42 protein-coding genes, 3 tRNA genes and 2 pseudogenes (1 of these 47 running past the window's edge) are annotated in these 57,671 nt (G+C 38.2%); 21 read left to right on the top strand and 26 right to left on the bottom strand.

Features of this window, described 5'->3' with window-relative positions; translation table 11 throughout:
- A protein-coding gene (locus tag J7R13_RS02435; RefSeq protein WP_208437319.1) for a DegT/DnrJ/EryC1/StrS family aminotransferase crosses the window boundary here: on the bottom strand, positions 1-832 show its 5' portion. Its footprint begins 287 nt before the window's first position; 832 of the gene's 1,119 nt are visible here — the first part of the coding sequence; the start codon lies at positions 830-832; its stop codon lies beyond the left edge, outside the window.
- Between the two features lie 48 nt (positions 833-880).
- Positions 881-1,837: a Gfo/Idh/MocA family protein gene (locus J7R13_RS02430; RefSeq protein WP_208437318.1), complete on the bottom strand. Its 957-nt coding sequence runs from the start codon at positions 1,835-1,837 to the stop codon at positions 881-883.
- A 170-nt stretch (positions 1,838-2,007) separates the two neighbouring features.
- Between J7R13_RS02430 and J7R13_RS02425 the strand changes: the two genes are divergently transcribed.
- The 5 genes from J7R13_RS02425 to J7R13_RS02410 all read left to right on the top strand — a co-directional run bounded on the left by J7R13_RS02425 (position 2,008) and on the right by J7R13_RS02410 (position 9,938).
- Positions 2,008-2,084, top strand: a tRNA-Met gene (locus J7R13_RS02425).
- Between the two features lie 489 nt (positions 2,085-2,573).
- Positions 2,574-5,906 carry an autotransporter outer membrane beta-barrel domain-containing protein gene (locus tag J7R13_RS02420; protein ID WP_208437317.1) on the top strand — a complete coding sequence of 1,111 codons (3,333 nt, stop codon included), beginning with the start codon at positions 2,574-2,576 and terminating at the stop codon, positions 5,904-5,906.
- A gap of 462 nt (positions 5,907-6,368) precedes the next feature.
- Positions 6,369-9,464, top strand: coding sequence for a right-handed parallel beta-helix repeat-containing protein (locus J7R13_RS02415; protein WP_208437316.1), 3,096 nt, complete (start codon positions 6,369-6,371; stop codon positions 9,462-9,464).
- Between the two features lie 52 nt (positions 9,465-9,516).
- Positions 9,517-9,642, top strand: a complete 126-nt coding sequence (locus J7R13_RS09830; protein ID WP_281432488.1) for a hypothetical protein — start codon at positions 9,517-9,519, stop codon at positions 9,640-9,642.
- A 14-nt stretch (positions 9,643-9,656) separates the two neighbouring features.
- The gene (locus tag J7R13_RS02410) at positions 9,657-9,938 is read left to right on the top strand and encodes an autotransporter outer membrane beta-barrel domain-containing protein (protein ID WP_208437315.1); all 282 of its coding nucleotides are present in this window, start codon (positions 9,657-9,659) and stop codon (positions 9,936-9,938) included.
- Positions 9,939-10,218: 280 nt separating this feature from the next.
- Here the strand turns inward: J7R13_RS02410 and J7R13_RS02405 are convergent, their stop codons facing one another.
- The 11 genes from J7R13_RS02405 to J7R13_RS02355 all read right to left on the bottom strand — a co-directional run bounded on the left by J7R13_RS02405 (position 10,219) and on the right by J7R13_RS02355 (position 25,935).
- The gene (locus J7R13_RS02405; protein ID WP_208437314.1) at positions 10,219-11,001 is read right to left on the bottom strand and encodes an ABC transporter ATP-binding protein; all 783 of its coding nucleotides are present in this window, start codon (positions 10,999-11,001) and stop codon (positions 10,219-10,221) included.
- Positions 10,998-11,873, bottom strand: coding sequence for an ABC transporter ATP-binding protein (locus J7R13_RS02400; protein ID WP_208437313.1), 876 nt, complete (start codon positions 11,871-11,873; stop codon positions 10,998-11,000). The genes J7R13_RS02405 and J7R13_RS02400 overlap by 4 nt, the downstream gene beginning before the upstream one ends.
- On the bottom strand, positions 11,866-12,795 hold the full coding sequence (locus J7R13_RS02395; RefSeq protein ID WP_208437312.1) for an ABC transporter permease: 930 nt from the start codon (positions 12,793-12,795) through the stop codon (positions 11,866-11,868). The genes J7R13_RS02400 and J7R13_RS02395 overlap by 8 nt, the downstream gene beginning before the upstream one ends.
- Positions 12,796-12,797: 2 nt before the next feature.
- A complete protein-coding gene (locus J7R13_RS02390) occupies positions 12,798-13,871 on the bottom strand; it encodes an ABC transporter permease (RefSeq protein WP_208437442.1) in 1,074 nt (357 codons plus the stop codon).
- A gap of 104 nt (positions 13,872-13,975) precedes the next feature.
- Positions 13,976-15,592: an ABC transporter substrate-binding protein gene (locus J7R13_RS02385; protein ID WP_208437311.1), complete on the bottom strand. Its 1,617-nt coding sequence runs from the start codon at positions 15,590-15,592 to the stop codon at positions 13,976-13,978.
- Between the two features lie 358 nt (positions 15,593-15,950).
- A complete protein-coding gene (locus tag J7R13_RS02380; RefSeq protein WP_208437310.1) occupies positions 15,951-17,576 on the bottom strand; it encodes an ABC transporter substrate-binding protein in 1,626 nt (541 codons plus the stop codon).
- 1,089 nt (positions 17,577-18,665) lie between these two features.
- Complete coding sequence (locus J7R13_RS02375; RefSeq protein ID WP_208437309.1) at positions 18,666-19,292, bottom strand: DNA-3-methyladenine glycosylase I; 627 nt, start codon at positions 19,290-19,292, stop codon at positions 18,666-18,668.
- Entirely contained in the window at positions 19,270-20,700 is a 1,431-nt protein-coding gene (gene xseA, locus J7R13_RS02370; RefSeq protein WP_208437308.1) for an exodeoxyribonuclease VII large subunit, read from the bottom strand. Before xseA ends, J7R13_RS02375 begins: the two co-directional genes overlap by 23 nt.
- Before the next feature lie 408 nt (positions 20,701-21,108).
- Positions 21,109-22,740, bottom strand: a complete 1,632-nt coding sequence (locus J7R13_RS02365) for an ABC transporter substrate-binding protein (protein WP_208437307.1) — start codon at positions 22,738-22,740, stop codon at positions 21,109-21,111.
- Positions 22,741-23,666: 926 nt separating this feature from the next.
- Positions 23,667-25,298: an ABC transporter substrate-binding protein gene (locus J7R13_RS02360; RefSeq protein WP_208437306.1), complete on the bottom strand. Its 1,632-nt coding sequence runs from the start codon at positions 25,296-25,298 to the stop codon at positions 23,667-23,669.
- A gap of 484 nt (positions 25,299-25,782) precedes the next feature.
- On the bottom strand, positions 25,783-25,935 hold the full coding sequence (locus J7R13_RS02355) for a hypothetical protein (protein ID WP_208432472.1): 153 nt from the start codon (positions 25,933-25,935) through the stop codon (positions 25,783-25,785).
- Between the two features lie 303 nt (positions 25,936-26,238).
- Here J7R13_RS02355 and J7R13_RS09825 point away from each other — a divergent pair, with 303 nt between their 5' ends.
- Both J7R13_RS09825 and J7R13_RS02350 read left to right on the top strand, forming a co-directional pair.
- Positions 26,239-26,373 carry a hypothetical protein gene (locus tag J7R13_RS09825; RefSeq protein ID WP_281432028.1) on the top strand — a complete coding sequence of 45 codons (135 nt, stop codon included), beginning with the start codon at positions 26,239-26,241 and terminating at the stop codon, positions 26,371-26,373.
- Positions 26,374-26,429: 56 nt separating this feature from the next.
- Complete coding sequence (locus J7R13_RS02350; protein ID WP_208432471.1) at positions 26,430-26,711, top strand: DUF6460 domain-containing protein; 282 nt, start codon at positions 26,430-26,432, stop codon at positions 26,709-26,711.
- A gap of 22 nt (positions 26,712-26,733) precedes the next feature.
- On the opposite strand, the gene J7R13_RS02345 is transcribed toward J7R13_RS02350, so the two are convergent.
- The 3 genes from J7R13_RS02345 to J7R13_RS02335 all read right to left on the bottom strand — a co-directional run bounded on the left by J7R13_RS02345 (position 26,734) and on the right by J7R13_RS02335 (position 29,454).
- On the bottom strand, positions 26,734-27,543 hold the full coding sequence (locus tag J7R13_RS02345) for a TIGR02186 family protein (protein WP_208437305.1): 810 nt from the start codon (positions 27,541-27,543) through the stop codon (positions 26,734-26,736).
- 2 nt (positions 27,544-27,545) lie between these two features.
- A complete protein-coding gene (locus tag J7R13_RS02340) occupies positions 27,546-28,466 on the bottom strand; it encodes a sulfite exporter TauE/SafE family protein (RefSeq protein WP_208437304.1) in 921 nt (306 codons plus the stop codon).
- A gap of 160 nt (positions 28,467-28,626) precedes the next feature.
- Complete coding sequence (locus J7R13_RS02335) at positions 28,627-29,454, bottom strand: hypothetical protein (protein ID WP_208437303.1); 828 nt, start codon at positions 29,452-29,454, stop codon at positions 28,627-28,629.
- 506 nt (positions 29,455-29,960) lie between these two features.
- Between J7R13_RS02335 and J7R13_RS02330 the strand changes: the two genes are divergently transcribed.
- From J7R13_RS02330 to J7R13_RS02320, 3 genes are read left to right on the top strand one after another with little or no spacing between them, the layout of a single operon-like run.
- The gene (locus J7R13_RS02330) at positions 29,961-30,707 is read left to right on the top strand and encodes an electron transfer flavoprotein subunit beta/FixA family protein (protein ID WP_208437302.1); all 747 of its coding nucleotides are present in this window, start codon (positions 29,961-29,963) and stop codon (positions 30,705-30,707) included.
- Between the two features lie 52 nt (positions 30,708-30,759).
- A complete protein-coding gene (locus J7R13_RS02325; RefSeq protein WP_208432466.1) occupies positions 30,760-31,680 on the top strand; it encodes an electron transfer flavoprotein subunit alpha/FixB family protein in 921 nt (306 codons plus the stop codon).
- A gap of 3 nt (positions 31,681-31,683) precedes the next feature.
- Positions 31,684-33,345, top strand: a complete 1,662-nt coding sequence (locus tag J7R13_RS02320; RefSeq protein WP_208437301.1) for an electron transfer flavoprotein-ubiquinone oxidoreductase — start codon at positions 31,684-31,686, stop codon at positions 33,343-33,345.
- 897 nt (positions 33,346-34,242) lie between these two features.
- On the opposite strand, the gene J7R13_RS02315 is transcribed toward J7R13_RS02320, so the two are convergent.
- From J7R13_RS02315 to J7R13_RS02295, 5 genes are all read right to left on the bottom strand, one after another.
- Positions 34,243-35,034 carry a pyrroline-5-carboxylate reductase gene (locus J7R13_RS02315; RefSeq protein WP_004859704.1) on the bottom strand — a complete coding sequence of 264 codons (792 nt, stop codon included), beginning with the start codon at positions 35,032-35,034 and terminating at the stop codon, positions 34,243-34,245.
- A gap of 55 nt (positions 35,035-35,089) precedes the next feature.
- Positions 35,090-35,335: a hypothetical protein gene (locus J7R13_RS02310; protein WP_004859707.1), complete on the bottom strand. Its 246-nt coding sequence runs from the start codon at positions 35,333-35,335 to the stop codon at positions 35,090-35,092.
- Between the two features lie 106 nt (positions 35,336-35,441).
- Positions 35,442-35,810, bottom strand: coding sequence for a YraN family protein (locus J7R13_RS02305; protein ID WP_208437441.1), 369 nt, complete (start codon positions 35,808-35,810; stop codon positions 35,442-35,444).
- Between the two features lie 16 nt (positions 35,811-35,826).
- The gene (rsmI, locus tag J7R13_RS02300; protein ID WP_208437300.1) at positions 35,827-36,714 is read right to left on the bottom strand and encodes a 16S rRNA (cytidine(1402)-2'-O)-methyltransferase; all 888 of its coding nucleotides are present in this window, start codon (positions 36,712-36,714) and stop codon (positions 35,827-35,829) included.
- 784 nt (positions 36,715-37,498) lie between these two features.
- Entirely contained in the window at positions 37,499-38,575 is a 1,077-nt protein-coding gene (locus J7R13_RS02295; RefSeq protein WP_208437299.1) for an Mrp/NBP35 family ATP-binding protein, read from the bottom strand.
- Positions 38,576-39,180: 605 nt separating this feature from the next.
- On the opposite strand from J7R13_RS02295, the gene rpmH reads away from it, so the two are divergent.
- The 9 genes and pseudogenes from rpmH (at position 39,181) to J7R13_RS02250 (ending at position 47,706) form a co-directional block, all read left to right on the top strand.
- A complete protein-coding gene (gene rpmH / locus J7R13_RS02290) occupies positions 39,181-39,315 on the top strand; it encodes a 50S ribosomal protein L34 (RefSeq protein WP_208437298.1) in 135 nt (44 codons plus the stop codon).
- A 117-nt stretch (positions 39,316-39,432) separates the two neighbouring features.
- A complete protein-coding gene (rnpA, locus tag J7R13_RS02285; RefSeq protein ID WP_208437297.1) occupies positions 39,433-39,825 on the top strand; it encodes a ribonuclease P protein component in 393 nt (130 codons plus the stop codon).
- A complete protein-coding gene (gene yidC, locus J7R13_RS02280) occupies positions 39,815-41,653 on the top strand; it encodes a membrane protein insertase YidC (RefSeq protein WP_208437296.1) in 1,839 nt (612 codons plus the stop codon). The genes rnpA and yidC overlap by 11 nt, the downstream gene beginning before the upstream one ends.
- On the top strand, positions 41,650-42,297 hold the full coding sequence (gene yihA, locus J7R13_RS02275; RefSeq protein ID WP_208437295.1) for a ribosome biogenesis GTP-binding protein YihA/YsxC: 648 nt from the start codon (positions 41,650-41,652) through the stop codon (positions 42,295-42,297). Before yidC ends, yihA begins: the two co-directional genes overlap by 4 nt.
- Before the next feature lie 139 nt (positions 42,298-42,436).
- Positions 42,437-43,129 (top strand): glutathione S-transferase family protein, encoded by a 693-nt coding sequence (locus J7R13_RS02270; RefSeq protein WP_004859723.1) that lies wholly within the window; start codon positions 42,437-42,439, stop codon positions 43,127-43,129.
- A gap of 571 nt (positions 43,130-43,700) precedes the next feature.
- Positions 43,701-44,513 (top strand): 4-hydroxy-tetrahydrodipicolinate reductase, encoded by an 813-nt coding sequence (gene dapB, locus J7R13_RS02265; protein WP_208437294.1) that lies wholly within the window; start codon positions 43,701-43,703, stop codon positions 44,511-44,513.
- Positions 44,514-44,541: 28 nt separating this feature from the next.
- Positions 44,542-45,162 carry a 2,3-bisphosphoglycerate-dependent phosphoglycerate mutase gene (locus tag J7R13_RS02260; protein ID WP_208437293.1) on the top strand — a complete coding sequence of 207 codons (621 nt, stop codon included), beginning with the start codon at positions 44,542-44,544 and terminating at the stop codon, positions 45,160-45,162.
- Positions 45,163-45,273: 111 nt separating this feature from the next.
- Positions 45,274-45,358, top strand: a tRNA-Leu gene (locus tag J7R13_RS02255).
- A gap of 1,128 nt (positions 45,359-46,486) precedes the next feature.
- Positions 46,487-47,706: pseudogene (locus tag J7R13_RS02250) on the top strand (MFS transporter).
- An 865-nt stretch (positions 47,707-48,571) separates the two neighbouring features.
- Here J7R13_RS02250 and J7R13_RS02245 read toward each other — a convergent pair.
- Positions 48,572-48,662 (bottom strand) — tRNA-Ser (locus J7R13_RS02245).
- Between the two features lie 308 nt (positions 48,663-48,970).
- Here J7R13_RS02245 and J7R13_RS02240 point away from each other — a divergent pair.
- The gene (locus J7R13_RS02240; protein ID WP_208437292.1) at positions 48,971-50,176 is read left to right on the top strand and encodes a porin; all 1,206 of its coding nucleotides are present in this window, start codon (positions 48,971-48,973) and stop codon (positions 50,174-50,176) included.
- Positions 50,177-50,927: 751 nt separating this feature from the next.
- On the opposite strand, the gene J7R13_RS02235 is transcribed toward J7R13_RS02240, so the two are convergent.
- The 4 genes from J7R13_RS02235 to J7R13_RS02220 all read right to left on the bottom strand — a co-directional run bounded on the left by J7R13_RS02235 (position 50,928) and on the right by J7R13_RS02220 (position 57,007).
- Complete coding sequence (locus tag J7R13_RS02235; protein ID WP_208437291.1) at positions 50,928-51,890, bottom strand: N-acetylmuramoyl-L-alanine amidase; 963 nt, start codon at positions 51,888-51,890, stop codon at positions 50,928-50,930.
- Between the two features lie 731 nt (positions 51,891-52,621).
- Positions 52,622-54,796, bottom strand: coding sequence for an isocitrate/isopropylmalate dehydrogenase family protein (locus J7R13_RS02230; RefSeq protein ID WP_208437290.1), 2,175 nt, complete (start codon positions 54,794-54,796; stop codon positions 52,622-52,624).
- Positions 54,793-55,524 (bottom strand): alpha/beta fold hydrolase, encoded by a 732-nt coding sequence (locus J7R13_RS02225; protein ID WP_208437289.1) that lies wholly within the window; start codon positions 55,522-55,524, stop codon positions 54,793-54,795. The genes J7R13_RS02230 and J7R13_RS02225 overlap by 4 nt, the downstream gene beginning before the upstream one ends.
- A 286-nt stretch (positions 55,525-55,810) precedes the next feature.
- Entirely contained in the window at positions 55,811-57,007 is a 1,197-nt protein-coding gene (locus J7R13_RS02220; RefSeq protein WP_208437288.1) for a multidrug effflux MFS transporter, read from the bottom strand.
- Positions 57,008-57,373: 366 nt separating this feature from the next.
- Here J7R13_RS02220 and J7R13_RS02215 point away from each other — a divergent pair.
- Positions 57,374-57,671, top strand: a pseudogene (locus J7R13_RS02215) (DUF3792 domain-containing protein); the annotation flags it as partial.

Genomic DNA, 57,671 nt, shown 5'->3' with positions numbered 1-57,671 from the left:
CTGGAACTGTGACAATATCTTTTAGACCATTGGAATAATATTGAGCAATTGCAACACGTTTTTCCATTTCATCTTCAAAGATAACAAACTTTTCCAGCAAAATTGCAGCCTGAATGGTATCTAGACGCGAATTCATACCGATACGCACATTGTCATATTGCGTTTCACCTTTACCATGAAAGAGAATAGAGCGTAAAAGTGCTGCCAAATTATCATTATTGGTCATCATAGCACCTCCATCACCATAACACCCCAATGGTTTTGCAGGGTAAAAACTTGTCGCGGCAACATCCCCAAAAGCCCCGCACATAATATTACCGCTTCTTCCTCCCATTGATTGCGCAGCATCTTCAATAACAAAAAGGTTTTCCTTTGCCGCCACGCTAGCAATTTGTGCATAATCAGCAGGAAGCCCAAACAAATCAACAGCAATAATTGCTTTTGGTTTAAGGCGTCCCTCTTTTTTAATCATTTCAATCGCTTCACAAAGTTTTTCAACATCAATATTGAATGTATTAGGCAAAACATCAACAAAAACAGGTTCAGCTCCCACCAACGCAACCACTTCAGCAGTTGCACAAAACGTGAAGCTAGGACAAAAAACAGCATCCCCTGGACCAATATTTTGAGCCATAAGAGGCATCTTCAACGCATCAGTCCCATTGGCACAGGAAATCACATGCTTAACGCCAAGATACTCTGCCAACCGCTCTTCAAACTCTGTTACTTTTGGCCCCAAAATATACTTACCACTGGTGACCACATGTGCAATTGCAGAATTAATTTTGTCTTCAATACGCGCTCGCTGCGCTCCAAGGTCGATGAATTGCATATTAACTCCATTGGTCATCATAATAATGCAAAAGTACTACTATCTCTTTTATCGATGATAATTGATACTAGCAGCAGTTAAAATCCGTAAAACAGCAATAGCATCATCGCCATTTGTGCGAGGCGATTGACGCGTTTCAATACAATGAAGAAAATGCTGCAATTCGCAAGTAAGCGGCAAATCTTCACAAACATCAATGTAATTCAACTCATCCGTGCTAAAGACCCATTCTTGATTCTCTTTCCAAACGGCAAAACGGTGTAATGCCAATTTACGATTCCATGGTTCCATATCATTAAAAACGAGCATAGCCTTTGTACCAACAACAGTTAAACGCCTTTCACGATAGGGGCTCAAGCGTGAAGTAAAAAGATGACTCCGTATACCATTTGGAAAAGACATATGAATATGAGAAAAATCGGAACACTGATCAATAACAGCAGCTCCCTCACCTCGAATTTCCGAAGGTTCACATCCTGTCAAAGCCAAAATCATTGAGAGATCATGAGGAGCAAGATCCCATAAAGCGTCACTGTGTGTATGAAATTTTCCAAAGCCTAACCGATGAGAATAAATATAATGCACATCCCCCAATTCTCCCTTTTCCACCAATTCGCACATTTTTTCAAAAACAGGATGAAACCGTAAAATATGGCCCACCATAAAAATCCGTTCATATTGGTTCGCAGCCTGTACTTGACGTTCAGCATCAGCGACATTTAAAGCAATGGGTTTTTCAACCAATACATCTTTACCATTTTTAACAGCACGTATAACATTTTCTGTATGAAACTGTGGAGGCAACGCGAGCACCAGCGCATCAATACCATTATGAGTAAAAAGATCATCAGACGCAACAACATCCACGCCATACATATTTGCAAAACTTGCAGCACGATCAACATCAACATCAGAAACTGCTACCAAAGCTCCAAGACTCCAGAGCGTTCGTATATGATTTCCACCCCAATGACCGCACCCTAAGACCGCTACACGTGGCACCATTTTATGCCTTACCTTAATTAATTATACGAAAAATTATACTTTATTCATTTCATATCGGGGATGAAATAGAATGACAAGAGAAAAGCTTAAAAACGATGCTTGACATCTCACTATTCTACCTCTTATATCCGCAGAAGATGAGATGATTTGATAATAGTCTTTGTCATTGTGGCGGAGTAGCTCAGTAGGTTAGAGCAGAGGAATCATAATCCTTGTGTCGGGGGTTCAAATCCCTCCTTCGCTACCATTTTATTTTTCATAGTGTTTTTAGAAAATTTCATTATAGTTTATCGGTATAGGCTTGGCGCGCGGTTTTGTATATTTTGACACTAGATTTTGTACCAATTTATTTTTTTTCAAAGGGTTTTAAACAAGTAAGTTATCTTTTTTACAAGCTTCTTCTACACCCTATTCTGTTTCCTCATAACCCCAATTTGCATCATCTAATAATCTCTACCATCACTTAAAAGATGTCATGGTGCCACTATATCAGTATCTCAAAATATTTCTCTGAATAATAATATTCAAAATTATAATACTTTAAATAAAATCAATTATAAATACATTGTGTATTAGACATAATTCATATCAATTATTTTTTAATTTTGACAAAAAAACAGAAATGTCTTACCAAATAAAAACAATTACCGAATTTAAAAACAATTATCCATTTTTACTTCTTCTTATGAAGTTCGCGGGGAAATGAATTTTTGGGGCTCTCATAAGGAGAATACTAGTGTATAAAACATCCTTTTTATCATGCACGGTTGCAGCCGCTATCGTCCTATTCAACATCCAGTTCAGTGCACATGCTGAAACCCTCGAAGTTTCTGATGGAAAAACAATACCAGTATCCGATAAAACCTATGAAACTATTCACGCAAAAGACGGTGGAAAAATCATTGGCAAGAATTTAACGATAAACCACCCAGTCCATTACGATGTATACGCTGTAACAGCTGAAGGTGTTAACAGTGTAATTGAATTACAGGATAGTAAAATTATCCCAAAACTTGATTCTGAGATTTCCCGCGGTCTTGAAGCCAAAGACGGAGCTACAATCAAAATGATTGGAGGTTCCATTGCAGCTGCCTCTGTTGGCGCTTCTTTTAATAACACGAATAGCAGCGAAAACATGCTAAAAGACGTGGTGATATCAGACTTAGATAAAGATGGACTGCAATTACTCTCAGGAATAGTTACCAAGGGAAGCACGCTCACCTTAAAAAATGTAACTGTTATGCATGCATCGAACGCTCTAAAGGCAGATGATCACTCGACAATAACAGTCTCTGGAGGATCATTTGATGGAGAACTTGATGGAATATATGTTTCAAATGGCAGCACGGTTACTATCGAAAACAGGACTGAGATTACATCATCCAGTGGTTATGGACTATATGCTGAAGGTTCAAAATCAAAAATCACAATGACAGGAGGAACAGTAAGCGGATCTGCAGGTACATTATTTGCCGAAAACGGCGGACATATTAATGTCACTGGTGTTACTATAACATCGACAGATGGCACCGGAGACGGCGCACACGCCGGTGGCTTTGGAAGCATAATTGAATTACATAATACAACGATTAAAGATGTTTCAACGGGGCTTTTTACACAACCAAACGGCACGATCAAGATGACTGGAGGTTCTATTACGGCTTCTATAATAGGCGCTTCTTTTTTTAATAACAGTAAGAGCGCTGAGAACAAGCTAGAAAATGTGAAAATATCAAGTGGTAAAGACGATGACCAACAACTTTTCGGAGTAGTAGCCACTCATGACAGCAACCTTACTTTGAAAAACACAACAGTTACTCAAGCCAATATAGGCATAGCCTCCGCTTTTAATTCTCAAATAAACGTATCAGGGGGAGAATTTAATGTAAAAACCTCAGGGGTATCTACTGAGAGTGGCAGCACCATTATCATAAAAGACAATGCTCAAATTAACGCATCTGATGGCAGTGGACTTCATGCAAGCGGTCCACAATCCCAAATCACAATGACAGACGGAACAGTGTTTGGGAAAAAAGCTGCATTGTATACAGAAAACGGCGGGCATATTGATGTGACAAATGTTTCTGCAACGGCACAAATCGGTGGTTTGCAGATCATGTCTCTCTCTTACACGGATCCCGATAATCCCCAAAAACGTAAAAGCAGTGAAATCAATTTGGTCAATACAAAACTTCATGTTGAAAATGGTGCTGGAATTCTTATTGGAGCTTTCACTGACAACGATATTGAAAATAATGCAGATTTGGCAATCGGTACAGTAAATCTCAAAAATTCAGAAATCCATGCCAATGTTTTACTAGGAAACGGCATTTATTGGAAAGATAGCGAGTTTTGGGACCAGGTAGGTTCAAAAGCGATCTCCAACGGTACCTTCACATTAAACGCAGATCATTCCACTTTAGAGGGCAGAGCGAATATTGCTAAAGACAGAAATGTACACTTTGATCTGAAAAACGATACAACATGGACGTTGAAAATCAGCAAAAACGAAAAAGATGATGATGGCAATCTCCTTGATATCGCTCAAAGATCTCGTTCTGATATTTCCACGCTTAATCTCGATAACAGCTCCATTGTTTTTGATAAACCAACAGAAGAGCATTACCAAATATTGCATATAGGTTCTGGTAAACCAGACACAAAAGCAGTCTACAACGCAACGGGTGATGCAAAGATTTACTTTAACGCAAAATGGAGTGATGGTGCTGCAATAAATGACCAAAAAACCGATAGACTTTTGATCCATGGGGATGTCTCTGGCAACACATCAGTTTATGTCACGGGGCGCTTAGAAAATGACAATGTCAAAGCAAATACCTCTGCTGCTGCCAATATCCGTGGTCTTTCACTTATTCAAGTTTCTGGAAAAGCAGAAGAAAGCTCTTTCAAACTTGTAAATGGCTATACTACAAGAGGTGGTTTACCAGATATGTATACACTACGTGCCTATGGACCAGACTCAAGCCAAGGCAAAGCCAATATTACGCAAAACCTGTTTGATGAAAAGAACCAAAATTTCTGGGATTTCCGTTTGCAACCAGAACTTCTTGGAAATGGTTCTGGCTCTGGTTCTGGTCCAAGTGTGATCGCTCCTGTACCACAAACAGCAAGCTATTTGGTCATGCCAAATGCTCTCTTCTACAGTGGATTAACCGATATGGCTAAACAAAACGCGCTTTTAGCCAATATCAGAGCATCCGTCTTAGGAAAAGAAGAGGAAAAACAAACTGGTTTCTTCCTCTACACTTACGGGAGCACAGGAACCTTATCTTCTGAACGCGGACCTCTCAAATATAGTTATAGCGCTGATATTCGCTATGCTGCTCTTCAAGCCGGTGTCACATTAGCAGCAATTGAAGGGCAAAGTACCACGACACATTTCGGTCTTGTAGGCACCTATGGGCGACTATCTTTCACTCCAAAAGAGATGGATGATGTAAGTAAGAGCACATTGGATAAATGGTCGCTAACAGCTTATGGCAGCGTGCAGCATGACAGTGGTTTCTATATGGATACACTGCTATCCTATGGAATTCTAAAAGGAGATATCGGCAATGCCATCAGAGGAAATACCGCAAAATTGAAAAATGCCAAAATGTTGAGTATCTCCACCACTGTTGGCAAAGAATTTGCAACCAGAATGGAAGGTTTAACCTTCGAACCACAAGCACAAATTGCTTATCAACATTTGATGTTTAACACCATTGAAGATGCTGATAATTTTACTGTTGATATGCACAATCCTTCTCAATGGTTGATCCGCGTTGGCGGACGTTTGACAAAAACCATTTCCACTGAAAACAGCCGTCCTATGTCTTTCTATGGAAAAGTAAACTTGATCAAAACCTTTGGTGATGATGGCACTATCCAGATTGGCAGAAACTTTGACCTTGATCCTATGGGGACTGCAATTGAAGGCGGCATTGGCATTAATGCGCAACTGTCTCATAATTTCTCCCTTCATGGTGATGTAAGCTATCAACAAAAGCTTCAGAAAAATGGTATCTCTGGTGCAAGTTTTTCAGGCGGAATACGCTATCAGTTTTAAGAAAAGACTGTAAAAATAGCCTATCATTCTATTTAATTTAACAAGAATACTCAGCAAATTCATGCGACACATTCAAGAAGAATGCTACGCTTAGTAAGAACACATCAAGCAGTATTTTTTATCTTAAACAGAAAACGCGTTTTAAATCCAAAATGAGGAAACTTTTTTCATTTTTGCTTATTGCTCCCAACTGCGCTTTCCTTCCCCTTTTTCCTTAATGCGGAAAAAATTGTAACCGATATTACGCAATTTCAACAAAAATCTACATAAGCTAAATAAAGAATTATTATTTACAATACATTTAAATTGAATGTAAATTATATTATCATATACTTTAATTTGACAGATAATAATAAACAAAATAGGCTGGATCAGTTATTTTATTGAAAACCATCTATTTTCACTTCTTCTTATGAAGTCAGCGGGAAAATGAATGTTGGGGGCTTTAAAAGGAGTGGACTGATGCCTAAAAAATTTCTTCTATCCTGCACAGCGATTGTGGCAGTTGTACTGTCTAGTATCCATCTTAATGCACAAGCTAAAAATCTTGAAATTTCAAAAAGTAAAAAAGAAGTTTCCAACGAAACCTATGAAATTATTCACGCAAAAAAAGGTGGCCAAATTATCGGCAAGCATTTAACGATAATTGGAAACAAAAAAACAAACACAAATACGCGCGCTGTAACAGCTGAAGGTTCTAACACTGCGATTGAATTACTAGACGGCACAACCATTAAAGGAACTGGTTCTAGCATTTTCTTCGGTCTTGAAGCAAAAAATGGCGCTACACTGAAAATGACCGGAGGAACCATTACAGTCTCCAAAACTGGTGCTAAGTTCTTGAATAGTAAGAATGCCGAAAACAAGCTAAAAGATATAACAATATCAAGTGGCAAAGGCAAAGCACCACTAACTTTTGCAATATTTGCAGACAAAGACAGTGAAGTCACTTTAGAAAATGTAACCGTTATGCAAGCAGAAAACGGCATAACTGCAAATAATCATTCTAAAGTAACGGTTTCTGGAGGATCATTTGAGGGGAAAAACGTAGGGGCATACGCTGGAAACGGCAGCAACATTACTTTAACCAGCAATAAAAAAGGTAACGTTCAAGTTATATCAACATCATCGAATAGCAAAGGACTCTACACAAATGGTTCACATTCTACCATCACAATGACCGGAGGAACAGTAACCGGAGAATTAGCGTTGGTCGCAGAAAACGGTGGACATATTAAGGTCACTGATGTTGCTCTAACAACAAATGAACATGGAGGCAAGGTCACTGATGTTCCTACAATAGGAGCAGGAGTCAATAGCGCTAATAGTATGATTGAATTATATGGCAATACAACGATTAAGAATGCTGCTGTTGGGCTTGTAGCAAGTAACGGTGGCGTAATTAAAATGATAGGGGGAACCATTACGGCTTCTGCAACTGGTGTTGGCTTCGTGAACAGTAAGAACACCGAAAATAAACTAGAAAATGTAATAATATCAACCGGTAAAGAGAAAAATTCAGGCAAAGGAATACTTCTAGAGAAAGAAAGTGGACTCACTTTAAAAAATGTAAAAGTAACTCAAACAGGCAATAGCGTAATTGCAAATAATCGTTCTAACATAACAATCTCTGGAGGATCATTTGATTCAAGCTATGCAACAATATGTGCTCAAAACGGCAGCAGCATTACCTTAACAGACAATGTTCAAATTACATCACATGATGAAGCAGGTCTCTATGCACGAAACTCAAAATCTACGATTACAATGACAACAGGAAGCGTGACAGGAAAATTTACAGCCTTAGAAGCAGACATAGGTGGCCATATTACGGTTACAAATGTTGCTTTAAAATCAACTAATAATAGTGGTGATATAGCTACTGGTGCAGCTGCCTCTGGCCCTAACAGTGTGGTTGAATTGCTGGGAAATACAACAATCAGTGACGTTAAAACCGGAATTGATGCGCAAAACGATAGCACAATCAAAATGATCGGAGGAACCATTACTAGTTCCGAAGCTGGTGTTCACTTGTTAAAAAATAAGAGCAATAACAAACTGAAAGATGTAACGATATTAAGTAGTAAGGGCAATACACTACTAAATGCAATCATTGCAAGAAAAAGTGCCATTACTTTAGAAAATGTAACCATTCCGCAAGCAATCAATAGTATAGTTTCAAGTGATAATTCTCAAATAACAGTTTCTGGAGGATCATTTAACGCAAAAAGCGCAGCAATATCTGCTATAAATGGTAGTATCATTACTTTAACTGACAATGCTCAAATTACATCATCTGATAACAGTGGGCTCTATGCAAAAGACTCAAAATCTACCATCACCATAACGGGAGGAATCATAAAGGGTAAAACTACCGCATTAAATACAGAAAACGGTGGGCATATTAAAGCCACGAATGTCACTCTAACAACGGCAGATAGCAACGGATCTGGTGCAAAAAGCCAAGATGTTGGCAGTTTAGTTGAATTATATGGCAATACAACGATTAAGAATGCTGTAGTCGGTCTTTATGCACAAAATAGCGGAATGATTAAAATGATCGGAGGAACAGTTATTGCCGAAAATAGTGCATTTGTTGTAGATAATAATGGATATATTGATGTGACAGATGTTTCTGCCACAGCAGAAGATAGAGGTATAGCATTTGCAAAATCTAAGAACAATAAAACGTCAGAAATCAATTTAATCAATACAAAACTTCACATTAAAAACGGTACAGGAATTAATGCAAATGAATCAATTGGTAAAGCCAATCTCAAAAATTCAGAAATCCGTGCCAATATTTTACTAGTAACCAAAGATTCAGCTAAAAAAAATAATTTTATTCTTACATTAAACGCTGATCATTCCATATTAGAAGGCAGCGTAAATACTGAAAAAAAATTCAAAACAATCTTTGATTTGCAAAATCATACGAAATGGATATTAAAAACAAGCACAAATGCAAAAAGTCAAAATGAAAAATCACTTGATATTGCTCAAAGAGCACGCTCTGATATTTCTGTCCTTAACATCAATGACAGCTCTATTGTTTTTGAAGAGCCAACAGAAGATTATTATCACACGTTGCACATAGGATCTGGCAGACCAAATACTAAAAAAGTCTACAAGGCTACAGGAAAAGCAGAAATTCATTTCAACGTCGAATGGAGTGATAGCTCTGCCATAAACAAACAAAAAGCTGACCACCTTCTGATTCACGGTGATGTTTCAGGTACTACATTGATTTATGTCACTGAACATTTAAAAAAGAACAATATTAAAGTAAATACTTCTACTCCCAGCAATATACATGGTTTTTCACTGATTAAAGTCTTCGGAAAAGCAAGTCAGAATTCTTTTAAACTCGCAAATAGCTATATCACAATAAGTGGTTCACCTTATAAATATATACTGAAAGCTTATAAACCAACGTCAAACCATAGTAAAACAAATACTAAACAAAACCTTTTAGGAGAAAATAAAAATTTTTGGGATTTTCGCTTACAACCAGTACTGCTTGATAGCGACTCAACGGTAAAAACCATCGTGCCATAAATACAAGTATTTTGTAATGTCCAATGCTCTCTTGTACATTGGATTAACCGATATGGCTAAGCAGAATGCACTGTTAGCCAATGTGAGAACAGTTGTCTTAGAAAAAGAACAAGACAAACAGAATAGCTTCTTCTTATACACCTATGGAAGGACAGGAACCTTATTTTCTGATAAGTAGTGCTCCTCGTAAATATGGTTATAGCAGCGCTAAGCCTCAATCCTCGCTACGCTGCTCTACAAGGAGTTATTAACTTTGCCGCGCTAGAAAGTGCAAAATACTACAACACATTTTGTCTTATAGAAATCTACGGACAGCTCTCTTCTACTACAAAGAATATGCAAGACACAAGTAAGAGCACATTGAATAAAATGGCCACTTCACTCACAGCCTATAGCAGTATACAGCATGATAGCGGTTTCTATCTTGATACTCTTTTATCCTACGAAAGTTTTAAAAAAACTGGTATATCCTGAGTAATTTTTTCAGGCGAAATAGCCATCAGTTTCAAGACAAAACTCTAACAACAAGTGTATCGTTATTTGTACAGTTTATCAAAAAAGGCAGTACGCTATACTACCTTTCTTATTTATAAAATATGTTTTTCTTTCCAAAAATCTCTTTTTAAGAACAGAAAACAGTAAAAATAGTTAATTTTATCATGTACCATTGAAAAATTTTCACAGCATCTTCTTCTTTTGCAAAGAATAAAACCTAAAACAGAAAAAAACTGTATTTTCTCTTCTATACAATCTATCACACACTTCCTTCTCTATGAGCAATAGGCTCAATACTTGCTTCAAAAAACATTTTTGTATAGTCATGTTGTGCATGTAAACTGCGCAAATCATCATTGCTAAGCTCTTCAAGAATAATCCCTTTATGCATAATCCCAACACGTTCACAGATGTGTGCAACAACAGCAAGATCGTGAGATACCATCAAATATGTAAGCTTTTTTTCCTCTCGTAATGATTTTAACAAATTTAAAATTTCAGCCTGTACCGACACATCCAATGCAGATGTTGGCTCATCAAGCAGCAAAACCTCTGGCTCGATAATGAGAGCACGTGCAAGAGCAATACGCTGACGTTGCCCTCCAGACAACTCATGCGGATAACGATAAAGAAATGAAGAATTTAGACCAACAGAATTTAAAGCATCATGCACCCGCTCCTTTGGATTATCCATCCCATGGATTTTGAGAGATTCAGAAAGAACCGTATGAACCATTTTTCTTGGATGAAGCGAAGCATAAGGATCTTGAAAAACCATTTGAATACGGCGTAGAAAATTCTTATCTCTCTTTTTTGCAACTTCTTCTCCATCAAAAATGAAACGCCCACTATAATCTGAAATAAGTCCAACCAATGTATTCAAAATGGTTGATTTTCCACATCCTGATTCACCAATCAAACCATAAGCTTCACCACGCTTAATATGAAAGTTTACATTTTTAACAACCGTTACTGCCTTATGCCTATGCCCAAAAGTTACTGATAAATTAGAAACATCAAGTATATTTTCACAATTGGTCATGGGGTAACTCCTTCAACACCATTAACAATTGTAGGATTATGCAACCAATCAGGATCGCGCTCAGGAACAGCCAAAAAGTCAACAGGATTATCAAGCCGTGGTAAACTCGCTAGCAGGGCTTTAGTATAAGAGTGACAAGCACGAGATAAATCACACGCAGGCAATTCTTCTAACACACGACCTGCATACATAACCAAAACACGATCGCAAAAATCAGCAATCATATTCAAATCATGACTAATGAAAATAAGTCCCGTTCCAGACTTAGTCACAAGCTCATCCAATACCGATAAAACCTGACGCCTTACTGTAATATCAAGTGCAGAGGTTGGCTCATCTGCAATAATTAAATCAGGTTTAGGAATAAGCATCATCGCAATCATCACACGCTGTCCCATACCACCTGATATTTCATGAGGAAAGAGGCGCATCACATGTTTTGGATCACGAATATGGACAGATTCCAACATAGAAATTGTCCGCTCCCGCGCATCAGCTTTTGAAACACGATAATGAATGCGATAAGCTTCCATAATCTGTTCCCCAATCCGTATTAATGGATTAAGTGAATATTTGGGATCTTGTAAAATCATTGAAATACGCTTACCCCGGATAGTTCGCATCTGAGGTTCACTTGCATGCAATAAATCAACATCATCAAAGCGCATTTTTTTAGCTTTAACAATAGCTGTTCTTGGACTCAATTTGAGTATCGCACGCCCAGTCATCGATTTTCCAGACCCAGATTCGCCAACAATTCCAATTTTTTCTTTTCCCATGGAAAAGCTAACGCCGCGCACAACTTCTGAAATGCCTTGCCTTGTAGGAAAAGCAATACGTAAATCTTCTATCTCTAATAATTTTTTAGCCATTGCGTGGATCCAATAAATCACGAAGCCCATCACCCAACAAATTGAAAGCGAGGCTTGCTAACAATATTGCACAACCTGGTATCGCCGCCAACCACCAATTCGTCATCATAAATTCACGACCTGTCGAAAGCATTGCTCCCCATTCAGGACTTGGGAGTTGAGCTCCCAACCCTAAAAAACCAAGTCCAGCAGCCGTTAAAATAATCCCAGACATATCTAACGTTAACCGTACAATCACTGAAGGAATACACATAGGTGCAATATGAAACAAAATAATCCGTAAAGCAGATGCCCCTTGCAAACGAACCGCAGAAACATAATCAGACGAACGTATCGTCAAAGTTTCAGCACGTGCTAAACGCGCTATTGGCGGCCATGCTGCAATTGAAATTGCAATCGATGCATTTTTAATACCCGGTCCCAGCGCCGCTGAAAAAGCAAGAGCTAAAATCAAAGCCGGAAAAGCAAGAAAAATATCAACAATGCGCATAAGAACAGTATCAACCCAGCCCCCTATATAGCCAGATACAGTCCCAACAATGAGTCCTATTGGTCCCACGATAATTGTGGTAAGAAAAACAACATAAAGCGTAATACGTGCGCCAAAAATAAGGCGACTAAAAATGTCACGCCCCAATTCATCTGTCCCCAAATAATGCAACGTAGAGGGTGGCTGCAATCGATGCGCAAGGTCATTGCTAACAAAATCATGGGTAGCAATCCAAGGAGCAAAAATGGCACATAAAACAATAATAAAAATAATAATCAGACCAAATAGAGCCGAAAAATTATGAGACAATTTGATTAATGCATGATAAATTCTTTGGGCATTTGCCTGAAATACTGATCGTGGAACAGATTCATTTAGCCAACGACCCAAAGAAAATGACGATTGCGATTTATGATGATTAATTATTGTCATATTCAACGTGTCCTTGGATCAAAGATTCGATAAAGCAAATCAGAAAATAAATTAATAACAACAAAGAGAAACCCTACAAGCAGTGTACATCCGACAACTGCATTCATATCTCCAGCTAAAAGAGCATTCGTCAAGTAATGCCCAAAACCAGGCCAAGCAAAAACTGTCTCCGTTAACACAGCACCTTCTAATAAAAAAGCGTAAGAAAGTGCAACAACAGTGATAATCTGAACCGCAGCATTACGAAAAGCATGCCCCCAAACCGTTCGTGTCAACGATAATCCCTTTACACGCGCAGTAATGATATATTCCTGATTAAGTTGTTCAATCATAAAACCACGAGTCATACGACTAATATAAGCCATAGCACCGAAAGCTAAGATTAAAGCAGGCATAACAATATGACCAAAGGCATTTCCAAAAGCTTCCCACTGTCCCTGACGAGCAGTATCCCAGAGAAAAAATCCTGTTTTGGGTTCAAAAGAATATTCATAAATAAAATCAATACGTCCTGGACCACCAATCCAACCAAGCTTGGCGTAAAAGATTAATAACGCCATTAATCCAAGCCAAAAGGTTGGAGTGGAATAGCTCAAGAGAGTAAAAGTCCGGACAAAGTAATCAATAAATGAATCGCGATACATTGCCGCAAAAACACCAAATGGAATACCAAGACTCGTACCAATCACGATAGCAACTGTAGCAAGCTCTAATGTTGCTGGAAACACGCGCATAATATCTTCCAAGACAGGACGCCCTGAAGTTAAAGCATCTCCAAAGTCAAACAAAAATATATTGCGAAGATAGTTCCAATACTGGATAATCAACGGCTTATCAAGACCCAACCTATGAAACATTGCATCATAAGCCTCCTGACTGATATTATCACCAAGAATAGCAAGAACGGGATCTAAAGGAAGCAGATGACCAATAAAAAAAGTGATCGTCACCAAACCAAGCAGCGTGAAAAAAACTGAAATCAGCAACTTCAGTACCTTGAAAGAAAAGTCCCATACGAACATTTTTTTCTGCTTTTGTGATACTGCTCTTTCAGATTCTGAAAATGGCAAAACCATCATAATATCCCCCTCCATAGCTACCAAACATAAAGCTAACACCTTCTTATATAGTAAAGAAAAGCCTCATCAAGCACGCTCACCGCTCTTCTTCATAACATGCTCTATTTTTCTGCATCATTGTAGTAAAGTCTAAAACTATTCCAAACCCATTTTTTTATTGCCGGTCCCATACCAACGGTATAATATGTCTGAAATAAATAGACCATAGGACCATGCTCAAACACATAATGCTGTAGAGCACGATACTGCGAAATACGCTTATTTTGATCTTGTTCAAACAAAGCATCCATCACCATTTTATTGATATTTTCATCATAATACCCAGCACGCCAAGCCAAATACATATTGTGTTTTTTTGTAAATGTTGGATCAGGATTAAACACATGATTTAACGAAGCAGGATGTCCATCAGGATCAGCACTCCCCCACCCCATGATAGCAGTATCATAGTTCCCACCACGCACGCGGCTTAATAACTGATTTTGCGCCATTTTCTCAATTGTGAGCTCAACACCAATTTTATGCGCATTAGCTTGAATAGACTGCGCAACAGATGACATATAACTAAGGCTGCCAACTAAAAGGTTAGCCTTAAAACCATTAGGATAGCCAGCCTCACGGATCAACTGTTTTGCTTTTTCTAAATCTAACTTAAAAGGCACCCCCTCTTTTTCATCCAAAGCACCAGGAATCCCCAATGACATATAACTCGCACGTGGAATTGCAATGCCCTTTAAAACAGTGTTTCCAAGACCTTGGTAATCAATCAAATAGCGAAAGGCCAATCTCACTTTTTCATGAGCAAAAATTGCATTTTTGTTGTTTAGCGATAAATAAATAATTTGCGGTCGCAAAACACGTCTAATTTTAACAGCCCCCCCCTGTCTTTCAATATCTAAAACATCTTCTGAAGAAAGATCACGCGCTATATCCACATCACCTTTTTCCAAAAGAAGTCTCTGACTCGCTGATTCAGCAACATGTTGTATAACAATTTGCTTAACTTTGGGGACGCCCCCCCAATAATGTTGGGTCGCTTGTAAAATAACTTTTTCTCCAGAACTCCAGCGTACCAATTTATAAGGTCCAACACAAGCCGAATGCGTAGTCAAATATTTATTACCCATATCCCCATCAACACTCTCTGCTTCAATTGTTTGCCGATCAAGCAAAGCAGAAGCATAAGACTGTCCAATTACCGTCAGTATAAGTTGGATGGGATAAGGCTTATCCAACTTTAGTTGTAAAGTTTTATCATCAAGAGCTTGAATATTTGTTTCAACATTGTTTTTAGTGAACCCATAATCCATTAAAGATTGAGCATAACTCAACCCTAACTTAATAATACGTTGCATTGACCACGCGAGATCTTGCGCTGTCGCTCTTCTTCCATCATCAAATTTTAAGTCATCACGAAGATGAAAAACGATTCTTTTCCCGTTGTCTAAAACATCCCAAGATTGAGCCATAGCAGGACGAATTTTTGTGGGATCATGCTTATCATATTGTACTAACGCACTGCAAATATTCGTCAATAATTCACTCGCAACAACCTCAACCGTTTGAGCTGGATCAAAGCTACTAATTGAATCAATATTCCATGCCATTACCAAGGTATCTTTAGATGACGCACTGAATACTGATGGTATAAACCCATTTAAAAAGCCGATTGTGCTTAATAAAATACAAAAGTTTTTTGACATTCCTTTTTTTTTCATTTTAGCATTATCCTTTGCATTTTATGTTATCTTTCTCACATAAAATACTTCGATGTCCCTTTTTCATCTCTCCACAGCATAGCATCATTAACTTTACTGATAAACCATCCAAAGACAAGTCACACACATACTAACCTATACCCGAAATCCATACCATCTGTACCACGGTAAACAGAAAGCTCAAAAAGATCACTTCCTATACTTATCAATGCCACTGTTCCTATAAATAGCATTAAGCATACCGTAAAAAGCCCCCCGCATTTCATACCCTAAGCTTAAAAAAACTCTTGCGGAGGGATATTTTTATCATTTACGTTATGATCACGTTCTTTTGTATTTCACAACACTTAATACGCGTTTATTTTTCAATTGCACTATAAAAAATACGTGGTGCACTATTCCAAACCCATTTTTTAATATCAGGTGTCATAGCGACAACACTATATTTCTGAAAGATAAAAGCATAAGGCCCTTTTTGCATAAGTTCACGCTGCAAGTCAGCATATATTTCTATTCGTTTCTGTGGATCTTTTTGAAACAACACATCTTCCACCTTTTTATTCATAGCTTCATCCAAGTACCCATGCTGCCAACTTGGATAGGCTGTATTTTTCGCTTCAAACCGATTATCAGGGTTGTAAACAAGGCGTGAAGCCATTGAATAAGGATCAGCAGAGTCATTATTCCATCCCATGAAAACTGTATCAAAAGCACGTGCATAAACTTTTGAAAATAACTGCGTACCTGCCAAACGTTCAACTTTAAGATGTACTCCCACCTTTTTTGCATTATCTTGCAAAGACTGAGCAATAGGCAAAGCATAATGAGAACTGCCCACTAAAAAATTAGCCTTAAAGCCTTTTGAATAACCTGCCTCCGTTAAAAGCTGTTTTGCTTTTTGAAGATCAAGTTTAAAGGGTTGTCCTTCTTTTTCATCCAAAGCTCCAACATTACCAAGAGGAATAAAGCTCGCACGTGGAATACCAACACCTTTGAGAACTGTTTTTCCAAGACCTTCATAATCAATAAGATAGCGCATCGCCAAACGCACTTTTTCATTGGCAAAAATTGGATTTGTCGTATTAAAGCCCCAAAACATCATGGAGGGCTCCAACACCCTTTCAACTTTAATATCCGTTTTTGCTTGGAGATCTGCTACATCCTCAGGTATTAAATCACGTGCAACATCGATATCGTGTTTTTGTAACAATAAACGTTGCGTTCCAGGTTCCGAGACATGGCGAATTAAAACCTTCTTCAATTTAGGTGCCTCTCCCCAATAATTGGAGGTTTTACGCAATAAAAGAGCTTCTCCAGGACGCCAGCTACTTATTTGATAAGGACCAACACAAGCAGCATGGCTGGCCAAATATTGGTTTCCCATATCACCATTTTTCTCGTGTTTCATAATTGTTTCACGATCAAGCAAAGCAGTAGCACGACTTGCAACAATATTGCTAAGAATAAGCTCTGCTGGATAAGGCTTATCAAATTTCATCACCACCGTTTTCTCATCCGGTGCGTGAATAGCAGAATCAAAGTTTTGTTCTGTGATACCATATTCATTAAATGCCGTCGCCGTAGCCAATTTCAATTTGACAACCCGCTTCATGCTCCAAATAAGATCATGAGCGTTAGCAGGACGACCATCATTAAACTTTAAATTATCGCGCAAATGAAAAGTAAGCGCTGTACTCTGGTCATCACCTGAAACATCCCAATGTGTTGCCAAAGAGGGAACTATTTTTGCTAAATCATCTCCAGCAGTACTGACTAAACTATCACAAACATTGTCAAAAATTTCAGCTGCATAAACGTCGTTAAGCTGCGCGGGATCAAATGTACTTATTGCATCGAGATTCCAAGCCATCACAAGCGTATCGGCAGGTGTTTTTGCTGAAACTTGTTGCACAAACATCCCCATAGCCATAAGAGCAGAAATAAAAGAAGTACTGCCTTTCAATATCTTTCTTTTTACATTCATAGACTTTTCCTTTTAAAGTTTATTATATCAATTAATTATTCTTAAATAACACAGCAATTTTATACAACAAAAATTGAATAAATACATATTGACTATATTATAAAGAGATATTTACTTTTAATATGAATTTCGTTTTACTTAAACTATAGTAGATACACAACATATATTCCTCCAACCAGCACTACATCCACATCCCAATACCTCCTTGCACTCCCCATTAAGCCATATCTGTTTCCAAACCGAATAAAGCAGCAAAACACAAAAAAACATCTCCGCTAAAACTCTGCACTCCATAAAAAATCGCTTAACTTTTTGAAAGTAAAGTGCAAAAGAAAATCTTTCTCATTTATCGATAATACCAAAAAAGCCAACAGAGATAAAATAATAATGAGAAATACTAACCCCTCTAAACGGTATTTTTCCAAAAAGATCATTACCAATAAAAATCCACAATAAAAGGCACTTTTTCATTGGTAAAAGCAAAATTCACGATACCTAACCCGAAAAAACATGATTGACCATAAACTCCCCCCAATTTCTACGTTCATCATTATTTTGAAACCACAAAAATAGATACCAAACAACACACCGCAGAAACTCTTGCTTCTAACGGAAAATCTCAGAGATTTAACTAAGCAATGTAGTGGATACAAACCCGTCTGAGCTTAAGCCTCCTCCCCAAAAACTGGAGCTCACACGCAGCAAAATTACTCTCTCAACAAGGAAGCTACCAGATAATAAAACGTAACACAAGCACTTGGTAATCAGCTACCATACAAGTAGAGCAATCATCATATATTCAACCAAAAATTTAACAAATATATTTCATTAAATTTCAAAAAAAGAACAATACGATAAGAGTGCCACGCCGAAAAACTCGAAAACCACTTTGTCTTCATCAACAACCATAAATAGAATATCCGTCATTATGGTAACCGCTATCTATACAAATAGAACAGACACATATTTATTCAAAATCAATAATATAAATTGCTTTCATAATGCTTTAAAAAAGTAAAAACTTGAAAAACCATTCTCTGTTCTTTTATTACTTGACTAAACAATATCTCTTACAGCTGCTTTGCACAGTTATCGACAAAAACACCCTTCAAGATGATCATTGACAATCCCAACAGACTGCATAAAAGCATAACAAATTGTAGGACCAACAAATGTCCAACCACGTTTTTTCAAATCCTTAGAAAGGCGAAGAGAAGCAGGGGTTATGGGATTAGCCAACAGTGTTTGAAAATCTATTTTTTTATAACGCTCTGATTGTGGTGGTTGAAACGACCAAAAATAGCGAGACAAACTCCCCCACTCTGTTATAATTTCCTGCGCTCTCAATGCATTATTAAGCACCGATCGAACTTTTCCTTGATGGCGAACAATACCTTTATTCTGCATCAACATTTGCACTTTTACTTCATCATAATGCATAATTTTTTCAAAATCAAAATGATCAAACGCATTTCGAAAAGAAGGGATTTTTTTTAAAATTGTGAGCCAAGAAAGCCCTGCCTGAAAACCTTCAAGACAAATTTTCTCAAACAAATGGCGATCTTCAAAAACAGGTTTTCCCCATTCATTATCATGATAAGCACAATAAAGTGGATCCGTTCCTGCCCATGAACAACGAACTTTTCCATCTGCCCCCATAAGAAGCCCTTCATCGAGCACCACATTTATTGTATTAAAAGAGCGTTCCTTGATCATCTTGCTTCGATTTGATCCGTTTAGATTTTGAAGATCGGTTGAGAGCATGATCATGCGTTGAAACACTAACATCACCATCAAAAAAACGTAAACTGATTTGCCCCGTTTCAGGAAACTGCACCAACCGTTTAATGGGCTTATTATCCTGCCCCAAAGCCAAAACAAAACCACGCTCTAAAATATTTTGATACGAAGTGCTTTTTAAAAGCCTAAACGCGACCTCTACCTGAGCACGTTGTTTTTCCACATTGTGCACAAAAGCACGATGAAGGCGCGCAGTATACTCCTTTGTATTACGTTTCGCTTTTTCAGTATTCAGTAAACGCGGTGAAAAACGTATAGCAAGCGCATGAAAAGAAAAATGTTTTTTATCGCAGCTCACATGAAGAGCACGCAGCAATCGACTTGAAATTTCATCAAAACCACGCCGTGGTAGAGCGAAAAGTTGATCGACAGTCGGAAGCCCTCTTATAATAGCACGCAATTTTTGTTGATGAAAATCAAAATAACGCACCAATCCCTTGCGTAAACGGGCACCAAGAGACGCAACATACACTTCGAGATCAAGCTTAACAGGAACAGCCTTTTCTGCCGCTCCTGTGGGAGTTGGAGCGCGCCAATCAGCAACATAATCAATCAAAGTCCAATCTGTTTCATGCCCAACAGCAGAGATAACCGGAAGAGCTGACTCATAAACAGCACGAACAACAGCTTCGTCATTAAATCCCCATAAATCTTCTAAACTTCCTCCTCCCCGTGCAACAATAATAAGATCAGGTTTTGGAACAAGCCCTCCTAAAGGAAGAGCATTAAAACCTTCAACAGCAGCAGCCACTTCCTGACCACTTGTTTCCCCCTGAACACGGACGGGCCAAACCAAAATATGCAATGGAAAACGATCTGATACACGATGAATAATATCACGAATAACAGCGCCTGTAGGTGATGTCACAACACCTATAATTCGCGGCATATAAGGCAAAGGTTTTTTCTTGGATTCATCAAATAAACCTTCATCTGCAAGCTTTTTCTTGCGCTTTTCTAGAAGTGTCATCAAAGCGCCAACCCCTGTTGGCTCAAGCGCCTCAATGACAATTTGATATTTTGATGACCCCGGGTAAGTTGTCAGTTTGCCGACAGCGATCACTTCCATCCCTTCTTCGGGAGGAAATTTGAGCTTTTCCATAATGCCACGCCAAATAACCGCTTCCAACCGTGCCTTATCATCTTTTAAGGCAAAGTAAGCATGACCGGAAGCATGAGCCCCGCGATAACCTGATATCTCTCCCCGCACCCGCACATAACCAAATTTCTCTTCAACAACGCGCTTTAAAGCCCCTGCTATTTCGGAAACAGTAAATTCTGCTACATTCGTTACACCTATTTTTTCACCAAATAAACTTACCATTTTTCAATTCTTTACACCCGTTTCTGTGAATCTTTTTGCAACACTGCATCTTTAACCTTTTGATTTATATTTTTATCTAAATACCCATTAGCACCAATTCAGATACCTATATTCTTAGCCTCAAACCGATTATGAGAGTTATAAATAACACCTAAAGCCATTGTATGGAAATCCACACTACCATTATTCTATCTCATAAAATTGCATCAACGACAGTTAAAATATTAAATCTTAGCATCCACACAAATACATCTTTAATGAGAATAAAATCTTTTCCTAAAAGAGAATGTTTTGAAATGAAATTCTCTATAAAACATAGAGACATATCACCTATAAAATTCAACGCTTTGCAATACGTTAAATATATCGTAATCATACTTTTTCGTATTTTATAAACTTAATACTCTTTTATTTTTCAATTGCACTATAAAAAATATGTGGTGCACTATTCCAAACCCATTTTTTGACATTAGGTGTCATAGCAACAATATTATATGTCTGATAGATAAAAGCATAAGGCCCTTTTTGCATAAATTCACGCTGCAAATCAGCATACATTTGCGCCCGTTTTTGTGGATCTTTTTCAAACAACGCATCCTGAACCTTTTGATTCATAGTTTTATCAAAATACCCATGGCACCAACTAGCATAGCCTGTATTTTTTGCCTCATACCGATTATCAGGATTGTAAATAAGACGTGAAGCCATTGTATGGGGATCACCAGAGCCATTATTCCATCCGAAAAAAATCGTATCAAAACCCCGTGCATAAAATTTTGAAAACAACTGCGTACCTACAAAACGTTCAATTTTAAAACGCACGCCAATTTTTTTTGCATTGTCTTGAAGGGACTGAGCAATAGGCAAAGCAAAAGGATAAGGAGATGCACCTGCAAAAATATTGGCCTCAAAACCATTCGGATAACCTGCTTCCGTTAAAAGCTGCTTTGCCTTTTGAAGATCAAGTTTAAAGGGTTGTCCTTCTTTTTCATCCAAAGCTCCAAAATTACCAAGAGGAATAAAACTTGCACGTGGAACACCAACATCTTTAAGAAGGGTCTTACCAAGTCCTTCATAATCAATAAGATAGCGCATCGCCAAACGCACCTTTTCATTGGCAAAAATAGAATTTGTCGCATTAAAGCCCCATATGATCATGGAAGGCGCCAACACTCTTTCAACTTTAATATCTGTTGTTGCTTGAAGATCTGCTATATCCTCTGGCATCAAATTACGGGCGACATCGATATCGTGTTTTTGCAACAATAAACGTTGTGTTCCAGGCTCCGCGACATGGCGAATTAAAATCTTCTTCAATTTAGGCGCATCCCCCCAATAATTGGAGCTTGCATGCAACAAAAGAGCTTCTCCAGGACGCCAGCTACTTATCTGATAGGGACCAACACAAGCAGAATGGCTGGCCAAATACCGGTTTCCCATATCACCATCTTGTTCGTGTTTTATGAGTGTCTCACGATCCAATAAAGCAACAGTACGATTAGTAGAAATATTGCTAAGAATAAGCTCTGCTGGATAAGGCTTATCAAATTTCATCACTACGGTTTTTTCATCCGGTGCTTGAAAAGCCTCATCAACATTTTGTTCTGTGATACCATATTCATTAAATGTAGGAGCATTAGACATCTTCAGTTTAACAACCCGCCTCATACCCCAAACAAGATCATGAGCACCAGCAGGACGACCATCATTAAACTTTAAACCATCACGCAAATGAAAAGTAATTACCGTGCTCTGATCATCACTTAAAACATCCCAACTCTTTGCCAAAGAAGGAACCATTTTAGTTGCATCATCTTTAGCAGATTCAACTAAATTATCACAAACATTGACAACAATTTCAGTTCCATAACGGTCATTGAGTTGTGCAGGATCAAATGTACTTATTGCATCGAGATTCCAAGCCATCACGAGAGTATCGGCAGGCGTTTTTGCTGCAACTTGTTGCACAAACATCCCCATGGAAATAAGAGCAGAAACAAAAGAGCTACTACCCTTCAATATTTTTCTTTTCAAGTTCATAGGCTTTTCCTTTTAAAGCTTATTCTATAAATTCCCCATGCAACAACGACAGGCAAAAGTAATAAGATCAGGCTTAGAAACCATGCCTCTTAGAAGTAACATTCAAAATCTTCAAAAGCAGCAGCTACCTTCCAACCATTCGTTCCCTCTGAACAGGTTAGGCCAAAACAAAAGATGTAACGGAAAATGCTCTAATATCCAATGAGTGATATCAGCCATGATAGCTACCTGTTGATGATGCCACAACACCTAAATTCAGGGCATATAAGGCAAAAACTTCTTCTTTATCTCATCAAACAAGACTTCTGCTTCAAATCTCTTTTTGCGACTTTCTAAAAAGAATCCTCAGAGCACCAACCTCGGTTGGTTTAAAAACCTCAATCATCCTTTGATATTTTGATGATCCTCATAAGCACAGTTGCTAACCATGGACACTCATCTCCTTCCTAACAAGGCAATTTGAGCATTTCCATGAACCCACACCAAGGACAGTCCCCAGTATCTCATCATTTTTAAGGAAAGGCAGTGCAATTTGAAGCATCAGCTCCACAATAACCTCATACTCCCCAAATTCACCTACATACAACCAAATTTTTTCTCAACAGTACATTCTAAGGTCCCCCGCTTTTTCTAAAAAATACTAAATTCTGCTTATATTCAGTGTGCTCGTTTCTTTAACAAACAAATTTATTATTTTTTTAGTTTACTTAAGATTAAAATCTCCAATCTTAATATCTATGTGTACATGCATTTTATAAAAATGCATAGCCCCTCTCTAAAGAAGGGTGTCTTGAAGTTACTCTATAGAGAATATACCAATACAATTTACCAATAAACTTCGATATTTTGCTAAACTTTTAAACGCTATACAAAACATCGAAGATATCATGATAGTATTTTTATATGTTACAACATTTAAGACATACTTATTTTTCAATGGCATTATAAAAAATACGTGGTGCACTATTCCACACCCATTTTTTTACATCAGGTGTCATAGCGATAATACTATATGTCTGATAGATAAAAGCATAGGGTCCTTTTTGCATAAAATCACGCTGCAAATCAGCATACATTTGTGCCCGTTTCTGTGGATCTTTTTGAAACAGGGCATCCCTTACCTTCTTATTCATATCTTCATCAAAATAGCCATGGCACCAACTAGGATAGCCTGTGTTTTTAGCCTCAAATCGATTATCAGGATTATAAACAAGACGTGAAGCCATTGTATAAGGATCTGCAGAATCGTTATTCCATCCCATAAAAATTGTATCAAAACCTCGTGCATAAAGTTTTGAAAACAACTGCGTCCCTACAAAATGTTCAATCTTAAAGCGCACACCTATTTTTTTTGCATTGTCCTGGATAGACTGAGCAATAGGCAAAGCAAAAGGATAAGGAGATTTTCCTGCAAAAATATTGGCCTCAAAACCATTCGGATAACCTGCTTCCGTTAAAAGCTGCTTGGCTTTTTTTAGATCAAGTTTAAAAGGCTGCCCTTCTTTTTCATCCAAAGCCCCAAGATTACCAATGGGAATAAAGCTTGCCCGTGGAATACCAACATCTTTAAGAAGAGTCTTTCCAAGAGTGTCATAATCGATAAGATAGCGCATCGCCAAACGCACCTTTTCATTGGCAAAAATGGGATTTGTCATATTAAATCCCCACATTATCACAGATGGCGCCAACACTTTTTCAATCTTAATATCTGTTGTTGCTTGAAGATCTACCATATCCTCTGGCATCAAATTACGTGCAACATCGATATCGTGTTTTTGCAACAATAAACGTTGTGTTCCAGGTTCTGCAATATGACGAATTAAAATCTGCTTCAATTTTACTGCCTCTCCCCAATAATTGGAACTTGCACGCAACAAAATTGCTTCTCCAGAACGCCAGCTCACTAATTGATAAGGACCAACACAAGCAGCATGACTTGCCAAATAGCGATTGCCCATATCACCATCTTGTTCGTGTTTCATAATTGTCTCACGATCAAGCAAAGCAGCAACACGAGTAGTAAGAATATGTCCAAGGATTATCTCTGCTGGATAAGGTTTATCAAATTTCATCACTACGGTTTTTTCATCCGGTGCTTGAAGAGTAGAATCAACATTTTGTTCTGTAATTCCATATTCGTTAAATACTGCTGCTGCAGACAACTTCAATTTAACAATCCGCCTCATACCCCAAACAAGATCATGAGCACCAGCAGGCCGACCATCATTAAACTTCAAACCATCGCGCAAATGAAAAGTAATTACCGTACCCCCACCCTCATTTGAAACATCCCAACTCTTTGCCAAAGAAGGCGCTATTTTAGCTGGATCATCTGTAGCAGAATCGATTAAATTATCACAAATATTGGCAACAATTTCATTGCCATAACGTTCATTGATTTGCGCAGGATCAAAAGTCTCGATTGAATCGAGATTCAAAGCCATCACGAGGGTATCGGCAGGTGTTTTTGCTGCAACTTGTTGCACAAGTATCCCCAAAGCAATAACAGCAGAAACAAAAGAGCTGCTACCCTTCAATATTTTTCTTTTCAAGTTCATAGACTTTTCCTTTTAAAGCTTATTCTATAAATTCCCCATGCAACAACGACAGACAAAAATAATAAGATAAGGCTTAGAAACCACACCTCTTAGAAGTAACATTCAAAATCTTCAAAAGCAGCAGCTACCTTGCAACTATTCTTTCCCCCTGAACAGGTATAGGACAAACAAAAAGATGCAACAGAAAATGCTCTAATATCCAATGAGTGATATCAGCCATGATAACTACCTGTTGATGATGCCACAACACCTAAACTCAGGGCATATAAGGCAAAAGCTTATTCTTTATTTCATCAAACAGAACTTCTTCTTACGATTTTCTAAGAAGTGTCATCAAACTGCCAACTCCCGTTTGTTCACAAACCTCCATAACAATTTGATATTTTGATAATCCTAAATAAGTTGTAAACTGCCCACAATAACCACATCTATCCCTTATTCAGAGGGAATTTGAGCTTTCCATAACTCCACATGCAAATACAACTCAAATTTGTACCTCGCGATATTTTAAGGCAAAGAGAGTGTAATCTGAAGCATGAGCAGCATAATAATCTGTCATTTTACCACACATCCGCAGATAATAACCAAAACTTTCTTCAACAATCCAATTAAAAGCTCCCCACTCTTTCAGAAACACTAAACTCTGCTTCCTTTGTTCTGCATGCTTTTTCAACAACAAACTTACTATTTTTTCAATTTACGCAGATTGAAATATCCACTGTTAATACCTATACGAGCACAATTTTACCCAGATGAATAGTCTCTCTAAGAGAAGATGTCTTGAAATTACGCCCTATACACAATATATAAAGCTATTATAGGTTCTTAGACGTAGTACAGAAAATTTTCATCATCATGTAGAACGTCGAGACATTATCAATATTCTCCCACAAATTCTTAGAAACTAAACAATATCCATCAAATTAATGAAAGGAATACTATGAAAAAACCTCGAAAAATGCCAACAGAACACGAACGCGTTTCAGAAACAAGCGCAGATGTTACACCAGTATTACAAGGTGGTGAACTCGAAAAAAAAGTAAGGAAAAACAAAAGAAACATTTTTTCTTTTTGATGATAACATGATTGTGTTATGCAGTGAAAGCGTAATATACGCGAAAGTGAATTAAAATGAACAAAAGGAAAAAGTTGTCTAATTCTCTTCATGCATTTCTTGGAAGAACATCAGGGCATGTTGCTTTAAAATTGCTCATCCTTTCATTCCTTGTTGGCATCGTGATGAACTTTTTTGGGTGGACTCCTCCAAGTCTCGTGCAAAAAATAATAGAATTTTTTAAATCTCTATGGAAAACAGGATTTATAACTCTTGCAAATTTTTTCCATATAGCCATGATGGGTGCCATTATTGTTGTGCCTATTTTTCTTTTTCTACGCATTTTTCATAAAAAATAAACGCCTTCACGTTTCCCTTCTACTAATCTTTTCGAAAAATTAAACGACATAAAAAGCCTGTACTAATAGCCACAATTACCGCTACAATACCATATATAAAACTATGCTTATGCGCTGCATGAAAAATTGTATAAGCAATATGTGCTTTAACGATTTCAAGAGTTGTAGTCGCACTATCAATAAATTCCCCATCGCGGAAAAGATAAGCTCGAGCCTGATAATGTCCGACAGGAATATTTGCCGGCAAACGAAAATGCGCTGTAAATAGTGCACCGGAACCAAAACGGACGCCACCCACTTCCTCATGATAAAGGTTTTTGGCTTTTTGCAATTTTATAAGTTCATCGCGAAAAATCTGTATTTTCCTCTGATCTTGTTCATCCGTCTGCAACAACAAATAGGGCAATCCTAGTCTCAAACGTTTATAATCTTCAACACCAGTAATAGCATCAGTCTCACGCGTTGTGACCATAGAATAAAAGAGAGGAACATTTTTAAAAGTGAGAGAATCTGTGTTAACCCAAACCCCAGCATTACGTTTTTTTTCCCGCATAATCATAGATCGAGCTTGTCCTTCCAAGCTCACAACAATATCATAGCGGTTCTGTCGAGAATACAATGGATCAATATTTTCCAAAACACCAGCAATATAAAAATCACGACCATCAAAATGTGCATCAACTGTAATCGTACTCGTTGTTACGATAATTTGGATAGTCTCGTGATTAACTTGATCAAGGAGCGCAGCTTTCGTGCCAACATGCCCCCACGTAGAAGAAGAGACTATACAAAAGCAACCGGCAATAATGCATAAAGAAAATAATCTACCCATTTTTATCTCATCAGAATATCCAGAGAGAAAAGATTATCAGGGCGTACAAATAATTGGAAAGCAAGACGCATACATACAATCAACACCAAAAATGCAAGCGCCATGCGCAATTGTTCAGCCTTTAATTTTCGTCCAGTGCGTGTTCCATATTGTGCACCAATACTTCCGCCAAGCATCAGTAAAAAAGCCAAAACAATATCAACTGACTGATTACTTACACTTTGTAAAACTGTGGTAAAAGAAGAGACAAATGTAATTTGAAAAAGTGAAGTTCCAATCACCACACGAGTTGGGACACGCATAAGATAAATCAATGCTGGTATCATAAAGAATCCCCCACCAATCCCCATAATAGAAGACAATAAACCAACAATAAGACCAATTCCTAAAACTGGAATGATGCTAACATATATCATTGATGTCCGAAAACGCATTTTCAACGGCAAGCGATGGATCCAATTATGTCTACCTGCAAGACGAACATTGACTTTTTGTGCTGTGCGTTGACGCACCATATCACGCCAACTTTCAATAATCATCAGACTTCCTACACTCCCAAGAAGAATCACATAAAGAAGCGAAATCATGAGATCTAATTGCCCTAATTTTTTCAGAACAGAAAAAATCTGAATCCCGATTAGAGAGCCAATCCCTCCTCCAATCACTAAAAAAATACCAAGTTTTATATCAAGAGTACGTCTTCTAAAATGTGTAATCGCCCCAGTTACAGATGATGCAATCATCTGATTAGCCCCTGTTGCAACAGCAATAGCAGGAGGGATATTATAAAAAATCAATAAAGGCGTGATGAGAAAACCACCACCAATTCCAAAAAGGCCTGAAAAAAAACCAGCAACAACTCCCATACCAATCAAGATCAGCATGTTGAGTGACATTTCAGCAATTGGTAAATAAATACTCACTTACAGAACCTTCAAGATAATTTGAATTTTTAGATAATTCGAGAGCTTCTCTTTAATCAACTCCCCTCTTCAATAATCTTTATTGCACGTTTAAAAGAACAAGTTTAGATGCTACACACGTTTTTGCAAAATTATGAATGTGCAACCTACTACACATCACTTAACCTAACATCATAAAATTAAAAAAATGAACTCCTTTTAAAAAACCATAAAAGCATAACGTCATCGCTGCCATAAATGCAATGATTAAAAAACAAAGAAGAAATTTTTTAATGGGATAACATAAAAAAAAGGAAATTCCCAGAGACTCCGCTTTCAATGAAGAAGATTGATCATTTTCAATGCAACGACCAGATGCTTGAACAGCAGAGCGCCTTTCTTCTATTACAGAATTCTCCACAAACTCCTCAGCCTCTTTTGAAGAAGACTTCATATCCTCTATTGGTGAAGAGCTTCTATTCCCCTGTTGCAATGTATTTTCAATATTTGTTTGGATTGGAGTTATGCTATTTTGTTCCGAAAAATTTTGTACCTTTTGGAGCGACGCGCATTCTTGGCTTTCCTCACATTTCATATGAGCAAGATGCTGTACAACAGAATCAAACGATTTTGAACGAGACATATACCGTGTTACTGCTGCTTGTTCTAAGCTTTTTTTTTCGCTATGCAAACTCTGAACAAGCGTTTTTATCTGCTCTAAATGCTCAAACAGCTTTTTTTCTTTTTGGCGACGTATATAATACTCTGCCAAAATTGCCCGACTAATATCATCCAAGTAAGATTTAAAACTCTCTTCCACAGAGCTTTGTAATGTCAAATGACGCGGTGAATGCTTCATCTGCATTTGTGCATGAACCAAGCGCAATTTTTTAGCAATATCCGACATCGTCACTTCAGTAGGCGTGCCCACCTTCTCCTTTTGCTCAATAGCAAAAAAAGAGGGTTTTTCATGCTTAATTTGCTCTATAATATGACTCTTCGTATTCAAAAACACTACCCCTCACTGTATTGCAAATGCCACGCCTCATTAATTTTTTGCAAAGAATCGCACAAATGAATGGAAAGTGTGCTCTATTTTAGTAAATAGAGCTTTAAGAATTTCCAAAACATTGCCAAAAATCTTTAAAAGAGTGAACTTTAATTTTCCTGCTTTCAAAATTTAAATTGAAAAGCCTCTCCTCCATTTTTGCTTTTTTTACTTTTTTGCCATTACATAAAAGACCTCTGATATCCGTTATAAAGCAAGCATACGAACCTAAAGAAAGAATGCTCTCATAACACACTGATTTTTTACTTTTTGTTCAAACAAAGAAGACAATTATTGAAGTGCAAAAAAAGCCAAATATAGATTGGACACGATGATAAGAGTACAAATAAATGTAAGAAAGCTTATATAATGAGAAAACCAATTATAAGTGAAATTCAGTTCTAAACGATTTGGTTTCTTATGATTATTAGGATAAACTTTTGATCATACAAACAAAGAGGATCATCATGAAAATAATTGTCGCTGTCAAACGTGTTGTTGATTATAACATCAAAATACGCGTCAAACCTGATGGCACAGGCGTTGATCTATCTCACGTAAAGATGTCTATGAACCCTTTTGACGAAATCGCCGTGGAAGAAGCAATTCGCCAGAAAGAATCTGGAAAAATTTCAGAAGTTGTTCTTGTTTCAATTGGACCTGAAGCCGCACAGGAAACCTTACGAACAGGGCTTGCAATGGGTGCAGATCGCGCACTCCTTGTAACAACAGAGCAGACACTTGAACCCCTAGCAATTGCTAAAATTCTCAAGGTCATTGTTCATGATGAAAAACCAGATATAGTCTTTTTAGGAAAACAAGCCATTGATGATGATAGCAACCAAACCGGACAAATGTTAGCAGCGCTTCTTGGTTGGGGGCAAGCAACTTTTGCCTCAAATCTAAACATAGAAAATGGGCACGCAACTGTTATCCGTGAAGTAGATAATGGCACACAAACTCTTTGTCTACCCCTCCCCATCGTGATGACTGCTGATCTACGGTTAAATGAACCACGTTATACTTCTCTGCCCAATATTATGAAGGCAAGAAAGAAGCCCATTGAACAAAAAGCACTTGCCAACCTTGGCGTAGATACAAAAGCACGCTTAACACTCCTTAGCGTTGAAGAGCCCAAAGCCCGTCAATCTGGTGTCAAAGTGGCTAATGTAGCAGAACTAGTCAATGCGCTAAAACAAACAAATCGCATTTAATATTCGATAACAAATAGATCAAAAACAACACTGTATAAAAGGGCAAAAACTTATGGCAATTCTTTTATTGGCCGAACATAATATAGAGGAAACTGCAAAAGCACTCACCGCAGCGCAAGCAATCAGCGATAATATTGATATTTTGGTTTGTGGAACAAAGGTTCAAGAGATTGCCGAAAACAGTTCCAAGCTCGCTGGTGTACGGCAAATTCTTGTTGCTGAAGCTGATTATTTAGCACATCAACTCGCTGAACCTATGGCAAATACAATTGTCAAATATGCGAATAATTATGATGTGATCATGGCTGCATCTACCAGTACTGGTAAAAATGTAATGCCACGCGTAGCTGCTCTTCTTGATCTTATGCAAATCTCAGACATTATCGCGGTTATTGCCCCCGATACCTTTAAACGACCAATCTATGCAGGAAATGCACTTGAAACTGTACGCACCACTGATCGCCAAAAAGTTATTACAGTCCGTACAGCCTCTTTCATACCAGCCCCTTTCCAAAATAACACTGCTCCCATTAAAACGATAACACCAGCTCCCAATCCAAACCTTTCTTCTTTCATAAAAGCAGAAACCAACAAAAGTGATCGCCCTGATCTCACCTGCGCACGTGTTATTATATCAGGCGGACGTGGTCTTGGCTCACAAGAGCAATTTATGGCACTCCTTCTCCCCCTTGCAAACAAACTAAAAGCTGCTTTAGGTGCTAGTCGCGCAGCAGTAGACGCAGGCTATGCTCCTAATGACTGGCAAATTGGACAAACAGGCAAAGTTGTTGCTCCCGAACTCTATATTGCTGTCGGTATTTCCGGTGCAATCCAACATTTAGCCGGCATAATGGATGCGCAAGTTATTGTAGCTATTAACAAAGATGCTGAAGCCCCTATCATGCAAATTGCTGATTACGCCCTTGTAGGCGATCTTCATCAAATTATTCCTGAGTTGGAGAAAGCTTTATAAGCCATGAATGCATCTGTGCATCACCAACGTGAAACTATGGAATTTGACATAGTAATTATCGGAGCTGGACCTGCAGGACTTTCTGCCGCAATTCGTCTCAAACAGATTAACCCCGAACTTTCTGTCACAATCGTTGAAAAAGGCACTGAAGTTGGTGCACATATCCTGTCTGGAGCAGTTGTTGACCCTATCGGCATTGATACACTCTTGCCAGAATGGAGAAATGAAAACGATCATCCTTTCAAAACACCTGTCACCAATGATCAGTTTTTTCTTCTAAAGCCCAAAAACGCCACAGTATTTCCCAATATTTTGCGCCCAAAAATCTTATCAAATGATGGATGCTATATCGTTTCGCTCGGAAATGTTTGCCGTTGGTTAAGCAAAAAAGCCGAAGCGCTCGGCGTCGAAATCTATCCTGGTTTTGCCATAACAGAAATCATTCAAAACGATAATGGAGCTATCATTGGTGTTCTCACAGGTGATATGGGGCTTGAAAAGAATGGGGCCCCTGGGAAAAATTACATGCCAGGTATGGCCTTACTAGCAAAATATACCCTAGTCGCAGAAGGCGCGCGTGGCTCCATTGCAAAACAACTAATACAGAAATTTGATCTTAGTAAAAACCGTGAACCACAAAAGTTTGGTCTCGGTCTCAAAGAACTTTGGGAAGTTGATCCACAAAAACACAAACTTGGTTTAGTTCAACATTTTACCGGTTGGCCCTTAGACAATCGTACCGGTGGTGGCGGTTTTCTTTATCACCAAGAAAACAACTTAGTTTCTGCCGGTTTTGTTGTGCACTTAGATTATAAAAATCCTTATATTTCTCCCTTCGAAGAGTTTCAACGTTTTAAAACACACCCTCAACTTTATGAAATTTTCAAAGGTGCAAAGCGCCTTTCTTATGGTGCACGCGTCATCAGCGAAGGCGGTTGGCAATCTGTACCAAAACTTACCTTTCCCGGTGGAGCGCTTATTGGCTGTTCTGCTGGTTTTGTCAATGTCCCCCGTATCAAAGGATCTCACAATGCCATCCTATCTGGTATATTAGCAGCCGATAAAATCGCTACCGCTCTTGCTCAAGGCCGCGCCCATGATGAAGTCAAAGAAATCGAAGAACATTGGCGAAAAGGTCCCATTGGCAAAGATCTTTATAAAGTACGCAACGCGAAACCACTCTGGGAAAAATTCGGCACAAAATACGGAATTAAGCTTGCCGGCTTTGATCTGTGGTGGCAACAATTATTTGGATTTTCCTTATTTAAAACACTCTCTCACACAAAAGCAGATTATGAATGTCTCGAACCAGCAGAAAAATTTCAACCCATTGCTTATCCAAAACCAGATGGTATTGTAACCTTTGATCGTCTTTCTAGTGTTGCACTTTCTCATACACATCACGAAGAAAACCAACCTTGCCATTTAAAAATAGCCTCATTAGAAAAACAAAAAGACTCCGAATATGCAATCTATGGAGGGCCCTCGACACGCTATTGCCCCGCAGCTGTCTACGAATGGCTAGACCATAATGATCAAGAAACTTATGTTATCAATGCTTCAAACTGCATACATTGTAAAACCTGCGATATCAAAGACCCCAACCAAAATATCAATTGGACCTGTCCGCAAGGCAATGAGGGACCACTTTATCTCAATATGTAATCATTGTTCATTCTACTAAAATAAAAATCCCATCCGATACTTTTAAGGCACGAGTTTTTGCACAATGTAGAATGTGTTCTATCACTACTCCCACAATCAAAAACTCTCTTACTACCGCATCATTTTTTTCATCAGAAATATCTATAACATAACGGTTATTTAAAATTTTTTATCTATCAATAACAAAACAAAGACTAATATAGTGGGAACATTCTGCTCGTAAAGACGCAACCCATTGTGCATCTTCATCATCTTCTTTAATTCAGTTCTCCGACCTTCAAAAACATCCACAGCAATATCTTTTAAAGAATGAAGATTGCACAACACCACACGCTTTTGCTTTTCTCTTTTCTTTACTGGATTCACGTCCCTCGTAATGAACGACACACCATTTTACGCTACGCATTCACGCAACTGTTTCAAAGAGATGTTTCTCATAACTCCCAAAACCTATTTTCGCCCTCCTCCATGAACAGTATAATATAAGATCCATCAGGCACTATCATCTTTGCGTTTATGAAAGCACAAACAGGCATCACCATCCTATTTGCCAGCGCAAAATGTTGCACCCACTCATAAAATTTGTTTATAAAGGAGCATATTTACTCCCTTCTTAAATGATCTGTACCCATATGTTGATCCTCTCTATAACATATAAAAACAAACGTTTTTTTGGTTCATGAAAAGAGAAATTAAAAGAAGAGAAGCGTGCTGTATTCAGTGTTCTCATTCAAGTTACGAACGATAAATTATCTTTATAAATTAACTTATCACTGTAGAAAAATTCTGAATATCAATCTGTTTTGGTTTTAAAATATGTATATGTTCACATAAATCTAAACGAGCACACGAATACCACTCTCATTAAGACCGGAAAGAACATATTAATCCAGCATTTTAATGTGTAAACGGAACGTTTATTTTTTGCAAAGTGGTCTCAAGAGCCGTTATTAAAGCACTCCTTCCCCCTTGACGAGAAAAACAGTTTGACAACAGCTCGTTTGTTCCCCCCTTCGTTGAAAACTCTTTCTCAAGCAGAGAAAAATCAAGAAGTTTTGAACAATCGGCTGCTATAGTTTTGCGCATTTCATCCGTAAGATTTCCAAACATCATGGCAAGAAAATCTGCTGATTGTTGTTTTTCCAACCCCTGTGTCACAAACCATTGGTGTGCTGTTTCTATAAAATTAAAATAAACCCCCATGAGTGAACCTGCTGTCATAAAAAGATTAAACTGCTCTTCTGCATCCAACACCAATGTTCCTCCCAACGCATCAAACAAAATACGCAAAAATGGATGATCAGGATAAATAGGCGTCAAATTTTTACATTCTGCCACAAAAGGAAGCGGAACAGCACGATAAACCTTATGGTTGATCCACTCTTCAACTTCTGCTGCTTTTGCCATGGCAAGCACGGAAATGACAAGCTGTTCTGGATGGAAACGAAGAGAACGCAAAACTTCTTCTGCAATTTGGTTGGGCAAACAAAGAAAAACACAATCACTAAAATCCAGCAATGCTTGATTGTTTTCAGCAATAATAACCTTATCATAATTGTGTGAAAGGCGCTCTGCACTTTGTGCATTGCGGGGAGAAACAATAATGGAAGAAACGTCAAAAGCGCTCATCATTAAACCCTCGATCATTGAGGTACTGATTTTACCCGTTCCCAAAAAGCCAATTTTCATTTCTTTTCCTTATCCTTATAATTTGAAAGAGAACTCAACCAGCGCTTCACGCATTTTAACTAACGTAAATACTAATTGAGGAAGCAACACACAACATAGCAAGAATAATCAATCCCAAATAAACTTTGGGCTTATCAAAAATAACTGCAAAAGCAGAAAACCAACCAACGACAGCAGCTGCTAATGCAAATAAAAAACCTGGCTTATTCATGAGTGCAATATGCATTGCCATGAGACCACCAATAATAAGTGCTCCAAAAACAATCAACAAACCCGTTGCAAACTTTTCATAATCATCCATTATTTCACTCCTCATAGTGCTCAAACTGTTAAGCACTTTTTCACCCCATGTGCTCATAAAAACGAAATGTTTTCCATCTACCATGGTTACAATGATATAGAAACTCTTATTTATCAGACGTAAAAAAGGCTGGAATATGCTGCGGCCAACACCACGGTAAAATTGCAATCAAGTCAAAGCGTACACACAAAAGCGCACGATCTTTTTGTCGTGCTAACCAAATATCAGCTGCAGCCTCAATGCGCCTCTCATTCACCCGAGAAACCGCCGCCATTGCTTCAGCCAATGTTGAACGCGCTTTTACTTCAACGATTAAAACAAGATTTCCGCGCCGCGCAATTAAATCAATTTCACCGCACTTTGTTTTAAAACGAATTTCAGCAATGTAAAACCCTTTAAAACGTAACCACCAAGCAGCCCATTTTTCTGCACGAACACCCCGATAAAAAGACTTTTTCCTACGTTCTTTTTGTATGCTTTTCCCCATCATTTTACGCATCTTTTAAAAAATTCAACCGTTGAAAAAGTTCCTGCTTTTTTAAGCCAGTTTTCTTTGCCGCCAAAGCAGCCGCTTGAGCCGCAGAATGTGTGCACGCCAATTCTAATAACATCTCATCAATTTCTTGATCACTCATCACTTCCAAAGAGGCAAGTGCTTCCCCAACAAGCACAACAATTTCCCCACGAATATGCGCTTGCTTACTGTAATTTTCTAACAAATTTCCTAAATGAGAAACATCTACTGTTTCAAACTTTTTTGTTAATTCACGACAAATTGCGGCAGGACGATCAGCCGAAAAAAAAGAGACCATATCCCGTAAAGTCTCGACAAGACGATGGGGTGATTCATAAAAAACCAACGTTGCGGGAATAGCTTTTAATTGCTCCAACCGCTTTTGACGCTGTACCTTTCGCGCACTCAAAAAACCAGCAAAGAAAAAACTATCTGTAGGAAGCCCCGTTGCAACAAGAGCAGCTAAAAGTGCTGATGCCCCAGGAATTGGAACGATTTTGTGACCAGCTTTGCGTGCTTCTTCTACCAATCGAAATCCAGGATCAGAAATAAGCGGTGTCCCAGCATCTGAGACAAGCGCTACAGTTTTATTTTCTGCTAAAGCTGCTAATAACTTCACCCCTGCTTTCTGCACATTATGTTCATGATAAACAAATGGTTTTTTCTGAATACCATAGCGTTCTAACAAAACACGCGTCACCCGCGTATCCTCACACGCTAAAATATCAACACCTGCAAGTATTTGCAAAGCACGAAGAGTGATATCTGCAAGATTTCCGATAGGCGTTGCCACAAGATAAAGCCCTGGTTCTATGACGGGTGCACAATAAGCATGAGCACCTATAAAATATGTTTTTTCACACATACCTTTCTTTCATAATCAAATATCCCCTCTTCACAAGCTCTAAACAAAAACTTTTATCTGTGATCATCAATGATTTCTTTCTGCAAAATTTTCTTTGCCTCTACCAAAAGATCACTCACTCGAATAATTGCTCGTAGCACAACAAGATAGCTTGTACCATCATCCATGCTTTTTTGATATCATACCCCCTTTTTGTTCATTATTATCCCCTCCAATAGAATGAACTCCCAGCGTTACCAATAACCACATCAGTCCCAATAATTTTCCGCAAAACCTTTGCTCAAGAACCGAAGAAATAATTCTACTCATTCCCACATTGCGAGCTTATTCAATCTTTTTTAAGAGTTAAATTCTCCCGATAACCTCTATAACCGGCATTTTTAAAATCAGCCTCATTTATCGATGTTAAAATCTTTACCCCAAGTAAAAATGAATCACTTACTAGCAACAGCAACAACTGACTGTATCATTTTTAGATAACATGAACTATCCGTACCGCAACATCTCATTTTGCAACGCTATGATCAATATTCAGCAACTTCGTATAAAAAAACCGTGTTTTTCGCACTCAAATGAGATCTTTCATCCCATTAACAAAAAAACAACTGACAGCTTTTTTATAAAAACAAAATTATCGCTCACCGTATGATTAGTTTTTTGCCCATTTCACATCTAAAAAATCTAACCCAAAAATGAGACATTCATGGAATGCAATTCCCATAAAAACAGCTATTTATGTTTTTTAATATTGTGTCCTAGAAAACTCTCTAAGAAAAACGTAAATCTAACAAAATTTGTCTTTCACTTGATCAACAATCGCACGATAAAGTTTGGCATGCTCCTCATCAGGCTTAGCGACAAAGATAGGTACACCGCCATCTGAGGAAGACCGCAAAGCCGCATCAAGTGGCACTTCTGCTAAGAAAGGTACCCCTCGGCGTTCTGCTTCTGCACGCGTGCCACCATAACCAAAAATATCGTAGCGTTTTCGCGTATCAGGAGCAATAAAATAACTCATATTTTCAATGAGTCCTAAAATGGGAACATCGACTTTCATAAACATTTCTATCGCTTTACGTGCATCAACCAAGGCAAGCTCCTGTGGAGTAGAAACAACCAACGCACCCGTTAACTGCACTTGTTGAGCAAGTGTCAATTGTGCATCCCCTGTACCTGGTGGCATATCCACCACCAAAACATCAAGAGGTTCCCATAAAACATCTCTGAGCAATTGCGTCACAGCCGCCATTACCATAGGGCCACGCCATACCACTGGTTTTTCTTCCCCAACCAAAAAACCCATCGACATCAATTTAAGTCCGAATTTTTCAAGAGGTTGAAGTTTTTTCTCGCCAATAAGCTGTGGTTTTTGGTTAACAAGTCCTGTCAACCGTGGCAAAGATGGACCATAAATATCCGCATCCATCAAACCTGTTTTGAAACCAGAATCCTGTAAAGCTAAGGCAATATTTATCGCCATTGTAGATTTGCCAACCCCCCCCTTTCCAGAAGCAACCGCAATTACATGCCGCACACCTTCTATCGGCGTTTTTGCAGGCAATCCCTTTACTCTACGTTTTGACGCAAGAAAATGAGACGATACCTTCGATTTTTTTTCTGCCGTAAGTGTAACAACAACAGATTCAACCCCATCCAAAGCACATACCACTTCTTCAGCAACACGGCGCAGCGATTCCCATTCTTGCACACGTCCATCTGGAACTGTAATGGAAAAGAAAACCTTACCATGCGCAATCAATATTTCTGAAACAAGCCCCAATGATACAATGTCGCTTTCAAAATCCGGTCCTTTGACTTGATGTAACGCACTGCGGATAACCTCGCTTGTAATAGGATTCATGCTCTTTCCTCTCTATACAAATGCCAGAAAATATAGCAATAATGACCAAAAACACTTCAACTTAACCACCTGAAATTTTCCACTTTATGAGAATTATAAAATGTAAATATATTACACTTTATCTCTATAAAACAGGAAACCAGTCTCAATAAAAACCTCGAGCATAAAATCTGGTACAAAATCCTATGAAACATGTTTCATGTAACACTTTACGAATGTTTCTATAAAGGCCTTTAAGAGGCAAAACTGAACACACTTTTTATGTTAAAACAAATACACTTTGCTACAATCATAAAATAACAAGCAACGATTCTTTCGTTACTCCTTTAACGTCTTGAGTATTCACTTGTATTATAAAAGAGATAACTGTAAACTGAGCTATTACCAATTATTATTTTTCTTAACTTTTAAACTGTTACGAATAAAATACACATCTACTGTAGATTTTTTTGTGTCTTTTAATAAAGAGAAAAGAATAATCTAAGATTGACTTTTTTTGTGTTTTTCCTTATGAGTCAGCGGTTACATGATAGGATAGGATTGTTTACTTAGCGCATAACTGTTCATAAAATTAAGAAGGGCCGCGCTCCGCGGTATTTAAATAAATGAAACGTACTTACCAACCCTCTAGACTTGTTCGTAAACGCCGCCACGGGTTTCGTGCACGTATGGCAACAGCTGGTGGCCGTAAAATTATCGCCGCGAGGCGTGCGCGTGGACGTAAGCGATTGTCTGCTTAACCGTTTAAATTTTCACACCAATTGAATATCGCTTATGTTTTTTTGTTGTGAAGTTTTTGTTATGAATCTCCTATGCCTGCTTTTGCGGGCATTTAGCAAAATTGCGAAGCGCTCTTTATGAAGAAAAAACATCCCTGCCGTATTCGCAAGAGAGCAGATTTTTTAGCGGTACGCACAGGAGAAAAACGACGTGGTCCTTTATTTTTGCTTGAAGTTAAGTCCTATGAACAAACAGCAGGAATAAAATCTCCTCTTGTTGCGCGTGTAGGTTTCACAGTTACACGTAGAAACGGCAATGCTGTCAAACGCAATCGTATCAAAAGACGTCTGCGCGAAGCAGTAAGGATTGGTTTAACAGAGAACATGGAAGCAGGAACAGACTATGTCATTGTGGCGCGTCCTGATGTGCTTCATGCACCTTTTGCATCTTTAATCGATGAATTAAACCGACGAATAAAACTCAAAACAAAACATCAAAAACGGCAACAGGGGTGTACGAATGGAATATAACCGCAATTTCTTTATCGCCATTGGATTGTCTTTTTGTGTGCTCATCGTATGGCAATTTCTTCATGTTGTTCCCAAACAGGCTGAGTTAGAAAAACAGCAAATCATCGCACAGCAATTGTCAAAACAACAGTCAGTACTTTCTACTCCTACTCCAAATTTTTCTGATGCAGCATCAACGCACGGATCAGCATCTGTAATTGATCACAAAATGACTCCTGAAGTCCGGAGTGCTGTGTTAGCCAAAACAAATCGTATTGCCATAAAAACCAGCGAACTTGAAGGTTCCATTAATCTTGTTGGTGCACAGTTTGATGATCTTCTCCTCAAAAAATATCGTCTGACAGTAGAGAAGAAATCACCGGAAATTGCTTTGTTGAACCCAAAGGGATTCACAACGACCTACCTTGCTGAATTTGGTTTTACCAGTCCATCTTTGTCAAAAGAAGCCTTGCCACAATCTGATACACAATGGCAAATAGAGGGAAACAATACAACACTGACCCCTTCAACACCGGTCACTTTAATTTATAATAACGGACAAGGACAAATCTTCCGCCGTATTCTTTCTGTTGATGATCACTACATGTTTACCATTGAGGATTCTATCAGCAATGAAGGGGATAAACCAATATATCTCTCATCCTATGCTCGCGTTGCACGCGCAGCTCCACCAGAACATACAAATGCAACCTACTTGCTTCATGAAGGCATGATAGGTATTGCAGGTGATTCACTTAAAACTGAGAAATATAAAAACTTAGCGGAGCTTGATCCAAATCCTGATAATGGCCAAAAAAGCATAACTTTCTCCAAAGTAACAGGAGGTTGGATTGGCATTACCGATAAATATTGGGCTGTAGCGGTTATCCCCCCACAAGATAAAGAATATACAAGCCGCTTTATTTATTTTGATCGCTTGCAAACACATTATCAGTCTGACTTGCTAGGATCGCTTTTAACTATTGCTCCAAATGAAACAAAAACCGTTACAAATCACCTTTTTGCTGGTGCAAAGCAAGTTGAAATCATTAATCATTATCAAAGTAGCTTGAAAATTAAGAAATTTGCTCTTTTAATCGATTGGGGCTGGTTTGATTTCATCACCAAACCAATGTTTTCTCTTATTGACCTTCTTTATAAGCAAACAGGCAATTTTGGTATTGCCATTCTTCTCGTCACGGTGCTCTTAAAAACGCTTCTCTTCCCGCTAGCAAATAAGTCCTATAAATCTATGGCGCGTATGAAGCTTATGCAACCGATGTTGTTAGAAATAAAAGAAAAATATCCAGATGACAGAACCAAACAACAACAAGCAATTATAGAACTATATAAAACCCAAAAAATCAATCCTCTTGCGGGCTGTTGGCCAATGTTGGTTCAATTTCCAATATTTTTTGCTCTTTATAAAGTTCTCTATATCACCATCGAAATGCGGCATGCACCTTTCTTTGGTTGGATTCAAGATTTAGCAGCACCCGATCCAACTTCCCTTTTTAATCTGTTTGGCCTTTTACCGTACACAACTCCAACGTTTCTTATGCTTGGTGCATGGCCTTTGATCATGGGAATAACGATGTTTTTACAAATGCGTATGAACCCAGCCCCTCAAGACCAAACACAAGCTATGATCTTTGCGTGGATGCCAGTCATCTTTACTTTCATGCTTGCTTCCTTCCCTGTTGGTCTTGTCATCTACTGGGCATGGAACAATATATTGTCGATGATTCAGCAAGGCATCATGATGAAACGTCAAGGAGCTAAAATTGAGCTTTTTGATAATCTTAAAGCCTTGTGGCGAAAATCACCCAAAAAAGAAGTGCATGAATGACAAAGTGTTCATCTCTTTTTGGAATTTTTTCTCGCAAGTGGGTTTTTATTCGTGGTGTACCTGCAATACGCTTTCTTCCACCAGAAGGACCACCAGAAATCGCATTTGCGGGACGTTCCAATGTTGGGAAATCATCTTTAATCAACGCACTCGTCCAACAAAAAAGCTTGGCACGTACCTCAAATACACCAGGGCGGACTCAAGAACTTAATTACTTTGTCCCCGATGGCTTCAGTGGAAAACTTGGAGATCTCCCCCCTATAGCGCTCGTAGATATGCCAGGTTATGGTTTCGCCGAAGCTCCTAAAAATATGGTTGATGCGTGGACAGAGTTGATTTTTAACTATTTGCGGGGACGTACCACATTAAAACGTGTTTATGTCTTGATTGATTCACGCCATGGAATCAAAAAAAATGATGCAGATGTTCTAGATCTTCTTGATAAAGCAGCTGTCTCTTATCAAATTGTTTTAACGAAAAGTGATAAAATAAAATCGAACGTCCTTGAAAAATTAATAATAACCACAAAAACAAAGCTGCTCAAACATCCAGCAGCATATCCTGAAATTCTTGTGACATCTTCAGAAAAAGCATTAGGTTTGGAAGAATTGCGTGCTGCCATTTTACAAGCAATCGCAGCATAGAACATATTCCTTTTATTAGAAGTTTATTAAACATAATTGTGAGCTTTTACTAATAATCTTGTACTTCTAGTAAAGCACCTTTATAAAAATTCTTATTACTTGAAAGAATTCTCATCAACTCTATTTGATAGTGTAGATTATGCTGACACTTTTTCATTCTCCTCTATCTTCTGCCTCTCGATTTATACGCCTCATTCTTGGTGAATATGGTGTAAGCACTCAACTGATTGAAGAACATGAATGGGCAAGAAGGCATGAATTCCTCGCATTGAATCCAGCTGGTCATGTCCCCGTTCTTCTTGATGAACATGAAGTTCCATTATCAGGAGCCTTTGTGATCTACGAATATTTAGATGAAACACATGGGAGTTTACGACAAGAGAACAAATTCTTTCCAGCAAACCCTTTAGACCGTGCCGAGGTGCGCCGCCTCAACGACTGGTTTTTAAATAAATTTGAAAATGAAGCAGCACGCCATATTGTACGAGAACGAATCTATAAACGTGAAATGCCGCTAGCCATTGGTGGTGGTGCTCCCAATTCACAAATTTTACGCAATGCGCGCGCCAACATTTTACCACATATGAACTATCTCAATTGGCTCTGTGCATCTCGCGACTGGTTAGTCGGCTCTGCATTATCTTATGCGGATCTAGCAGCCGCAGCATCTGTTTCTGTACTTGATTTTCTGGGGGAGATTGACTGGGAACAATCCCCCGCCGCAAAAGACTGGTATATGAGGATGAAATCGCGACCTTCTTTTCGCTCTCTTTTAACAGATCGCATCCGAGGAATTGTAGCGAGTCCTCATTATGCGGATCTTGACTTCTAAACACCTTTCCCGACAAATGGAAGTAATATTAAAGATCTCAGAGAAATATGCTTCTGCACCAATAAAATCTTATGCATTTTTATACACCATGTAAGGGATTGACTTATAAAGACAGTTCATCATTTTACAATTGGAAATCTTCCAAATACAAGAATATTTTCTTATTTCCGCCCTATCTTATGATGAATCAAAAAATGTTTTCTTGCACATTACAAGCAGGATTAGCGTGCAAATAAAAATCATTTCAGAAAGAATTTAAAATGCCTCTTAATGAATTGTTTAAATGCAAAAACTGTAGCAGTATTGAGAGCTGAAGAATAGAATGATGGTGCCAACTTGTAATCCTCCATTCTGCCCAATACATATAAAAAACGTATTGCGTAACACTCACATTGTTTACTCTATAACGAAAACAAAAGCTCTTTTTATCATGTTATCATGCACTTCTATAAACTAGCAATTCCTTCACACAACTAAAGAAGTAAAATTTTTTCTATAGAGAATAAAGAACCGTTGGAAAGAGAGAGAGAATTTGCCTATACTTAAAAAGTAAAGTTATAAGGAGAAAAATATGCGCCTTACAGTTGTTGGTGCTAATGGAAAAATGGGGCGCGAGCTCATTACAGCTATCCAAGATAGAAAAGATATAGAGCTTTGTGCTGTGCTTGTGCGCAAAGGATCACCTTTTGTAAACAAAGATGCCGGCACATTGATTGGTTCAAACCCTCTTGGCATTCAGATCACGGATGATCCTGAAAATGCTTTTTCTCATACTGAAGGTATTTTAGATTTTTCACAGCCACAAGCCAGTATTCTCTACGCCAACTATGCTGCTCAAAAAGGTCTTGCCCATATTATTGGCACAACGGGATTTAGTAAAACAGAAGAAGAAAAAATTGCAGATTTTGCGAAATATACAACTATTGTCAAATCCGGCAATATGAGCCTTGGGATAAATTTGTTAGCGAACTTTGTAAAGAGAGCTGCCAAAGCATTAGAACCTGATGATTTTGATATTGAAATTTACGAAATGCATCACGCTAGCAAAGTTGATGCCCCTTCAGGAACAGCTCTTCTTCTTGGGCAAGCAGCAGCAGAAGGTCGTGATATTATGCTTAAAAATGTGAGTGTAAGTGAACGCAGTGGCCATATAGGTAAACGCAAAAAAGGCACAATAGGCTTTGCCTGTTCACGGGGTGGAACGGTTGTTGGCGACCATAGTGTCACTTTTGCCGGCCAAAATGAGCGTATCGTTTTTTCACACGCAGCGCAAGAACGCTCTATTTTTGCCAATGGTGCATTAAAAGCAGCTTTATGGGCAAAGAACCACGAAAATGGTCTTTATTCAATGCTTGACGTTTTGGGATTGAACGATGAATTTTAAACAGTCAATGTAATGTAGGAAATTCATAATGGGACGCACACTTGTACTTATCCGTCACGGACAAAGTGAATGGAATCTCAAAAACCTTTTTACCGGTTGGAAAGATCCCGATTTGACAAAAAAAGGTCATGCTGAAGCAATAGCTGCAGGGAAGAAACTTAAAGAAGCTGGTTTAAAATTTGATATTGCTTATACATCTGCCTTACAGCGCGCGCAAAAAACGGCGCAACACATTTTAGAGCAGATGGAACAATCTGATTTGCAATTGATAAAAAATCCAGCATTGAATGAGCGAAATTATGGTGATCTTGCTGGTCTGAATAAAGATGAGGTCCGTCACCAATGGGGAGAGGAGCAAGTGCAAATATGGCGCCGCTCTTATACGATTCCTCCCCCTAATGGAGAAAGTCTACGCGATACTGGTGCACGCGTTTGGCCTTACTATCTTTACCATATCCAACCGCATATTTTGCGCTCTAAAACTGTTTTGGTCGCAGCACACGGTAACACTCTTCGTGCTCTTATTATGGCACTTGAAGGTTTAAATGGTGAGGAAATTATCTCTCAAGAATTAGCAACCGGTATTCCTATTATTTATACATTTAATTCTGACTCAACAATTTTATCAAAGACAATCATCACACCTTAAATTTCTAAAATCGTAGTGGACATAAGGAGTTTAACTCAATAATTTTGAGCTGAAAAACAAATTTTATAATTTTATTGACAGAGCTGTTTCACAAGCTTAGATGAATCTTAAGCCCAGATGGCGGAATTGGTAGACGCGCAGGTTTCAGGTACCTGTGCCGCAAGGCGTGGAGGTTCGAGTCCTCTTTTGGGCACCAAATGTATTTATGTTACATTTCCTTATCGATTTTGTATATCTTTTTAAGGTAAAGAAAGTTGCCAATTTCTATAGAAAATAAAAATGCACAGATATACCCCATTTTTTAGCCACCTCTGTTAGTCTATTACTGGCATACAATAGCTTTCTTATCGTAAAAAATTCAATCAAAACGATTAACAACTGTCTATCAATATGTACCTAAGAAGCAATCATTGGTTGTCAATATACTTACATACTAAAGCTGACTTATCTAAAGCTTGCCCTCATTACTATTTTTATAGAAATATGCATCCTCTATCATAAAAATGTATTTACAATAATGCCGTTTCGACATAACCTGCCTCTGTCACACACATGGCGAATAATAAAAACATAGAAATTAAGGGGGGAAGCCGATAGAACCGCAATATATTTGGGGGAATATACCTGTATTTCCCGCCTAAGAAAGTAATACAATTTTTGGATAAAATTGCGAAGTAGTTTGTTATCAATGATCGAAACTACTGGAAGAATTTGGTACTTCTCACCGCACAATGAGTCGATATAGCCAACCTATTCTCTTTATTGAACAAGATAGTGGATTTCTTAAAACAACTATTCTTCAACGTGAACTGATACAAAGAAACAGCAAAAAGAAGTTCATGAATTACAAATGTTAATTACTGAAAAAGAAAATATCAACAAATTACCCAAAGCTGATTTATGGATCACTTCTGCTGATATACTTGATTAACTAGTACCACAGATAAATGAATGGTATATACAAAAAAACAAGCTTATATAAATTCCGGCTATGTCAATGATATAGATGTTTTGGCTCTTTTTACATACTTGAACAAACTGGTTGCTACGCATGCAGCTCATCCATAGGAAATCTCCCCCCAAAAAGTGACCACTTAATCTATAAAGCTTGTGCTGCTATCAATAATAACTTTAAAGTTGCAACCTTTTCCCCCGTAAATGCTCTTTCAGCCTCAATGTGCGCCAATGATGCTCTTAAATTTTTGGGTGGTTATGGTGATCTACTTTCCACTAATCGCCGTGTAGGGATATGGAGCAGCAAACTTTTCACAGAAGAGCGTTCCTTAAAAAAGAATCCTCACTGCAAAGTCTGTGGAACAAAACAATGAACAGACCCCGAACACTCGCTGTAACCTATGGATCCTACCACGCAGTACGGATGTTGATCGGTGTTTATCACGCCATTTTTTTGATGTCTATGGGTGCTAGCCTATCCCAATTGGCTCTGCTGCAAATCACCTTTTCGGGAACCGTCTTGCTCCTTGATTTTCCCTGTGCTGTTTTTGCTGACAAATATCGGCGTAAATACTCGGTCACAGCTGGAGTTTTCATGACTGGATTGTTTTATATTCTCTGCCTTCAAGCCCCCAATATGACAGCACTTATCATTTCACAGATCTTCTATGCAGCAGGAATTTGTCTTATTGTCAGCGCCATTGACGGATGGATTTACCATTCTCTAGGCAACAAACAGGATCTCTTTTCGCATTATGCGCATCTTTCTCACCAAGTAAATTCCTTCGGAAGCGTTATGAGTGGTATCGTAGGAATTGCAACGATATATTACTCGCAGCAATATTTCATGGGATATATCATCTCGTGCCTGATGATGGGGGTACTTCTCTTTGTATTTCTTATTGTTCCTGAAGAGACGAAATCAAAAAGTGAAGGGACAAAAACAAAAACCATCCTACAAAATGCTAAAGAAACGCTCTGGATATTTCAAAACACCGTGGGAGGAGCATGGTTTGTTTTTCTGATGTGCCTTTTCAGCGCTGGTATTCAGATTATCTATCACTTCTGGCAGCCGATAATACTCTCAGGGGGAAAAATCAATCACCTCAACGGCTCACAGATGTTAATATTAATGTGCTGCCATATCGGAGCCTTCTCAGCGCAATATTTTTCCAATTTACTGATGTCTAAGTATCACGTCTTTGATAAAAAATATAAGAATTCTGTAAAATATTTTTCCTTTTTTTCTGCCCTTATGTGCATAGCGCTTTATTTTTTCGTCCATAGCAATCAAACCACTGCATCAATCATCGCATTTTCGTTAATTCATAGTTTCATTTGCACTGTACCGATAGGCGCAAAAAGTTTGTTTTTTCAGAGCTTACCCAAAAACAAACTCAGCATATTTCCGGTGTTGTTGGCGCTGTATCCTTCAGCGGAAGAATATTTTCAATCGCCGTGTTAAGCGTTATCTCTCTTCTTCCTGCAAAAGTGTCACCTTCTTATTATCTTATATTACCAACCGTGACTTTTTTCATGTGTGGTTTGTTTATCATGAGATGGATGACGCTCTCTCGCAAATCTATATGAGAAGAAAATCATACAATTACCATCTCCAAATGTTTTCTTTTGAAATATATCTTATGCTTTTTTGACCTTCTGCACATCGAAACATTTCAAAATACAACGCAGACATCATAAAGCTATTATTGCTCACCGGAATCGAAGTACCTGAAACAACAACACATCCAAACACATTAATAGGTTTATAAAACGATATGATGATAACTTTGGCATCAGCATATAAATCAAGCCACACTCAATCTCTTCTTATCTTGTGATAACAAAACACTCAAGGCGGTAAAGTTGTATAGTAATTGTGCGTAAAGAACACAAACCACAGCATAGGATACAAAAAGTTTATGAACTGCGAACGTCTATTAAAAACGACAAAATTGTGCTTTTAAAATTACAAAGATATCATCCCCCAAGATTTAGGTAACCTTATTAAGGTTTAGCCTGCATGATTGCTCAAACTGAGTAACATCGTAGCAAAAAACTGTGCAACATCTCTAAAACTCATTCTAATGCTCCCAAAACCCATTTTAATGAAAACCTCGAATTTTGACACTTCACATAAAACTACCCAAAAACAGTTCATACAACAATTCAATAATACAAAGAAACTTTCTGTAGCTACTCAAAATTTTCTGAAAGCATGCAATGTTTTTTAAATGAACAATTGACAAGGAGCTTTTAGAAGATAATCCAATTTTAGAGCGTAAAAAAATATCTTTTAACAACAAACAGAGCATCGCTACACAGTAAAAACTGCAAACCGCAAGAGATACACTCTCGAAGCAAAAAGACTACAAAAATGTCGGGATAGGAAAAAATAAATCAAAGCACTAAAAATGCCTAGCCTTATTTATGAACCCTTGATTTTATTGATGAATGGCGGAGAGGAAGAGATTCGAACTCTCGAGAGCCTTTTGAGCCCTACTCCCTTAGCAGGGGAGCGCCTTCGACCACTCGGCCACCTCTCCAAGGACGTGCATAAATGGTATCAACAGAAACTTCAAGACATTTTCGATTTTTTTCAAAAATATCTAAAGTTTTTCCTTTTTAGTGACCCCCAAGAGGATAAAAAGTTAACAAAACAAAAATTGTGCCTTTTTTGCCACACCGCCTTGAATAGTACACGAATATCCTTCAGAAAGATAATTTCATATTTGTATCTTTGAAAAAGATAAGTATAGCTAGAAATATAAGTATCGCGTATTTTTGCCTTTCATGAGTTGAGCAAATAATATTCCCTAGAAAAGATTAAACTACCTTTCATTGGAGATCCACTATGAATATTAAATCCCTCTTTTTAAGCTCTACAGCAGCTTTTTTAGCAATTTCTGGAGCACAAGCAGCTTCCACAGTGATTCCAGAACCAGAGCCTGTAGAATATATTCGCGTTTGCGATGCATACGGGAAAGGATATTTCTATATCCCCGGAACAGAGACTTGCATGCGTTTGTCAGGAAATGTCCGCGCTGATTTTCTAGGTGGTGATGACGTTGATGCAACAACCGATGCTGACTTAGCAAAAAAAAGAAAAACCTATAGTGCATCATCACGATTGACCCTTGTTTTTCAAGCCGCTTCTGAAACAGAAATGGGCACACTCCGTTCCTATGCACGCATCTACTCAAGCTGGGGTGATGGTGCTAAAAAAGCTGGCGCAACACTCTCCGCTGCTTACATTGAACTGGGTGGTTTTCGCGTAGGTCTTGATGACACAATTTTCAACAGTTGGACCGGTGGTTATGGAAACGTTCTAAATGATGACAGCATAGCACCAGCTGGTAACACACGTACCAATTTTATTTCTTACACCTTTAGTGGTGACTCTGGCTTTTCTGCCATTATCGGAGCCGAATTAGGCAACGCCTCAGGTCCTGCCCCTATCGAGGATACATACTACTATATCGATAATGATGATAAAATTGCTATTGTTCCTAATGACCGTCTCCCAAGTAAAGGGATAAAAAATTACACTCCTAATCTGGTTTTTGGTATAAAATTTATGCAAAAATGGGGTGGTTTTTCAACAGTTGCCGCTTATGATGCTTATTACAAAAAATGGGCTGGTAAAGTACGTGTAGATTTCAACGTCAATGATCATTTTAACCTATGGGTAATGGCTGGCTATAAAAATAGTGTTGATTACTACACAAAAGATGAAAACAATGTATTATCACGACAGAACACAACAATCTACGCAAACTGGGGAGGCAAATGGGCTGCTTGGGCTGGTGCAACTTACAAACTCACTCCAAAAGCAGATTTGAACGCTCAAGTTTCCTATAGCGCTGTCAAAACCTTTGCAACTTCTGTGAATATTGCATACACGCTGGTTCCAGGCTTTGTGATCACACCAGAGCTCACTTATGTTTCTTGGAACGATGATCGCTCCTTAAAAAGCATCGACAATGCTACAACACATACACATGCTCTGCATGGGAAAAGTGCTTTACAAGGTATGATTCGCTTCCAGCGCTCATTCTAATCCCTTTGAACTATATTTTTAAAAACTGGCAACGTATGTTGCCAGTTTTTAATCTTTGAAGTTCCCTAGGATAACTATAACACTATCTCATGATGTTTTTTTGCCACTATCTCTGCAAAAAGCTGCTTACTGTTATAACAACATTCCAAACAAATGAACCTCTCGATGAATGCCTTCACAAGCCTTACACATGTGATTTAAATAAATAATGCAGATTTTTATCACTAGAGAATTTATCATCAAAGCTGTGTAAATATCTTCAAAATAAAACAAAATGAGCAGGATATAGCTTCAATGCATTAGACAATTGATCATAGAAATATTTTTAGTAAAAATGATCATGCTAAAATAAATAACGAAATTCTTTACAACTTGAGTATTTGTAAATACGTCAAAAATATCCTCTTAAGAGTAGAATTGATGTATATTTTTCAAAACCCTGAAAACATTGGCACCTATATTCTTTGCAGTGCGCATGCCATCATTCTATTTACCAGCTCCCAATGTTACAACTGATCTTGCATAGAGACGGTCCATAGGAGGTTACCTCTTTTTAAATGAGGGTGTTTCATAAACGATAAAGAAACGGGTTTTAAAGTTTACCTCTTCAAACTACAGAGCTTTTTCCATGAATAGCTTTATATGGAATTTTTCTCTCACACCGTAAGCAAGCCTCTTTCACACAAACCCAATAGACAAAATAAAAAAACACTGGTCATAGAAAACACACACTATGAGAATTATGCGCATTTTAATAAAGATGCACTGAATTATTCGACGGAAAATACTTATCTACCAAAGCGTAAATAATGGCCGCTGTTTCAACATCCAAAATCCCATCATAATTTTCTTGACGAAAATGAAGTTGAAACGCTCGGATCAAATTCTTATATCCAATTTCGGTACATGCAACCGAAATATCGTATCCATAACATTTCAGTTTAGCCCAAATATCCTCTTTAGCTGGAAGACCCTTAGAGAACTTTTTTTGATAATGATCTTTTAGTTCATCATCATACCATGCCCCTATACCAGCCATATAAAGTTCTTTCCACGGGAAAGCTGCCCCTGGATCACTCTTCCTTCCAATGGCAATATCACTGTGTCCAACAACATCGACTGGCATGATATCTGGATACCGTTGAAGAATATTCAATGCCAGTTCCTTAACTGCATCAATTTGCGTTGGATTATAAGGAGGAAATACAAAATCTGCATTATTGTAAGTAGTGAGGTTAATTGTCTCAAACTGTAGAGCTGTACCACTCACATGAGTGCCCTCAGCCCATGAACAAACATTAGTCTGTAATTGGCACCCATCTTTATTAACGAGATTTAAAACACGCGCATCCTTTAAAGCTACTTCAACATACGTCTGCTCTACACTATCAGAATGACCAGTAGCTAAATTGACTATTTCAATCCCAATAGAGGTATCATTTATATTATTACGCCCCGCCCATGAACTCACACCCGCATGCCACGCACGCTCGTTTTCATCTACCAGATTAAAGATACGCATATCCTTAAACCCTGCCTCAATATACGTCTGCTCTGATGGATCAGGAACAAGATAGTGAGCACTAACTCTCTCTCCTGTGAGAGCCATAACTGACTCCTTAAAATTTAGGGAGGTATAATGCATGATAAGAAAATGAACACGACGACTAAAGCTCTTGGTAGAACGATAACTGTTATAATCAATCTGATACATAGAAATCCTGCCTTTTCTAGTTCAAAAACACCATCGCACATTACAACAGATATTACACGAAATGCGTGTTGAACAACATACAACCAGATATCGCCACACAAAAGGCATAAGAACTAATCATCGTGCGATATAAAAACATGAGAAGTGTACTCATGATATCTTTATGTCGATTTATTGGCAGACCCATAAAAAATGCATATTCGCGATTAACTCTTCACTGTGTATTTCCTACAAAACTCGCAAACTTTTTCTGTACAGTCACAAATAATTAAGATCCCTTCTTATTTTTTCATAAAGAAGTTTTCTCTATCTCTCTTCTTAAAAGCATATCCCTCATCTCTAAATCAGCGCTTGCAAAAAATCTTTCTTGAACTGAATAAAACAATCTTCAAGAGATACTGTGGTTTTATCATGGAACAAAAATCCCTTTACAATTCATGTATCCTTATGATTTTCACCCAAAACTATATAAATATTTGTTGCAAAAAAGGTAATGGTGAGCTCTAGCCCCAGCAATATCCCGAACAAAACCTGAACGATAATACCGAGATTTTTTCTGTAAAAGCATTTAGAGTAGAATATTTTACCTTTATTAATACCGCTTAGCTATTGTTTGATGTCAAAGGAAACGCTAGTAAATATAAACGATCTAGACTATCAAATAGAGCACTTTCTTTAACCCAAACAACAAAAAAATGATGTGGAGAATATTCCTAAATCCCTAAAGAGTATCATTGGCGTTTCTCCGTTTGCAAATATCTTTTTAAAACTAACCAAGCCGCATATTCCTGTAAGACTACACCTAAAAGCGGACGTGTATAGGGAAAAGTTACACGCTCATCATCATAGCCTTTCATCCGTATAGTTATAGTAGCATGTCCAAGACTTTCTTCTTGATTTTCTAGTATCTCCAAAGAAGGTGACAAGCTAACCTCAACCTCAAGCTTCGGAACATTTTTTGTACTTTTTTCTGTTGAGTGAAAATATTGTAAAAGGTGCGGATCAGTCGCAAACCAATGAACTTCTGCACGCATTGCCAATTGTTTACTAGCAGTAGTAACTTCTGCACCAACCAAATATGGGCGAAAATGATTTTCAAATTCTTCGATTAAATGCTGCGCCAAAGGCGCTTCTGATTCACCAACCAATTGCACCAAAACATAAGGACTTTTCCATAAAAAATGCCGTTCAAATGGCTCATTTTCAAGATGACAATCAACCCACTGGGCAATTGTACTTTCATCAATTCCAATCAAAGTCCATGCATATTGAGCACGCGATACAGAAGAATATTTCTTCTCATTGTGTTCTAAATAATTCTCTAAAAGCGCAAGAGCCTGTGATGGCGGCCCAGGCAAAACAACAAGCGTACTTCCAAAACAAGAGAGATAAAACCCTGGTGCTGTACCAGTAAGATTGTCAAGTACGGTTGCTGTTTCTGGAAACAACGCTTGACGCGCATTGCTGGCATCAGGTGCAATACCTAACCGTTGTAATTGACCTTTTATCGTTTGCCAAACAGCTTCATGATGAACCAAAGGCTGCTGTACGGCTTGAGCAACCGCATCACGTGTTTTGTCATCTGATGTTGGTCCCAATCCCCCACTGATAATGATAAGATCTTCTTGTCCAAGACAAGCAATCACTGTCTCACTTATTTGCTGTAATTGATCAGCACAAACAAAATGCTGTGTTACTTGGATATTTCTCCTGTTTAAACTCTGACTCAAATACTGCAAATTCGTATTCAAATATTGTCCTGAAAGGAGTTCATCACCCACCGTAATAATTGCTGCACGACAAACAGAGACAGGCTTCACAAGAGAATTAAGAACAACTTCAGCCATTTGACGTGTAGAGGCTACGCCTCCAAAATCATAAGTGACAGTTTTTCCAATGCGAATAACCTGATCAACACTTTGAGATAATTGTTTTGCCTCCTCCTGAAAACCTAAATGCTCCAAGAGTAAAGCCGTGGTATAAAGCATGGCAAAAGGATTTGCTTTATTTTGTCCAGCAATGCGCGGTGCACTCCCATGAACTGGTTGAAAATAAGCAATTTTGCTGCCTACATTTGCGCTAGACGCAAGCCCCAATCCGCCCATCACTCCAGCAGCAAGGTCAGAGAGAATATCGCCAAACATGTTTTCAGCAACAATCACACTAAACTGCTCTGGTTTTGTTGCAATCCACAAAGCAACCGCATCAACATTATGAATATCTGCTTCGATTTCTGGATAATTTTGCGCGATTTTCTCAAAAATTTCCTGAGCAAATTGTCCACTTTCCCGCATAACATTTGGTTTATCAGCAAAAGTAACCCGCTTAAATCCGTGTTTGCGTGCATAAGAAAAAGCGTATTCAAATAACCGCTCTAAACCAAAGCGTGTTTGCAAACGGACCGTCCACGCAGCCTCCTCAAGACCATATTTTTCTAAATTGGGGTGTTTTAACCAGGCGGCTGTTTCAGGAGTTATTCCACGAAAATCTAATCCCGCATAAAGGCCTTCACTATTCTCTCTGATAACACAAAACTGAAAAGGCTTTCTCGGACCGAAAATGTATCTGATAGGGCGTATATTCGCAAACAAACCTAACTTTTGGCGAAGTTGAATAACAGGCGAAACATAGGCAAGTTTTTTCTCCCTTAAATGCGGTGCAAGTTCTTTTAAAGCCGTTTCTTTTCCTTTACTGGTCACAGCTCCAAGTAAAACAGCATCACTCTCAGTGATTTTTTGCCAAGTGGCTTGAGGAACAGAATCTCCTTCCTGTTTCCAACATTCCCAACCAATATCGCCATAAGTAAACTCGATAGGCAATTGAAATTGCTCCAAGACCATCAGCGCAGCATCACAGACCTCAAGCCCCACCCCATCACCAGGTAATACAAGAATTTTCTTTTTCATAATCTATCAATCCATTCATCAATGACTGCATCCGTCATAGTAGGATTATCCTCCCACAAACGCGTACCAGCACCAGAGATAATCTTATATTCATGATGCATACAATGACTTCTCGTTTGATTATCTACGGTTGCAAGTTGTGAGTTTTCACCTACCAAAGCTAAAAACTTTCCAGTGTATTTAATAATCTCATCCCTAGCATCCATTCCCAACAAGAATTTAAATCCTCTCGTCATACGTTCAATTGCCAAATTCTTTTGCTCATCAGGAATCTCTAATAAGACTCTTTTTTTCATGACCTCACGAGGACACATAAAAACATTAAGTGTTTCTAGAGCTGCCGACAGATCACCATTTTCCAATAAAGTAAGAACAGATCCAAGTCGTTGTTGCAAAGTCTTATCTGGATAGCCTGGAGCATTCACAGCGAGCACAGCCCGAACATTTGGAAGTTGCGCTGCCAACATTTGTACCAATGTCCCAGCCATAGAAAACCCCACGAACACTGAGGATTCCTTAAAATATTTTTCAAGTTTCTCTGTAATAACAGACAAAATTCCTATGGGAGAGTTATGAGAAAAAGAAGAATTATTAGGAAAAAGGGACAGTGTATCAAGTAGAGTAATTTGGAATCCTTTTGCTAAGCATAGCTTTGTAAACGAGGAACAAAAAACGCCACGATCCCAAATTGGCATCACAGGAGAAAGAATAACAATATGAAGTCCCATTATCTACACCCCACCCCTCTTGTTTCAAAACGTGAATTGTAGCAGAAACTTCCCTACTGACTATAACGCATAAAATATAGACATGGCGAAACTTTCCCGCGTATAAGCTTATCACCTGTAATAACCGCCGAAATAACTGATTGTATCAGCTATAAACTAAGCTACAATAAACTTTAAGCATGCTCGAGAAAATGAGCATCATTAAAATTCACTCTCAGGGTCTGTCATTTCCGTCTAAGCAAAATAACATCATAACGTTTTTGCACGATCTTTTTTATCACTTCACTCAATCTATTTCCAAATGCATAAAATCATGCGCTTTTCGAATATAAATTATAAACCCTAATAGACAGCATACAGCCAATGAGATCGCCATCACCCGTGGACTGTGTCCAGAGATCTTTCCAATAACCGCAGCACTTAGTGCAGCACTTCCTAATTGTAAGGCTCCCATAACACCAGAAGCTGTCCCAGCAGCTTGCGGATGCGACGAAATCGCCAACGCTGTTCCTAACGGCAATAAAAAACCATTACCAAAAGTAAGAACTGCGATAGCTACAAAACTCGTCACAAGTGGCCATGGACTTAGATACATTTGCAGAGCAAAGAGCATTCCTCCTATAACAAAAATAATATACCCGCGCCATACAGTTCTTTCCATAGACTCTCGCTTAAAAAGCCATCGCGCCACGAGATTCCCCAAAATATAGGGTAATGAGACACCAATATAACTATAACCAATATATATCGGTGATAAACCTAAAGTTGTAAGTAAAAAAGGCGATTCCACAATATACGCAAAATATGCCGCATAAGAAAAACACGGAATAAGTGCATAAAAAATAAATTGTTTATTTTTAAGCACCGCGCCCCCCCCCTTGATAAATCCCACAGGTGAAAAACGCTGACGCCTTTGAAGAGGTAATGTCTCCGTTAGTACAAAATAACAGAGCAAAATGGTAAAGAATATAAAAAGACTTAAAAAGATAAAAGTAGCATGCCAATTGAAAGCTTGTAACAACAGCCCCCCAATTAAAGGTGCAAGCGCTGGTGACATCCCAATAAAGGGGAAAACAATCAAATAAAGCTTTCCTGCTGCCTTTTTATCTAACAAATCATTGATAATAGCACGACTTAAAACAATCCCTGCACAAGCTCCGAGACCTTGTAAGAAACGTAACGCAAGAAAAACGTGAATATTATCCGTATAAAGCACACTGAGAGTGGTAAACAACCACAAAAATAAGCCAAATAGAAGTGTTTTTTTACGCCCAAAATTATCACTCAGTGGTCCATAAATAAGCTGCCCAAGTGCCAATGCAAACAGAAAAATTGCTACAGCACTCTGAATCTGGGATTCTGTTACTTGGTAGTATTGGCGCATCTCTCCAAGTGCCGGCAGAAAAATGTCTGTAGAAATCAGACCTCCTGTCGATAAACATACGATAAGTATAATGAATGATAATGTATATTTATGTTGCATAAAAAAGGCACACTTTGTAATTTAAAAAATGAATATTACTTATTATAATAAATGCTATATTATTTGTTATATAAATATAATTCTATTTTTTATTTATTAACAGAAATATATAAATGCTTTATTATAAAGCTTTTATTTTCTTTAAGAGTATTTATCTCTCATAAAACACACTTTCTCAATCAACTAGCACGAGACTAAAGTTTTTTAAGAAGACGTTTTATCATCGTTTTGGTATGATAATCAGCGCATGATTATCAGCATTTGTTTTGGGTATTTCCCCTCCATTTTTGGCGCACATTTGTCCATTTTGGAACATAATCGGTAAAAAGGCATTGTATCTCCAGCATTATTCAAGGAGATAAACACATGGAAACCCGCATTCCTGAAAACACACCCTTCGATACTCATTTTCTAGGGGAAACATCCCTAGAGAAAGAATATTCCTTTTTCTACACACCCATTTCATGGTCAGCAATCTTTGCTGGACTGGTGACAGCTTTCGCCACATCTATCTGCCTCTCTTTTCTAGTTGCAGCATTAGGCTTAAGCCAAATGGATTTCACCTCCTCAACCCCATTGGAAGGTTCTTTTCTCTCCTTTGGCATTGGTTCTCTTATCGTTATGCTGATAAGCCTTGCTTTGGGAGGTTTTGTTGCTGGGCGTT

It is taken from the genome of Bartonella taylorii 8TBB (assembly GCF_902825155.1).
Lineage (GTDB): Bacteria > Pseudomonadota > Alphaproteobacteria > Rhizobiales > Rhizobiaceae > Bartonella > Bartonella taylorii_A.
Note: the sequence above shows the minus strand (reverse complement) of the source record. Positions and strands in the feature narration are given on the sequence as shown.

What these genes read in the sequence shown, in the direction of transcription:
- J7R13_RS02430 (WP_208437318.1), bottom strand. Translation starts at nt 1,837, where the DNA reads ATGGTGCCACGTGTAGCGGTCTTAGGGTGCGGTCATTGGGGTGGAAAT.
- J7R13_RS02415 (WP_208437316.1), top strand. Translation starts at nt 6,369, where the DNA reads ATGCCTAAAAAATTTCTTCTATCCTGCACAGCGATTGTGGCAGTTGTA.
- J7R13_RS09830 (WP_281432488.1), top strand. Translation starts at nt 9,517, where the DNA reads ATGGCTAAGCAGAATGCACTGTTAGCCAATGTGAGAACAGTTGTCTTA.
- J7R13_RS02410 (WP_208437315.1), top strand. Translation starts at nt 9,657, where the DNA reads ATGGTTATAGCAGCGCTAAGCCTCAATCCTCGCTACGCTGCTCTACAA.
- J7R13_RS02405 (WP_208437314.1), bottom strand. Translation starts at nt 11,001, where the DNA reads ATGACCAATTGTGAAAATATACTTGATGTTTCTAATTTATCAGTAACT.
- J7R13_RS02400 (WP_208437313.1), bottom strand. Translation starts at nt 11,873, where the DNA reads ATGGCTAAAAAATTATTAGAGATAGAAGATTTACGTATTGCTTTTCCT.
- J7R13_RS02395 (WP_208437312.1), bottom strand. Translation starts at nt 12,795, where the DNA reads ATGACAATAATTAATCATCATAAATCGCAATCGTCATTTTCTTTGGGT.
- J7R13_RS02390 (WP_208437442.1), bottom strand. Translation starts at nt 13,871, where the DNA reads ATGGTTTTGCCATTTTCAGAATCTGAAAGAGCAGTATCACAAAAGCAG.
- J7R13_RS02385 (WP_208437311.1), bottom strand. Translation starts at nt 15,592, where the DNA reads ATGAAAAAAAAAGGAATGTCAAAAAACTTTTGTATTTTATTAAGCACA.
- J7R13_RS02380 (WP_208437310.1), bottom strand. Translation starts at nt 17,576, where the DNA reads ATGAATGTAAAAAGAAAGATATTGAAAGGCAGTACTTCTTTTATTTCT.
- J7R13_RS02375 (WP_208437309.1), bottom strand. Translation starts at nt 19,292, where the DNA reads ATGATCAAGGAACGCTCTTTTAATACAATAAATGTGGTGCTCGATGAA.
- xseA (WP_208437308.1), bottom strand. Translation starts at nt 20,700, where the DNA reads ATGGTAAGTTTATTTGGTGAAAAAATAGGTGTAACGAATGTAGCAGAA.
- J7R13_RS02365 (WP_208437307.1), bottom strand. Translation starts at nt 22,740, where the DNA reads ATGAACTTGAAAAGAAAAATATTGAAGGGTAGTAGCTCTTTTGTTTCT.
- J7R13_RS02360 (WP_208437306.1), bottom strand. Translation starts at nt 25,298, where the DNA reads ATGAACTTGAAAAGAAAAATATTGAAGGGTAGCAGCTCTTTTGTTTCT.
- J7R13_RS09825 (WP_281432028.1), top strand. Translation starts at nt 26,239, where the DNA reads ATGAAAAAACCTCGAAAAATGCCAACAGAACACGAACGCGTTTCAGAA.
- J7R13_RS02350 (WP_208432471.1), top strand. Translation starts at nt 26,430, where the DNA reads ATGAACAAAAGGAAAAAGTTGTCTAATTCTCTTCATGCATTTCTTGGA.
- J7R13_RS02345 (WP_208437305.1), bottom strand. Translation starts at nt 27,543, where the DNA reads ATGGGTAGATTATTTTCTTTATGCATTATTGCCGGTTGCTTTTGTATA.
- J7R13_RS02330 (WP_208437302.1), top strand. Translation starts at nt 29,961, where the DNA reads ATGAAAATAATTGTCGCTGTCAAACGTGTTGTTGATTATAACATCAAA.
- J7R13_RS02325 (WP_208432466.1), top strand. Translation starts at nt 30,760, where the DNA reads ATGGCAATTCTTTTATTGGCCGAACATAATATAGAGGAAACTGCAAAA.
- J7R13_RS02320 (WP_208437301.1), top strand. Translation starts at nt 31,684, where the DNA reads ATGAATGCATCTGTGCATCACCAACGTGAAACTATGGAATTTGACATA.
- J7R13_RS02315 (WP_004859704.1), bottom strand. Translation starts at nt 35,034, where the DNA reads ATGAAAATTGGCTTTTTGGGAACGGGTAAAATCAGTACCTCAATGATC.
- J7R13_RS02310 (WP_004859707.1), bottom strand. Translation starts at nt 35,335, where the DNA reads ATGGATGATTATGAAAAGTTTGCAACGGGTTTGTTGATTGTTTTTGGA.
- rsmI (WP_208437300.1), bottom strand. Translation starts at nt 36,714, where the DNA reads ATGTGTGAAAAAACATATTTTATAGGTGCTCATGCTTATTGTGCACCC.
- J7R13_RS02295 (WP_208437299.1), bottom strand. Translation starts at nt 38,575, where the DNA reads ATGAATCCTATTACAAGCGAGGTTATCCGCAGTGCGTTACATCAAGTC.
- rpmH (WP_208437298.1), top strand. Translation starts at nt 39,181, where the DNA reads ATGAAACGTACTTACCAACCCTCTAGACTTGTTCGTAAACGCCGCCAC.
- rnpA (WP_208437297.1), top strand. Translation starts at nt 39,433, where the DNA reads ATGAAGAAAAAACATCCCTGCCGTATTCGCAAGAGAGCAGATTTTTTA.
- yidC (WP_208437296.1), top strand. Translation starts at nt 39,815, where the DNA reads ATGGAATATAACCGCAATTTCTTTATCGCCATTGGATTGTCTTTTTGT.
- yihA (WP_208437295.1), top strand. Translation starts at nt 41,650, where the DNA reads ATGACAAAGTGTTCATCTCTTTTTGGAATTTTTTCTCGCAAGTGGGTT.
- J7R13_RS02270 (WP_004859723.1), top strand. Translation starts at nt 42,437, where the DNA reads ATGCTGACACTTTTTCATTCTCCTCTATCTTCTGCCTCTCGATTTATA.
- dapB (WP_208437294.1), top strand. Translation starts at nt 43,701, where the DNA reads ATGCGCCTTACAGTTGTTGGTGCTAATGGAAAAATGGGGCGCGAGCTC.
- J7R13_RS02260 (WP_208437293.1), top strand. Translation starts at nt 44,542, where the DNA reads ATGGGACGCACACTTGTACTTATCCGTCACGGACAAAGTGAATGGAAT.
- J7R13_RS02240 (WP_208437292.1), top strand. Translation starts at nt 48,971, where the DNA reads ATGAATATTAAATCCCTCTTTTTAAGCTCTACAGCAGCTTTTTTAGCA.
- J7R13_RS02235 (WP_208437291.1), bottom strand. Translation starts at nt 51,890, where the DNA reads ATGTATCAGATTGATTATAACAGTTATCGTTCTACCAAGAGCTTTAGT.
- J7R13_RS02230 (WP_208437290.1), bottom strand. Translation starts at nt 54,796, where the DNA reads ATGAAAAAGAAAATTCTTGTATTACCTGGTGATGGGGTGGGGCTTGAG.
- J7R13_RS02225 (WP_208437289.1), bottom strand. Translation starts at nt 55,524, where the DNA reads ATGGGACTTCATATTGTTATTCTTTCTCCTGTGATGCCAATTTGGGAT.
- J7R13_RS02220 (WP_208437288.1), bottom strand. Translation starts at nt 57,007, where the DNA reads ATGCAACATAAATATACATTATCATTCATTATACTTATCGTATGTTTA.